The sequence below is a fragment of the Limibacter armeniacum genome, assembly GCF_036880985.1.
In the GTDB taxonomy this organism is placed as follows: Bacteria; Bacteroidota; Bacteroidia; order Cytophagales; family Flammeovirgaceae; genus Limibacter; species Limibacter armeniacum.
This window is the reverse complement of sequence record NZ_JBAJNO010000009.1, coordinates 1,441,786-1,499,456: the sequence shown is the minus strand read 5'-3', so window position 1 is coordinate 1,499,456 and position 57,671 is coordinate 1,441,786. Positions and strand designations below refer to the sequence as shown.

Genomic DNA, 57,671 nt, shown 5'->3' with positions numbered 1-57,671 from the left:
CTTACACTTGCCAAGGTATTCGTTTGGATAGCCAATACGTGCATCAAGACCAGTTTTGTATTCAACCAGTTGTTTCAGGTTCTTGAGCAAAGCTCCTCCACCTGTAAGCACGACACCTCCAGCCAATCTGTTTCTATAACCAGAACGTTCGATCTCAGCCATAATCAGCTCCACGATTTCTTCCATGCGGGCTTCAATGATATATGACAGGTTCTTGATCGAAATTTCTTTGGCAGGCCTGTTACGGATGCCCGGAATCGAAACGACTTCTGACTCTGAAGCTTCATCAGGAAGTGATTTACCAAACTTCACTTTCAGCAGTTCAGCCTGATGCTGCATTACAGCACAGCCCTGCTTGATATCTGAAGTAATGATATCACCACCAAATGGAATCACTGCGGAGTGACGCAGAATACCGTCATAGAAGATGGCAATGTCTGTCGTACCGCCTCCAATGTCTACAATGGCTACACCTGCTTCCTTTTCCTCTTCACTCAGTACGGCAAGGCTTGAAGCAATAGGCTCCAAAATAAGCTCATCAATTTCAAGGCTTGTACGTTCCACACAACGCTTGATGTTCTTGATGGCATTTGAGCTAGCTGTGATCAGATTGAACTCAGCTTCCAGCTTGATACCTGCCATACCAACAGGATCTTTAATATCTTCTTCGTTGTCAACCGTGTAATGTTGAGGCACTACGTGGATGATCTCCGTACCTGGATCCGTGACAATTCTGTACATGTCATTGGACAGGCGGTTTACATCTTCAATACTGATCTCATCATCTTTACTTAGTCGGGTAATACTTCCGTGCTGAACAGAAGAGCGGATATGTTTTCCCGCAATACCAACATTGACAACGTTTATTTCAATTTGAGAATTCTTTTCAGCGTCTTTAATAGCTTCTTCGATCGCGATAGTTGTACGGCTGATATTGCTTACGACTCCGTCTTTTACCCCTTCTGATGCAGCACTGCCCAATCCAAGGATTTCCAGTTTTCCGTATGCGTTCAGTCTACCTACCACCGCACATACTTTGGTAGTTCCGATGTCCAGACCTACTATAATTTTATCATCAACCATCTTGTGATCTGTTAATTGGGGTTTCGTTCAATCTCTTACAGTGTAAAAGACCTAAGAGCAAGTAGGTTATTATTCTCGCTTTAGCCCTCTGAGGGTGCTTGCTTACTCTTATGTCTGGCAGCGTACAGTTTTTAGCTTTAAAATGGACTTTCGTCCGTTCATCAGCCTATTGATCGTTAGTATGTAAAAACTTTTCGGGAAAAGGCACTAAAAAGTGTACCGCTTCTGCAAAAGTACAATTTAATTCAATCTATTTCTTATTTACAAACTATTTGGTCTTTATACTGTAATTTAATGGTGTTGTAGTAATTCCAACCCATCTTAGGAATGATTTCATTGTAAAATACACGAAGCTTACCAAGTTTTCTTCGAAACCCTTCAGCAGTCCCCATTTCTATTACTTCTTTACCTACTTGTGTGTAGGCTGTGATTTCCATTTGGCTGTTAAGGTCAAGTTGCGTGAGCTGCGCCTGCCAGAATTTATCTTGTCCCAAAAAGGAGATCATATCAAAAAGATGCTGCCCCTCTTCTGTATCAAAATAACCTTTCTTGAATAATTTGCTGGCTCCTGAACCTGTAACTAGCAATACCCGTGCCGTGTATTTATTAGAAAGATCCAATAACTTCCGTTCCTGATTAATGTAGGCAGATTGTCCGTTACCTGCAATAATTCGGGCTATAGGCCTGTCTTGATATACATCTATAATCATGTTTCCTTGTATATCCTTAGAGACCTCAGCTTTCTTGATGAAATCAACCGCTTCTAGCTTTTGCTCAATTTCTTTTAGGGAAGGGCTTTCCTCGCTTTCCCCGTTTCTTTCTACGCCAATCTTGTTGATAAGGTCACGGATCTCTGTATCATTGATAAAGTTGGATTCGTACTTGTTGTTGATATTGATCACAAATTCACTGATATCAGTTTGTTTGTGGCTGATCAGTGAGTACGCACCCAACAATACGATGAGGCAAAGGACAAGCAGCAAGGCAATGCCAGTATTGATTTTGAATTTGAAGCCTGTTTTCATCGTTTGTTTATTCTGTTCACGCCATTTGTTTTAGGCATTCTGTTCAAATAATGCTTTCAGTTGTGGAACAAATCGGTCGATATTGCCTGCACCGACTGTTGCAATAATACCTGAAGCATCTGCTTTTACTTTATCCAGTAGGTTATCTTCCGTAACCATTTCCTTTTCAGTACTTACCTGCTCAAAGATCATGGAGGCGGATACTCCTTCAATTGGGAGTTCCCTTGCAGGGTAAATTTCCATCAGTAATACCTTGTCAGCCAAGGAGAGGCTTTTGGCAAAACCATCTGCAAAATCCCTGGTTCGTGAATACAGGTGTGGCTGGAAAATTACTGTAAGCTTTTCCTCAGGGTATAGTGCCTTGGCAGATTGGATAAATGCTTCCAACTCTGTAGGGTGGTGTGCATAGTCATCAATATAAACTTTGCCTTCTTGCTGAACGATATATTCAAATCGCCTTTTCACGCCTTTATAAGAAGCTATACCATCTCTGATCTGTTCATCAGTAAGTCCAAGTTGCCAACAGACTGAAGCCGCAGCTACGGCATTTTCTACATTATGGAAACCTGGAACCATGATTGGAATATCTTTGATCTGACGGTCTGGTAGCTGTAAGTTAAAGACAAAACAATGGTCACTGATGCGGATATTTTTAGCTTGTATTGCTCCATTGTCAATACCATACGGGTATGCTTGCTTTATTTCCTCTATTGCAGCCAGCATTACCTTATGTTGGAAAAACAACTGCCCTTCTTCAGGATCTAGTTTTCTGATATAAGCATTGAAGGAATCTTTTACAGCATCTTCATTCCCATATATATCTAGATGGTCTGCTTCTGCATTTGTGACAATCGAGATGTTTGGATGTAAGCGAAGGAACGAACGGTCAAACTCATCAGCTTCCACAACAACCAGTTGTGGTTCCTCAGGATTTGGTGCCAGAACCAGGTTTGAGTTATAGTTGGTGGCAATACCTCCCAAGAACCCTGTGCAATTTTTCCCTGCATGTGTCAACATGTGTGCAAGCAGCGATGAAGTCGTTGTCTTGCCATGTGTTCCAGCAACCCCAATACAGAAGTGAGCCTTGGTGATAATGCCCAATACTTCTGACCTTTTCAGTAAGTTGTACCCTTTGTCTTGTAGGAAGTTAAGCTCCTGATGGTGTTTCGGGATTGCAGGTGTGTAAACGCAAAGCACTTCCTCTTGTGGAGTCTGAAGAAATGCCTCAGGAATCTTGTTCACATCGTCTTCGAAATGAATAGCAATACCTTCCTTTTCCAACGCCTTGGTTAAAGGAGTAGGTGTACGGTCATAACCTGCAACTGTCTTTCCGTTTGTGTTGAACCATCGGGCTATGGCACTCATGCCAATACCACCTATTCCAACAAAGTATACATACCTGATATGCTCAATGCTTATGCTTATCATCTTATTCTTGGCGCCTTTTTTTCCTGATAATCTTTTAAAACTTCAATACTTCTTTGGCAATGTCAATGGCTGCTGTAGGTTTTCCAAGTTTTAGGATAGCTCCATTCAGCTCCGATTGCTTTGTGGTGTCTCCAAGCAAATTGATAAGTATCTCTTTCAATTGTTCTCTGGCGTCCACATCTTTCACCATGATTGCGGCATTTTCTTTAGCCAAAGCCAATGCATTTTTGGTTTGGTGGTCTTCTGCCACATTTGGAGAAGGAACCAGAATAGACGGTTTACCTGCTAGACAAAGCTCTGAAATAGAAAGTGCGCCAGCTCTTGAAACCACTACATCTGCACAGGCATAAGCGTAATCCATTCGGCGAATAAACGGCATGATCTTCAGACCAGCGTTATCTACATCCTTGAATGCAGTCTCAAAGCGCTCAAAATAGAACTTACCCGTTTGCCAGATAAGCTGATAACCCTTGTCAAGTAATTCCTCTACACTGTTGGCAATACTTTCATTGATGGTCAAGGCTCCTAAGCTGCCACCTATTACCAGTACTGTTTTCTTTTCTGTAGATAATCCAAAGTGTTGCATGGCTTCCTCACGAAGGTGCTCCAATTTGATGATATCCTTGCGTACTGGGTTGCCCGTAAAGATGATTTTATCCTTAGGGAAGTATTTTTCCATATCAGGGTAAGCGACACAAACTTTCTTTGCTTTGTCAGCCAACAGCTTGTTGGTCAGGCCTGCATAGCCATTCTGTTCCTGTATAACAGTCGGGATACCTTTGCCATTAGCGGCTTTCATGATAGGACCGCTTGCATATCCGCCAACTCCTACGACCACATCCGGTTTGAACTCCTTTACGATCTTGTTGGCTTTCATCATACTTGAAAGCAACTTGAATGGGAACATCAGGTTTTGAAGCGTGAGTTTCCTTTGGATACCGCTGATCCAAAGTCCTTCAATTGGATAACCGGCTTCGGGCACTTTTTCCATTTCCATCTTGCCTTCAGCACCTACAAATAGGATGTCTGTGTCAGGAGCAATTTCCTTGATAGCATCTGCGATGGCAATGGCTGGGTAAACGTGTCCGCCGGTACCTCCGCCACTGATAATTACTTTTTTGCTCATTTATCTTTCTGAATTAGAAACAAGGGCTTTGAATAGCTCTGTTTCTGATTACTATATTCTTAAATTTTATCCCAAAGGGACATTCATGGGCCTGTTCTGATTGTCCTTTGACCTTACCGCTACAGGTTTGCGGTAAGCATTTTCATTTTGAGGGCCTCGACTCACACTGAGGATAATTCCAATGCCCATCCCTGTAAATAGTAAAGAGGTACCACCCATACTTAGTAGCGGTAACGGAAGACCTGTCAGTGGCATTAACCCTACCACAACGGCCATATGGACAAATGCCTGCAATATCAAGCTAAAAACAAGACCAGCAGCCAGTAGACCTCCAAAAGCTTCCCTGCTTCGGGCTGCTACCATCATGCCTCTGTATAGCATGATAAGATACAGGATAATGATGCCAAAACCACCAATAAATCCATACTCTTCTACAATAATGGCAAAGATAAAGTCTGAATAGGAGTGAGGTAGGAAGTTCCTTTGTGTACTCTGGCCAATGCCTTTACCCGTAACGCCTCCAGTGGCAATCGCAATAAATGATTGTTGTGCCTGATAAGGGACTTCTGAGTTGCCAATAAATGAACTGAGTCGGCTGGTGGCGGTGTCTCCACGTTGACCAAAATGATAGGCAAAAAGACCTGCCAAGATTCCGATTCCAACAAGCATACCTAAGTACTTAACAGGAACACGTCCAATGAAAAGCAACAGCATGATGGTCAGGAAAAGTAAGGAGGCTGTAGAAACGTCACTCAACCCGATAAGTCCACAGATGACCCCTGTCCAGATCAGCAAGGGAATAATAGAGTTCTTGAACTCCTGAATATTTCGCTGACGTTTCCAAAGCATACTGGCCATATTGGTGATCAGGGCTAGCTTGGCTAAGTCAGAAGGCTGAAAAGTGTAATGTAAAAATGGTATTTCAATCCATCGGGAAGCAGAGTTTACCTCAGATCCGAAGAACCATGTAAAAGCCAGCATTGGAATGGAAATGAGCAATGCATACCTTGAAAGCCTTGAGTAGTAAATATAGTCTACCTTATGGCAAATATACATGGCAATCAAGGCTATGCCTACCAATGTGGCATGCCTGATCAGGTAATGCTCTGTATTTCCTCCTACGTTTTTGTATGCCAATGAACCGGCAGCACTGTACACCACCAGAATACTAAGCATTGATAGTATGGTTACAACCAACCAGATTAGTCGGTCTCCCTCCAGTTTTTTGAGTAGTTCGTTCATCAGCAAAAAATGTCTTTATCTTTAGCGTCCCGACTTTGCAGCAGCTAGTGGGGTTAAATCAATTCAGTAGTTTTGGTCAGTCCCAATCCCGTTTAGGGTATATTTTTATGGGTCAAAAAACAAAAATCAAGGTCTCAAAGCAAGTACTGCCGCTCTAAACTGATCTCCTCGATCCATATAATTCTTGAATAAGTCAAAGCTTGCGCAAGCTGGAGAAAGGAGTACAACGTCGCCTTTACTAGCTTTGCTTAAAGCAATACTGGCAGCTTCCTGTACGTCTTCCGTTTCTTGAATGTCCTTGACTATTTTATTAAAAGCCGATTTTATCTTTTCATTGTCTTTGCCAAGACAAACAATGGCTTTCACGTTTTTCTGCACTAGGGATTCAATCTGGTCGTATTCATTTCCCTTGTCTACACCACCTGCAATCCAAACAATCGGTTGATCAAAACTATCAAGCGCATAACGGACTGCATCTACGTTTGTAGCTTTGGAGTCATTGACAAATAGCACTTCATCAATGGTGGTGATTTCCTCCATTCGGTGTTCTGTATTCTTGAAGGTAGTAAGCGCTTGTTGTATGCCTTCTGCTGAAATGCCAGCTTTCAGTGCTGCCATAATAGCTGCACTCATATTCATTCCATTATGTGGACCTTTCAGTGGCAGGTTGTCAAAGGTATATGTAATGCTCTCAAAGGTGACGTTCAGTTTATCTCCATCGTAGTTACTTGCAGAGAAGAAGGCAACTGATGGTCTGATTTCATGTTCTGAAAGCTCTTCTATACTTACTTCATCTTCCCTGTTAAGAATAAACAACCCATTCTCTTCCATATTTTCCGCAATCCTGAATTTGGATTTAGCGTAAAGTTCCATGCTGTTGTCATATCGGTCCAAATGGTCTGGCGTGATATTGAGGACCATGGCAATGCTTGGAGAGAAATGTTCATGAATATCATCCAGCTGAAAGCTGCTGACCTCAAGTACGTACCAGTCAAAAGCTTTTTCCAATACTGATAGCGCAAAACTGTCCCCAATATTGCCGGCAAGTCCAATGTTGAAACCATTTTCTTTCAGCAAGTGGTAAGTCAGGAGAGATGTGGTTGTTTTACCATTCGTTCCTGTAATCGCAATTAGGTTGGCGTTGGTGTAGCGTGATGCAAACTCAATTTCAGAACTGACAGGGATGCCTTTTTCCCTGATAGCTTTTATCATCGGAACCCAATCAGGGATACCCGGACTTTTAACCACTTCATCAGCAGAAAGAATTTCTGCTTCTGTGTGTTGGCCTTCTTCAAATGGGATGTCATGAGCGTTAAGTACCTCCTTGTATTTGGGCGCTATCATTCCCTTGTCAGAAAGGAATACCTGATAACCTTTAGCCTTAGCCAGCAATGCAGCTCCTGTGCCGCTTTCACCTGCTCCCAGAATTGCGATTTTTTTCATTCTTGTATCTATGAATAGACAGAGACGCCAATTTGACGTCTCTATATTGATGATTATCTGATTTTCAAGGTTGCAATAGTCAGGATGGCCAAAATCAGCCCCACGATCCAGAATCGGGCAACGATTTTAGGCTCAGGAATATTGCTTTTCTGATAATGGTGATGCAGTGGTGCCATACGGAAAATACGACGGCCTTCTCCATATTTCTTTTTAGTGTACTTGAAGTAACTCACCTGCATAATAACAGAAACGTTTTCTATCAGGAAAATACCGCAAAGAATTGGTAGCATCAGTTCTTTTCTCAGAATAATGGCCAATACTGCAATTACACCTCCCAATGATAAGCTACCGGTATCACCCATAAATACTTGGGCAGGGTAGGAGTTGTACCAAAGGAAACCTATACAGGCTCCGACCAGTGCTGTACAGAAAATGGCTGCTTCACCCGAATTGGGGATATACATAATGTTGAGGTAGTCCGCAAAGACCAAGTTACCTGATACATAAGCAAAGATTGCCAAGGCAAAGCTGATAATGCCTGATGTACCCGCAGCCAAGCCATCCAAGCCATCTGTGATGTTGGCGCCATTAGAGATAGCTGTAATGATAAAAATAACCAACCCAACATATAGCATATTGGTGAGTAAGTTCCAGCCTTGTGGTGCAATGCTGTTATAGTCTAGCTCGTAGTTCTTGAAGAATGGGAAAGTAGTGGTCAGTGATTTGACATCCTGAAAGTCAATCCCTTCTTTCAGAGCTGTAAGTGGAAGGCTTTTGTCAACGTGGGCAAAAAATTCCCTTACCACAATATCTTCATGGTATAGCATCGTCAGACCGACAATCAGTCCTAAGCCAACTTGTCCTACAATCTTAAGCCTTCCTGGAAGACCATCTTTGTTTTTCTTGATTCTTTTAAGGTAATCATCCACAAAACCGATAGCTCCTGTCCAAAGAATGGAGATCACCAGCAACAGGATGTAGATATTGTCAAGCTTGGCAAAGAGAAGAACAGGCAATACAATTGACCCGATAATAATCAGGCCACCCATTGTCGGGGTTCCTTGCTTTTGCATTTGTCCCTCCAGCCCTAGGTCACGCACGATTTCTCCCATTTGCATTTTCTGTAACATTTGGATAATCTTTTTACCAAAGATGGTCGCAAACAATACAGAGAATACCGCTGTGAGCATTGCTCTGAAGGTAATGTATTGGAAAAGCCCTGTTCCGGGCAGATCAAAGTGGGTATGTAAATAGTCAAACAGATGGTACAACATGATAATACAAGTTCTTCGTTTAGTTTGTCAGTTTAAAGATAATGGCATTCTGTTACACACGCTTATGCCAGGTCAGTTATGCTAGAAATTCTTTAAGTAATGCTCTGTCGTCAAATGGATGTCTTACGCCCTCAACTTCCTGATAGGTTTCATGTCCTTTTCCTGCAATCAGGATTATGTCGTTGGGTTGTGCCATAGTACATGCCATCTTGATGGCTTCTTTGCGGTCCGTAATCTTCATGACTCTTCGGGTATCAGCAGGGCTGATACCTTCCATCATGTCATCAATGATGTCGTCAGGCTTTTCAAACCTTGGGTTGTCTGAAGTGATAAATACAAGGTCACTCATGTTGGCAGCCGTTTTGGCCATCACAGGTCTTTTGGTTTTGTCCCTGTTTCCGCCACAGCCTACAATCGTGATAATACGCTCACCAGGAACTCGCAGTCCTTGGATTGTGGAAAGTACATTTTCCAAGGCATCAGGCGTATGTGCATAGTCAACAATGCCTCTTACCTGATTGGGAGAAACGATTTGGTCAAACCTTCCCGGAGCAGGTTTTATTTCAGAAAGTACTGTCAATACGTCATCTGAAGGCTCGCCCAAAAGGATGGCAGCAGCGTATACGCCCAATAGGTTGTAAGCATTGAAGTCGCCGATCAGTCGGAACCAAACCTCTTTGCTGTCAATTTCCATCAGCAATCCTTCAAAAGTATTGGCAATCAGTTTGCCTTTGAAGTCAGCCATTGATTTCAGCGCAAAAGTATGGTGCTTTGCCTTGCAGTTTTGAAGCATCACTGAGCTTCTACGGTCATCTGCATTGACTAGTGCATGTGCAGAAGGTGACAGCTGATCAAAAAGCTGCTTTTTGGCATTGATATAATCCTTGAATGTGCCATGGTAATCCAAGTGGTCATGGCTGATATTGGAGAACAAAGCTACATCAAATGCTAAACCGGCTATACGCTCCTGTACAATAGCATGTGAGCTGGCTTCCATAAAACAGTGAGTGCATTTACGTTCGACCATTTCAGCCATTAGCCTGTTGATTGTAATGGCATCAGGTGTTGTCAGTTTGGTTGGGATAACCTCTTCGTTGATTTTGTTTTCAATCGTAGACAGTACACCTGCATTGTAACCCATTTTTCTAAACAACTGGTGCATCAGCATGACCGTAGTTGTTTTACCATTGGTACCTGTAATGGCTACCAGTTTGAGTTTTGAAGATGGGTTGTCATAGAAGTTGGAGGCCAAATGCCCTGCTGCTTTTGCTGTATTGGCAGCTTGAATATAGACAATTCCTTCATGCAGGGTTGCCGGAAGCGTTTCACAGACTACAGCTACAGCACCATTCTGCAATGCTGCCTCAATATAATTGTGTCCGTCAGCCTCACTGCCTTTGACTGCAATAAATAAGTCTCCGTCTTTTACCTGACGGGAATCAATATGCAGATTGTTAACTTGGAGGTTGCTGTCTCCTTTGATGATTTCATGTGGGTACTCACCCAGTATATGTGCAAGTGTCTTGATGGCTGTAATTGTTTTGTATGCTTAATTTGGATTTCGAAAGGTCGAAAAAAGCTTTCCAAGCAAAGAGACGACCATTTTTTTGTCTTATTAGTAGTCCTTAATAGGAAACTTGCAAGATTATAAAAAAATAATTGAGAATGTAAGGTATCAAAAGGGTTTTTTCTTCACAGTGTTGACAAGATAGGTGATTTAATATCTCTTTCATCTTACGGTCATATGGAAGGTGTTGGAAATGCCTGAATATGAATTTATGAAAACTTAACACTGTTGGGGATTACCTATTTCAAGTTTGGTGTGTCCTTTAATTGAACTCAGCCAAGATGAGATGGAAAAATTGTCTCTAATGTTAAAACACAAATTGAATTTTTTAAACCAAAAATTAGCATACGATATGAAGAAGTTATTGACGATATTGGTTCTGTTGACAGGTATGATTACAACAACAATGGCACAGACGAACGATAATGACAAAAGCATGATAACTGTAGAAGGAAAAGCAACTTTCAGTATGTTGCCTGAAAAGATGATTATTCAGATTCCAATCTCAGTAGAAGATACCGACTATACACAGTGCTCCAAGAAAATGAAAGAAGCATTGGCTGCGCTTAGAGGGGCTTTGGAGAAAAACGGTATAGACAAGGAGGCGCTCAAAACTCAGCATTTCCAGATTAATGAAAACTATGAGTACACACAAGGTAGACGTATTAAAGTAGGTTATAAGGGCAGCGTGAATATGCTGGTGGAGCAGAAGTTTACACAAGACCTGCTAGATAAGGTAGTGGAAGTGATGCAGAATGATACTTTCCCTTATGGTTACAACGTAATGTTTGACTTGACTGAAGAGCAGAAAAAAGCAGCAGGAGAGAAGGCAATTGAGATGGCGGTAGCAGATGCTAAACACAAAGCTAAGATTCTGACTCAGGCTGCTGAAGTGAAATTGGGTAAGATTCACGCTATCCATTATGATGTAGCGAATATCCGTCCGATTCCATTAAGCCCAATGTACAAGCAAGACATGGCAATGAGCAGAGCGGGCGGCGGTGACCAACTGGAGTTGACACCAAAAGAAATTGAGGTGGAGAAGAGTGTGACGATCGCATGGATCATTGAGTAATGTAGACAGTAAATGTCAGACAAGTGATATTAGAATTAGGAGAGACGCTTTGCAAGCGTCTCTTTTTTTGTGACTGTCTCTTTGTATATTGGTAGAGTTAAATTGATAGTTTCAGGTCTAAATCTTATATCTCAGATCTAAATACTTTCCCATGAATATAGAACGAATTAAAGAACAAGCTGATGAGATGTTGCCTTGGCTTGTGGATATAAGAAGGGATTTCCATATGCACCCCGAATTAGGTAGGGAGGAGTTCCGTACACAGCAGAAAATTATTGAATATCTGGAAGAACTTGATATTCCATATACCAAGATTGCTGGTACAGGTGTGGTGGGTATTATCGAAGGGGCAGAGCAGGGAAAAGTGGTTGCCTTAAGAGGGGATATTGACGCCTTGCCGATTCAGGAACTGAGTGATATTCCCTACAAATCCACTTATGATGGAAAAATGCATGCCTGCGGACACGATGCCCATACCACTATCGTATTGGGTGCTGCGAAAATCCTGAAAAGCATGCAATCAGAACTGAAAGGAACTGTAAAACTGTTCTTCCAGCCAGATGAAGAATCAGATGGGGGAGCAGAGCCTATGATCAAGGAAGGTTGCCTTGAAAACCCGAAAGTAGATTATGTAATGGGCTTGCATATGCAACCAGCCATGAAAACAGGAACTGCCCGTGTAAAATATGGACACCTGAATGCTGCATCGGATACGCTGGAAGTAGTGGTGAAAGGTGCATCTGCTCATGCAGCCTACCCTGAGGCAGGGGTAGATGCCATTATGATTGCCGGACATGTGATTACTGCCTTACAGTCGTTAGTGAGCCGAAACATCTCACCATTGAATTCTGCCGTGGTAACGCTTGGTACTATCCGAGGAGGTACCAAACATAATGTGATAGCCAATGAAGTAAGGATGGATGGGACCCTGCGTACACTTGACCCAGAAACCCGTCAGTTCTGTTACCGCAGGTTACAGGAAATAGTGTCTAACACAGCAAAGGCACATGGAGGGGAAGGTGAAGTGATTTTCAAACCAGGTGACACCGCCCTGATCAACCACGATGAAGCAGTAGATGTAGCTAAAGCCAATGCAGAACTGCTGTTGGGAAAAGAGAATGTGACTCTGAAGGAACAGCCAAGCTTAGGCGTAGAAGATTTTGCCTACTACCTCGAAAAGACAAGCGGTGCTTTCTTCCACTTGGGGTGTGGCAACGAGGAAAAGAAAACCACAGCAGGAGCTCATACAGGTTGGTTTAATGTAGATGAGGATTGTCTGCCGATTGGCGTAGCATTGCAGGTGATGAATACCTTGACTTTGTTGGGGTAATAATAAAAAGTTAGCTGAGCGAAGGCGAAGCTGAAGGGGGTTCAAGAATTAGCATAGCGGTTCTTGGACCTGTTTTTTTTTAGTTAACTATATCGTTCTGCAACCTTGTAGTGTTTAAGCTTTTGCTAAATGGGAGGAGTATAGCTTGTTGGACGAGATAATTTAGAGATTTTGAGAGTAGTGCTGAGAACCATATTTATACTAGGAGTAGTTATTGGCGGGGTTTGGTTTTTGATTTATTTTAAAAATTTGAAGTATCGTACTTTCAGTGGTATGATTAAAAGTCATTATGGAGAAACTGCAGAAAAGTCTACCTTAAAAAATGAGCCGATTTATTATGGGCGTTCATGTCAAATATGGTCAGATAGTGTGTTGATTAATACAACTAAAGATTCAGTAGTGTCCTATCCAATTGGACAAATAATGCGCTATAAAAGGTTGATTTCAGGACCAAAAGGGATGGTTCGTGGAGAGAGAACAACTTATGAAATATTGGATACAATTTCCCATAAGTATATTGAGGTGGAGAAAAAGGTACTGGGTAGTAATAAGCGTAGGGAAATATTCATTGCAGTTTATGACATTATAGAATGAGAGGCCTGACCAAACTAGTCCAAGAGTTATCGAAGTAATTCTTGGGCCTTTTTATTGCTACTGGTTTTGTTTTGTAGTTTTCCAGTATACGGTGCTGTTGCGTAATATTCTTTTGAAGTAAGGTGGATCTGGTGTATTGCCCTCCCATCATCGCCAAATGCACGAGCAGGATGGAAGCTTATTTTCTTTGAAGAAATATTGTAAGGTTTTGGGGGAGATTTCGGAAAGGAAAGAAAAAATATAGGAACAATTCATATCAAGCAGCAATTTTTGGCGGACAAGCCACAGCAGAAAGAAGACTTTCTGTAGGATAGGCAACCAACAGCTGTGCCATTACTTTCAGGTAAAAGGCAGCGACAAAAAACTTTTCTATTCTGTTTGGTTCTGAGATTGGTGGTGTGGGTAAACCGTACAGGTCATAAGGTTTTGCCCAATATTTTTTTCGTCGACCTGACAAGCGGAGAAAAGGGTTAGCAACCTTCACTAAAACATAAGGGTGGCGCTTCCAATAAGTCTGATGGATTCGGTACCAACGTTTGATCAGTGAACGTATGCGTGGCAAGCGGCAAAATGAAGATTGCCGGGTAAAGCAGAAACGGTACTGGATATTGTAATGGCGACCCGGAAATGAGAATGTGGCTTTACCTTGCCTATTCAGACGGTGGTCTGCCAAAAAATCACGTACACGGTAGCGATTATCCTTTTGATTACGCAATAGCCCTCGTTTTCCTCTGCACCAATTTTTTTGAGGTAAATGTCTACGAAGCCAAAAACTGTTATTGTTGCCAATTGTTCTATCGTGACGACATGCTATGCTGCGGCGCTGTTGTGCCAACTGTTGCGCCCTTCGAGGACAGTATCTGCCATTGATGCTATTACGTTCCACCTCTCTGCTGACAGTAGACCTGTGTACACCAAGGCGCTTACCGATTTCGGTAAAGCTACAGCCTGCCGACAGGGCATGGGCAATCTGTTGTCGATATGGAAAAGTAAGATGCTTCATAGGCATACTCATTATACAGGATTTAGTGCATTGGAGAAAACATCGGCATATAGGAAAGAAGTAAGGTTTGGAAGGAAGTAGTGACAGTTTGTTTTAACTGGCTTCAGAATTAGTACAGCGGTTCTTAGATTTTGTTTGGAAGTATATGCTTCTGAAAATGTATAGCACAAGTATCACATTTCTGTACTTGCTAGATGTATCAATGGAATACGTTTTCTACATTTTTAATTTCTTCGAAGTTGTTGAAGATACTATCAGGGATAGATGTTGGTGTAAGTCGAGTTTTTACGTTCAAGTCCAAAGCAAAATGAGGGATTTTTTGCTCCATATTTTTTCTGTACATCTTATATCCTCTATTTAACTCTCTTAATAAATAGCAATAATCTGCTTCTGAGGAGATTTGGATGTAGATCGATGAGTCTAGTTTATATTCATCTCTATTGTAATAGCTTAATTGTTCGTTGAAGTCATACCAAATGCTAGTATCACTTAAGGTACTGTAAATATTAGTTCCTAATAATACTTTCTCATTATCAGTATTGTAGAATACTCTAAGTTTTGATCTTGTCCCAATGCGTCCTATAATATTCATAGAGGGTCGATACAAAACGATATTCACTTGTTCATTTCCATCAAGAAAGATATTTAAAGTGTCTGAATAATCATTCCCTTTTGCATTGAGCGAGTCCATCATTGTGATCATATCTTGAATAGACAGGTCAGAACAATGCGTATTGTATTTTTTACAGCTAAAGACAATCAGCAATACAAATCCAATTTTAATTAACTGTTTACTTCTCATTTTCAGTATTTAGAAGATTTTAGATTTCCTGTAGAGACAGGACATGCCTTGTCTCTACAGGGATTTGTTATTTACAAGACCCACAACTCCCATCCCCATAATAGAAATCAGCTTGCTGGGCTGAGTCGTTCGCATTAATTCTACAACAGGCAGCGGCTTTGCCTGTCCAGTTTCCGTTGGAGATGCGGGCATATTTAAATGGAGCTTTAACGGCACCTGTTTGCTTGTCTATACAACCGTATTTGCCGTTCTGTTTTACGCTGATGAGTCCACACTCCAGGAAGGTAACCTCCTCATAACCTTGCTGGTTAAGCACTTTTCCGTCAGGTGCTGTGATCGTGTATAATCCATCAGTGTTTTGTACAACAGTATAACCATTGCGTTTGTAATCGATATGTTTGTAGGTAATTGGTACAATCAATCTACCTGCCATATCTACGACACCTTGCCTGCCATTTTTGGTCACGATCGTAAAGCCATTAAATGACTGTTGGGTCTGGTCATAGGGATACAGGTTTTTGACCGAATACTTGGAACGTTGGTTGGTCTGCATCGCCTTGGCAAGTCCTGCATACAGGAAATTCGGATCTATGCTAAGGGCTTTGGTGAAGTAGACTTTTGCTTTGCCTGTATCTTTTTTGCCAGCGTAGTACAGTCCGTATTTGTAGTCGAACCATGGCGTTTGTGGCAGGTGTTCTTTTCCTTTCAGGTACAGTTCCGTCAGTCCTTTTTCGCTATCGGTATCTAAGTATAGCTGCCATAGCAACTGGTAAGGAGCCAGTCGGGCAGGGTTTTTCTTGATGGCTTGCAAACAACTCTGAGCCGCTGAAGGGTAATTTTTGCTTGCCAGCGCCAGTTTGGTTAGGTAGATGTCAGGAGCAGGGTATTGCTTGAGTTTTTCCACAAACTCCATTGTAAAGGTCTTTGCCTTTCCAGCATCATTGGCTACTAGGTAGGCGTAGAGACCTCTGCCTTCCAGTGCCAATTGGTTATAGGGATCCAAGGCAAGTGCTTTGGCAAAATGCTCCTCTATTACTTTTTCCTGTCCTTGGAAATGTGTATGATGCTCAGTCATCAGGTATCCCAATGAGGCCTGTAAATCGGGTTCGTTCGGCAGATATTGGATTCCCAATTCGAGTAGTGCTTTGGCTGCGTCCAAAAGTTCAGTATTCTGGTCTTGTCTGTTGTAGTACAGTTCATAAAGTTTCGCCAACTGAAGATAAGGTAACAAGGCAGTCGGGTTTAGCTGAAGTGCATTTTTCAGTAGGTTTTCTGCTTGTACCAATTGTCCTTGTGCCATACGCAAGTTGGCAAGGTTCGCAAGCACTACAGGGTCATTTCCATCCAGCTTGATTGCCTTTTGTAATTCAGTTTCTGCCAATTTGTAATATCCCATTTCCATATAGATATTGCCGGCGCCTAGATAGCCTTTTGTCTTTTCAGGAGATAAGGCCTTGATCTTTTCAAACTCCTTGAGTGCCTCGGCAAATTTCCCCTCCTTGACGAATGTTTCACCGAGGTTTTTGCGTGGTTCCGTCCATTTCGGAATGATCTCCAATGCCTGTGCAATGCTTTCCTTGGCTTTTGCCAGTTCCATTTGTTTTTTCCTGATCAGTGCAATGCCGTTGTGTGGGAATGCGGACTTGTTATCCTTTTCCAGAATCTTCATAAACAAGGCGACTGCATCATTGTAATGCTTCACGTCATTGTTGACAATAATCAGGTAAGCTTCCAAAAACCACTTACGGATAAACATGTCTTCTGTCAAAAGTGGATCATTTGGATAGAGTCCAATGGCGTAATCCAGTTCGCGGATAGCTTCAGTTACTTCATCGGCTGAGGGTGTTACAGTTTTACCTAGAATAAATGGCGTAATGATCTGCTGAGCCTTGTTTTGTAGTGCTACTGCCAATGAGCCTTTGGCTTTGTCGCTGGTTTCTGTGTCAGCTGTAGCAAGGATTCCGGCATAGAGGTCAACAGCATATGGTTTTGGCAAAGTCAGCTTTGTCTTGTAGAGTTTATGTTGCTTGGTTCCGATAAATACCTGACCGGATGCGTTGACAGTAACGCCTGCTATATCCCCTTCCGGAATACTGAAAGTTCCTACAGGTTTACCTTTGATAAAGTCTACTACTTGCAGGGTTTGTCCTTCATAAGCGATTAAAGCAAAGTTGCTGTGTCCTAATGTGAAAATTCCTTTTACCCCTTTCTTATTCAGTTTGATAGTCTGAGATAATTTAAAGCCATCTGCTTTGTAGACTTGCAGTAAGTTTTGCTCTCCCCCAACCAATAACCACTGGGCATCTGCTGAGAAGGAAATAGGGTGTGTGGTTTTCAAGTTTGTTTCCAGATTGATAAACCTTTTTTGTTTGGTTGCATCCAAGATTTCCACTCTTCCATTTTCAGTAGCCATTGCCCACCATTTGCCATTGGGAGCGATTGCCAGTTGGGTAATGGCTGATGGGATATTGATTACCGTTTCAGCTTCAGGGCTGTTGCCATCCCAAAGCTTGAGGTAGCCCCTTTCATCACCGCTTAGTATATGTCCGTTAGCTGTAAATGCAATAGAACTGACAGCAGTTTTATGTGTCTTGATATGTTTGACTTGTGCCTCGCCTTCCCATAGGCTAAGGTACCCATTGCCTCCACCTAGTGCATAGCGTTCTCCATCTGCTGATGCTGCAATCACTTTTGGGTTATCAAAAGGAACCATTACGTCAACGGTTTGCCTAAGCGAATTATCCATTAGCTTAATATGCTTAGACATATAGTTGACTGCAATGCCATTTTCAGTAATGCTCATGTTTTTGATAAACTGAATACTTGCTTCCTCATTGAAGTCAGCATTTAGGTCAAGCTTATCAGTGCTTTTAAGGGGTTCTAATAGTCTGCCTTCAGCTATGGCTTCTGAAAAGTCATTCAAAAGTGCTTGTACACCTTTACTGTGAACTGGCGCTTTGTCATCTGAAGCGGAGCGTGAGGCGACAAGTCCTTTCAAGTTGTCATACTTATCTTGTCGGGCAAGATCAAGCAGACGTTCATCCACTGTAATCAGTACCTGATCGTCATTTCCCTTGTATTGAGGGGACTGTTGTCCTTTGGTGTCTTTCCTAACATTTGACCTTACAAAGTCATAAACTTCTCCGAGGTTTACCTGTTTGTCTTCATCAATGTCTGCTTCTCCCATTAGGGCTTTCAGCAGGTAATACGTGAATACCCCGTGACCATTTCCCCATTGTACTCCTTCTTCAGAAAGCTGGTTGGGCGCACAGGAAACCAGTTTTCCGGTATTTTCCCACTCAGCTAACAGAGAAGTGAGGGTTTTGTCCGAGACATTTTCACCCACCACATGTCCCGAACGGCAGGCATCCGTGATCAGCAGTACCTTAATGCCTTTGGCAACTGTAGCACGCTGTACAAACTGTTGAATGCGACTAACATCCAAGGCTCCCCCAAAGTAATAGGCTTTTTCAGCAGGGTCAGGTGCATCATGTGTCAGGAGAAATGCATTGTCCGTATTACCATCCACATCTCCATGACCTGCAAAGTAGATGATGACTTGTTCGCCTTTTTGAGCTTCTTGAAACAACGTCTTGTAGATCATTTGCTCCACAGCATGGTGCTGGGCGTTTTCGTCCAGAAATAGGGTAATGTTGGAAGGTTCTATACCACTGTGTTCTTTAAGGAAGTCAGCAAATGCCAAGGCATCCTTGTGGGCATATTGAAGTTGTCCTGAGGGAGGCATGTGCGCATAACGGGAAACACCCACTATAATAGCGCGTACATTAGGACCTAGTGTAACTGTAGAAGCCTTGTTTGAAAGACCTCTTGTCTGGTCTTGCGCTATGCTACAAAAGGGGAAAAGTAGCCATAGCAGTAGTGTTAATCTCATTTGGTTGGTTTTTAGCGTAAATTCTTAGTTTATTGAAAGATAAAAATAAAAAAAATCCAATTGTATTCTTATTTTGCAATTTTTCTACCCAGAAATAGTTGTTTGTCAGGATAACAACGACAACGACTAAAATCTAATTACTCAAAAACGACCCAAAAGAGATGAAAGAAGTTAGAATTGAAAAGCCATTCAATTTGGTGATGAAGGTGGTTGATATTGACGACGTTACTCCTTCATTTCAAATGGATATCGATATTAAGGCTTCAAACGCACATGGTTCCTTCACTTTTAAAGACAGTAGGTGGATTCAATGTTCAGAGTGGGATGCATTTACCTATAACCTGTCAAGGCTTATTTTAGGAGAGAAGCGCATTTTATGTGATGTCAATAGGGATTTTCAGCTAAGTATCCAAAAGCTAAACAAAGAGGAGTATTTTATAGAGTTTGTCAATGCTAGAACAGACGTTACCGGTAAAAAAGTCCAATTTAGTGTAAGCGATGTGATTGACAGAGATGCCTTGGTTAGTATTTCAAATGCCTTTGAAGATTTCCCAAGATGGTGGCACATGTTGATGGTCAGAATAGGTCATTAAACACTTAAGAGGGAATTTACTTTTTACCTAGATGCTTTGATAGTAACCTTTTTGATAACAGCGTTATCCCACTAAGTAGGAGGAATGTTTTTTTGAGCTACAACTTTGTACAAAACTGTACTATATTGCGTGCACATAACTCCAAAACATTTTTTTACGACTAATATCAAATGCAAATCAATCAACGAACTTGCTGTTTTTTTTCAGGGTTATTACTTGGGATTTTTTTCTCATTTAATGCATTCGGACAGGTTGCAAATTCAGCCCTACTAGATTTACGTCAATCAAATGTCAATGAAATCATTAACCTTGATGGTCAATGGGATTTCTATTGGGGTGAATTGCTACTGGAGGAAGATTTAGTGCAAGGGGCTGGTTACAAACGTCAGTTGGTAAAAGTACCGGAGACTTGGAATGGTTTGACGGATGCTTTAGGAAAGCCTTTGCCTTCTTTTGGAGTCGCTACCTATCACTTGAAAGTATTACTGCCTGCAAGTGCACCGGACAAGTTGGCATTGAAAATCAGAACTGCAGGAACGGCTTACCGTTTTTATGTTGATGGTCAGTTGGTGGCTTCAAATGGAAAGGTGAGCAAGAATAAAGAACAGGCAGCTCCTGAATATAAGACGAAAATAGTAAGCTTTCCTGTTAAAGGCGACACACTTTCATTGTTGGTACAAGTATCTAATTTCCATCATAGGAAAGGAGGGTTGTGGCAGTCTATACAGTTAGGGTCAGATGGTGCAATCTTACAGGAAAGAGAGACTTCTACATGGAGAGATATATTCCTTTTCAGTAGTGTGTTGATTGTTGGTCTTTACCACTTGATCCTTTACTATTATCGTAGAAATGTACCAGCTAACCTGATTTTTAGCATTACCTCTTTTGCATTGTGCTTGCGTGCGCTGACTGTAGGCGAATACCTGATGACGGTACTTCTGCCAAGTATGTCTTGGGGGTGGTTGTTAAGGTTGCAATATCTGGCTTTTGAGATTCCACTTATTACAGTACCGCTATTTATCAGGCTACTGTACAGAGATTATACATTCAAGTATTTTCAGGTAGGTGTTAACACGGTATTTGGGATACTGATTGCTTTTACCTTGTTTTCATCAACATATATGGTGTCATATGTGATGGTGGCTATTACTTACCTGTTACCTGTAGTTTGTGCCTATTGTATCGGAACATTGGCATATGCAGCCTTAAATAAGCAGAAAGGGGCATTGATTTTCCTTTTTGGAGCTTTGTCCTTGGTGATTACCTCTGTCAATGACCTATTGCTGAATGAAAACATCATTCAGTCCATGAATATGTTTACCGTAGGTTTCTACATATTTATTTTTTCTCAAGCATCTGTCTTGGCTCAAAACTTCTCTACAGCGTTCTTGAAAAATGAACAGCTGAACAAGGAACTGGATGATATCAACCATAACCTTGAAGAGACTGTCATGGAGCGAACCAACTCACTCCAAGAGGCTAATGAAGAGTTGAATACGCAAAACCTTCAGATTGCAGAGCAGAATGAGGAGTTGGAGCAGCAGAGCCAGCAACTGAAAAAGGTGAATGAGGAAATAACTTCCAGCATTCAATATGCTAAGCAAATCCAAAGAGCATTGTTGCCTTCTCAGGAAGTGTTGAAAAAATACTTTGGAGAGGACGGTTACTTTATATTCTACCAACCTAGGAATATAGTATCGGGTGATTTCTATTTTGTGGAGGAGGTTGACGATAAGTTGATAGTGGTAGCAGCGGACTGTACAGGACATGGAGTGCCAGGTGCTTTTATGAGCTTTATTGGTATTCAGTCTTTGACAGAGATTATTATCAAGAATAAGATAACATCTCCTGACTTGATCCTGAACAGGTTGCATGAACAGGTTTACAAAGCCTTAAGGCAATCGACATCAGGAAACAGAGATGGAATGGAACTCTCGATTATTTGTATTGACAGAAACAAAAACGAATTGCAATATGCAGGTGCGAAAAACCCACTTCTGATCTTCAAGGGTAAAGAAGAGGACTTGATCAAGGGGGATGCAGCACCGATCGGAGGGAATGTATACCAACAAGATAGGGTATATACATTGCATACGATACCTTTGGATGAGCCAGTTACTTTTTACATGTACAGTGACGGTTATAAGGATCAGTTTGGAGGTAAAAACAATATGAAGTTTATGGCTAAAAACTTCCGACGCTTTTTGACTTTGTTGCATAAGGATCCGATGGGAGAGCAAGAATCGATACTTCGGGATAACCTCTTCCAATGGATGAGTCATGGCAACGAAAAGCAAACGGATGATATCTTGGTGATGGGCTTCAAACTATAACTCAAATTTTTTACTATAACTTTTTTTAAACTTATGTTACCCAAAAAAGTCAAAGCTGAGATCGTCATGTGGGTGATGAGAAGAAGGGTGTACCATTATGCACTCAAACATGTTATCCCATATATCAGGTTCTCAACATACTATACTTCACTGAGAGGCTGGAAGTATCAGGTAGGCTACGCACTGTTGCAGCCTGGAGATTTTATATTGACGATTGATAAAAAGAAACTGACTACGTTTCTGATTCCTGGTGAATTTAGCCATGCCGCATTTTGTCGCTCAAAAGGGAGTGATGGTGATTGGGAAATTTCCGAGATGACGCATAGTGATTTTACCAAGTCTTACTTTTTTGATATCTGTAAGGAGTCTGATCGGGTGGTGATTTGCCGATGTCCTGATTGGGATGGCGAGTATTTGGACAAGATGATTGAGCGTGATATGTCCTTTTCAGACCAACCTTATGATAACATGTTTGACCTGAAGTCGGATGCGTTGAGCTGCTCAGAACATATTTATAAGCTGGACCCTGAAAATAGGTTGAAAGTGAGCACTGCCGATGTGATTGGAATCGGCAGCCAATATGTGTCCCCAACAGGGTTATGGAATGCTGAAAACAAGATTGTCGTTTGGGACTCGGATGACTGCGATCCTCCATTGTATTTTCCGAACTGATAGATAAAAGATTAATTGAAAGCCTTCTTCGCCATCGGTCGGAGAAGGCTTTTACTGTTTAGGGGGCATGTTCCGTGCTTTGATGTGATAGATTCTGAATGGTAAAAGCGGAGAACTTGACAGTTCATGGGACAACAATCCGCAGAAACCTTAAATTGCATTATCTGAAAATAAAGGTTAGGCGGCCCTTTCGCCACTTCGATTGAATATGGAAGAAATCAAACACTTGCGTTCCCTCTTGAAGATTGAGCGCGATGAAGACTTTAGACAATACGAGAAGAATGTCCTGCAAACTCCTTTGAATGAAAGAAAACGCAAAGGGATTTGCTGGTACCCTGTCATTATCAAAAAATCTGAGATTGGGACAGGAGAACAGTTTTATATTACCATAGAGCGGGGTTCGTTTAAAGGAACTCCTCATGCTTTTCAGGTAGGAGACTCGGTGACTTTTTTCTCCGAAGGTGGAAAGGATGATGAAAGGTTGAGAGGGGTGGTAGCTGCTGTGTGGGAAGACAATATGCGGATTGCTGTATCTGAGGATGAGTTACCTGACTGGCTGACAGAAGGAAATGTTGGGGTGGATATGCTGTTTGATGATGTAACCTATCGTGAGATGGATTATGCCCTCAAGCAGTTGTTGGAGTTGAAAGCTGGGCGTACACGTACTTTGAGAGATATACTCTTGGGGGAGCAGCCTGCCACATTTGAAAAGAAAGTGCCAAATGGTTTTCAACCTCTAGAAACACTTAACCAAGCACAAAATGAAGCTGTAGCCAAGGTCTTGACAGCGAAGGATATTGCGGTGGTACACGGTCCTCCAGGTACAGGTAAGACTACCACCTTGGTTCAAGTGGTGAAGCTGGTACTGCAACGAGAAAAGCAGGTGCTGGTGACAGCTCCTAGTAACACGGCGGTGGATTTGTTGACAAGGAAACTGGCAGAGAAAGGAATCAAGGTACTGCGGATAGGTAACCCAGCAAGGGTACAGGATGAAGTGATTCAGTATAGTTTGGATGCTCAAATTGAAGCGCATCATGATTTCAAGTTATTGAAAAAGTTGCGTCGGGACGCTGAAGAAGCTAAAAGGCAGGCAGCCAAGTTTAAACGGAACTTTGGTAAAGAGGAGAGGGAAAAAAGAAGAGACTTGTATCGGGATGCCCGTCAGATGCTAAAAGAAGCCGAGCAGCTGGAAGAATATATTGTGGAGAGCCTTACGGATAAGGCGCAGGTAATCACTGCTACTTTGGTAGGTGCTGTCAACAAGTTTATCAAAGACCGTAAGTTCAGTACAGTATTTATAGACGAAGCGGCTCAAGCACTTGAACCTGCTACTTGGATTCCAATACTGAAAGCAGATAAAGTGGTATTTGCAGGAGACCATTGCCAGTTGCCACCAACTGTAAAGTCACAACAGGCAGCAAAGGAAGGTTTGGAAGAGACACTCTTTGAGAAAGTAATGGTTCGGCAGAAGGAAACATCAGTCATGCTGGAAGTTCAATACAGAATGAATGAGCAGATCATGCAGTTTTCCAATGAACAGTTTTACGATGGAGAGTTAAAGGCTGACGATTCAGTTAAAAACCATGTACTCTCCGAGAGTAGTGAACTTCCACAGCTATCAACGGCTGTTGAGTTTGTAGATACGGCAGGGTGTGGGTATGTCGAAGCAATGTACCCAGAAACACAGAGCCGCTACAATGAGGAGGAGGCTGCACTTTTGCTTAGACACCTGACCGGAATACTGCAAGCTTATAAAGCTGAAGGCTCTGTCGAACAACCTTCTATTGGTATTATTTCACCATATAAAGGTCAAGTAATGACTTTGAGTGAACATCTTTTGTCGGATACAGTTTTAAGGGAATGGTCAGACCAGATACAGGTACAGACGGTGGATGGTTTTCAGGGACAGGAGAAAGATATTATCTACATCAGTTTGGTAAGAAGCAATGATGAAGGAAGTATAGGCTTCTTGGCTGATACCCGACGAATGAACGTTGCGTTGACCCGTGCCCGAAAGAAGTTGGTGGTGATAGGGGATAGTGCTACACTTTCATCCCATAGTTTTTACCAATCCTTTCTGGATTATATTGACCGAATAGGCGCTTATCATAGTGCTTGGGAATATATGGAGTAATGAGCTATTGGCAGCTAGATTTTTTGCCAAAAAAGAATACAACTATGCTAATGACAACAAAGGTGCAGCCACATTGTATGTTGGTGGTTTTTTCTGAAAAGGACTTTATCATTCAGGCAGTGAGTGAGAACGTTCCACTATTTTTTTACAGGGCTTCCAAAGAGTTACTGGGGCACCCTTTGTCAGTACTGATGGACAAAACCCGGATGGAGTATATTCACCGTTTGCTGAAGCATGATAATCCAGGGCAAATTCCTCCATTAAGGTTCAGTATTGATAGGGAGGGGAAATTGTACCTTTTTTATTTACAGCTGAGCCGAAGCAACGGAAATGTACTGATTGAGTTTGAAAGGCAACCGGAAGAAGACCTTATTGAACAACTGAACCCTTACGCTATTCTGAATGTGGCTTTTGCCAAGTTGCAGTCCGTAAAGTCTCCACAGGAGCTGTTCAAGCAGATGGTGAAGGAAATGCATATCCTGACAGGGTTTGATCAGATATACTTACTTCGGTTTGACGATGAGTTTAATGCAGAAATAAAGGCGGCATGGGGAAGTAACAGGCAGGACCCGATAGAGTCCATGTGGTTAAGGCATACTGAAGAAGATGATGCCCATGTGCTTTTTCAGAGACCTGTACGATATGTGGTAGATTTTAAGCAGCCTTCAGTAGGAGTTAAGACACTTCGTTCAAAAGCACTTGAAGAAGAAGTGTTAAATGATATGGCTATACAGGCGGTACTGCCATTTGGAAAGCGATATTTTTCTAAAATGGGCGTCAGTTCTGTGCTTTTGGTGAGTGTACAGAAGAATAATCAGCCTTGGGGGGTGGTGGTTTGCTTGAACAAGGAGCGTAATTACCTTTCCTATGAACAGCGGAAAGCATGTGAGTTGCTTTGTCAGGTATTTTCTTCACAGGTTGTTTTACAGGAAGAGATGCAAGAAAAAGAGGAGGCTGCTTACAAGGGCAACTTGTTGAATACATTGATAGAAGCAATTTCCAGTAAGTCATCGTTTTTGGAGGGGTTGGAACAGAAAGAGTCAGCATTGTTGGAGTTGGCTGAAGCTGAAGGAGCTGTTCTTTATATGGGAAACCATTTTGAAAGTTTCGGTAAAGTACCTGAGGAGGAGGATATTCATCTATTGATTGATTGGCTACAGGAAAATCAAAGTGAGGAAATTTATCATACTGACAGGATTCATGAGATCTACCCAGATGTAGGACATTATGGAGGAATACTATCAGCATCTTTGTCTTCCAAGAAACGTCAATACTTGGTATGGTTCAGACCTGAGTACAGATATAATGTCAATTGGCTGGTTGAAATGGCAGGGGATGAGGGAAGAATAGTGACAGGTCAAAGTGAAGAAATAAAGGAGCACTCACAGCCATGGTGTACCCTGACACTGTATTATTTGGGCGAGTTACGTAAGATCATCGTAGAGTCTATACTGAGAACCTTACAGGAGGAGGAAGAGCAGAACGCCCGCTTCAAATATATGTTCCAGAACTCGTCAGACATTATAGCCATTTTTGAGGATGGAGGAAAAATCCGTTACATCAGTGATTCTGCTGAACATATTTTGGGGTATTCGATTGATCACCTGAAATGTTGCTGGAAAGACTTTATTCATCCTGAAGATTTGGATCGTGTAGCAGTAGTTATGCGGGAAGTAAGGGAAGTGCCGGGTATGAAGAAGCGAACAGATTACCGGATGCTTCACTCTACAGGTGTTTATCTTTTTGTAGAAAGTGTCGTGCAAAACCTGTTGCATGAGCCTAATATTCAAGGAGTACTTGTCAATACCAGAGATATTACGCACCATGTGAAAGCCCGAAAAAGGTTACATAAGTTCCAGACAGCCATTGAAAGCAGTAGCAATGGGGTGATCATTATCGAGAATAGCCCAGAAGAAGGGTTTCCTGTGGTATATCAGAATCCAAGGTTTCAGGAAATTACAGGAAGCAGTACTACCCAAACCCTTGGACATCCGTGTGCCTATTTTATTAAGGATGGCGTCAACGATACGGAGATCGATAAGCTGAGAAGTGCATTGAAAAATAGGGAACGGACAGAAGCTATACTGAAAAAATTCAGATGGTATTCTGGTGAACCTTATTGGTGTAATATCCAGCTTTACCCTGTGATGGATGATGAGGAAGAGGTGAGCAATTACATTGCGTTGATAACGGATATAACATACTCCAAAGAGGCTGAACAGAAACTAAAAGAATACGCTGAAAGGCTGTACAACAGTAATGAGGAGTTACAGACATTTGCTTATGTAGCATCCCATGATTTGCAGGAGCCGCTCAGGACGATCAGTGGTTTCAGTGAGCTGCTGGCTGAAATATACAGGGACCAGCTTGATGAGGAAGGGCAGGAGTATATTGACTTTATCCTACAGGGAACAAACAGGATGAAAAGCCTGATAGATGATTTGCTACAGTTCTCAAGAGTCAGTACAGGAGAAGAGGATATTAGGGAAGTGGACCTGAATAAGACGGTCAGGGTCGCATTGGACAACCTTCATTCTTCCATAGAAGAGACAGGAACAATGGTTTACTGTGACCTGCTTCCGGTGTTGCAGATGAACGAGACAATGGTACTGCAAGTGTTTCAGAATATTATCAGTAACGCCATCAAGTACCGCCATAAGGATCGTACTCCTGATATCAGGGTGACATGCAAAGAATTGTCGAGGGTATGGCAATTCTGTATTCAGGATAATGGTATTGGTATTGAAGCAAAACATCTTGACCGTATATTTGTTATCTTTCAGCGTTTGCATACGCATGAAGAGTTTACCGGAACAGGGATTGGGTTAGCAATATGCAAGAAGATTATTGACAAATACGGTGGACGTATTTGGGTGGAATCGGAATATGGAAAAGGAAGCAAGTTCTGTTTTACCATTCCGAAACATCTGGAAGGGCATAATGCGGCTATTTCAGCACCATACTCATGGGCATAATAGTCGATTGTAACATATACTCAGGATATAGGTTGTAATTAGGTAAGGACAATTCATAAAAGTAAAATAAAAAAATAGTGGAGCATTGTTATGAAAAATGAGGTTGTACATATTCTGCTGGTTGAAGACCACTATCCAGATATCGTACTTACCCGAAAAGCATTTGAGCGGTACGGACTGAAAATCAAGCTGCATACTGTCAGAAATGGCGAAGAAGCTTTGGACTATCTGAATAAGCGAGGTGCTTATACAGATGCTGTTTGTCCGGACTTGGTGTTGTTGGATATTAACTTGCCTCGAAAGTCAGGCTTTGAAGTGCTTCAGGAAATCAGGTCAAGAAATTGTTTTGAGACCTTACCTGTTATTATGTTGACGTCATCAGCGTCAGAACAGGACATGAAGAAGTCTTATAGCCTGAATGCGAATACCTACCTGATAAAGCCTTGTTGTCTGGGGGAATATGAAAAATTAATAAAATGTGTGGAGAGTTTTAAATCCCGTAACTGTAAGTGATGCGTAACTCAATAGTGAAGGCTATTGGGAAATGAACAAACGAACTGAATCAATGAAGCTATTATATATAGAGGATAGCTTACCTGACTTCAAACTTTTGCAGAGCAGGTTAAGAAAAGCCTCAGAAGACGGATTTGAAATAACACATGTAACTTCTTTAAAGCAGGCAAAGGAAGCGATACAAGAATACTCTTTTGATTTACTGCTACTGGATTTGTCTTTGCCGGATGCGCATGGCCTTGAAGGATTGGCAGATCTGAAATCCTCATTTCCACTGTTACCGGTAGTTGTGCTTACGGGCAATACCGACAAGACGGTTGGTTTGGAAGCGATCCGGAATGGAGCGCAAGACTATTTGGTCAAAGGAGACTTTTCAGTAGAACTTTTCTCACGGGTCTGTAATTATGCAGTCCAACGCTTCAATATCAATCAGGAGCTGAAGAATGCGCTGACTGCCTTGAAGGAAGAGAAAGAGCTGGTAGAACAAAAAAACCAGCAGATCAATGCTTTTGTCAGTCTGTTGGCACATGACCTTAAAAACCCAGTAAGTACCATCTCAATGCTTACCAATGTACTGCTGAATACAAAAGGGATGGATGATAAGCAGGTACAATACCTGAACCAGATACAGCGTTCATCAGACTCTATGCTGGACCATATTCTTTCCATTATGGAAACAACACAGGTACATAGAGGGGAACTGGTGACCAATTTGGTGGCTGATACCCCATATTATACCCTGAACGCCGCTATTGACCCATTTGTACTGGAAGCTATTCAACAGAATATCATCTTGGATATCCAGTACAGTAAAGTATTGCCAACTGTAACTTTTGACAAGAAATTTCTTCACAATGTCCTGACTCGTTTGCTTGAGTTTATCTTGAGACAATTGGCTGCCAATAGTCGGATTGTGATTGGTGCTGTAGAGGAGAATAAAGTATTGAAGATCACTTTGGATGCTAAAGGTTTAGCCTACAATATGGACGAGATATTGGACTTTATGGGTAATTATAACCCTGTTTCTACGCAGGCAACTGATCAGGAACTGATGGAGGAGTTTCAGCTGAGTGTCGTTAAGCAACAGGTAGTAGCGATGAGGGGGAAAATAGGCGCAGAGCCAAATGCAACTGGCAGGGGAACTGTTTTTTGGTTTACGTTGCCGCTCGCAGGAGAGGCACAAAGAGGTTAGACTTTTACTTTTAAGAGAATAAGCATACAATAGCATGGATAAGATTGCATTGGAAGGGATGGAGTTTTTTGCCTACCACGGCTTCTATGAAGAAGAAAGGAAGATAGGGAACAAATACGGAGTGGACGTGGAAGTTAGTACAGATTTTTCACTGGCAGCCGAACAGGATGACCTGTCGGGAACAGTCAACTACGAATCTCTGTACAAGATTGTGAAAAACCAGATGGAAACCCCGTCGAAGTTATTGGAACATATTGGAAACCGTATCGTGGAAAATATTTTTGAAATACACCCTTTGGTAAAGGAAGCCAAAGTGGTAATCAGAAAATTCAACCCACCTATCGGTGGAGTCTGCAAGGCATCAGTCATCACGATTCACCGACAGAAATAAGGCATAAAAAAGGTCAGGCAATTTTGAAATTGTCTGACCTTTTTTGTGGATGAAAGTGTGGTTTATCTCAGTCTGTCTACTGATTTGACCAATTGCTCGTCTTTCTTGATAAACCTGTTAGCTAGGTTGTTGAAAAGTAAAGCTGCAAATGGAAGGAAGAAACCAACACCCCACTTCGTTTTTAATGCTTCCTGAGTTTCAGGGTAATAGTAGTAGAAGTAAATGTTGATCATCATCACGCCACCAATAAGTAACGTATTAAGCAGGTTGAATTTTACCTGTGTCATACGGTTTTTGAAGCTGAAAAGTGATGCGAATGCTATAATTGCAGCAAGACCAGAGATGATCGCAATATAGTAAGTGCTAGTGCTGCCAACCTTCTCTCCATTGTTGAAGATCGTCAGATTAGTTGCGTCCATCAGTGCTACTACCATAAATTCGTCTCCCTCAACAGTACCTTTCAGCCATGTAGGCATAAAGATCGCAGCGATCATACAAATGGCTACTAGCGCCAAAAAGATAGATTGGACTCTTTGAATCATTTTATAAGGCTTTAATGTAATTTGAATTTCCGATGGGCAAAAATAAGAAGGTTCCTTGAAAGTTGTATGCCACAAAGGCAAACTTCGTAGTCTTTGTGGCATACAAGCCCTCAATTAAGGGAAATTAATGGTAATTGATGTCGTTGGGCTTTTGCGGATTGTAGTTAAATCCGTCACAATAATAGGTATGGTCATCATCATGTTTGGATGTGTCATACTTCACATAACCTTTCAGGTACCCGTCAAACGCTTTTTTCTTGTGTTGCTCATAGCTGTCCATAAACTTATTGACATCATGAGGAGTGGGAGTGATGTATTCCTGAAATACTTCTTCCCTTTTTTGCTTGTCTTTCATAGTAGTCAATGGTTTGTTGCTCGTGTCAATGCTTGTTATTTAGGTAACTGCCTGATGATTCTTTAGGTTTTCTAAAAAATGAGTGAATAAAAAAGCCACCAGCATTGGAAATATGCTGATGGCTTTACGGTCTTTTACCTGTATGTTTCTAGAAACTGCCAGATAGGATATTGTTATCAATCAGTTGAATCATGCCGGTGCCTGCTTCAGAGTAGTCTTTTTCTACCGAAATAAGTCCTACACCTTTTGCAAAGAACAGGTTTTCAACTCCAGCTTCAAGGTCGCCATTACTAGAAGTATGGATAATTGATTTTACTTTTACCTGAATCACTTTGTCGTAATAGCTATCCTTTACACTCTTCAGAAGCCCTTTGTCTTCAATTGAGAATTCGTAAGAATAATATTGAGCAGAAGTACTGTCAGGAGTAACGCTCCATGAATCCCCTATGTCCAGTTTTTCATCCAACATTAGGACAGGTTGCTGGTTGCTTCCTGTTGTACCGGGAAGCAGCAAGAAGTTGATGCCATAATGTTTGCCATCTTCACTTCTATGGTAAGCAGCGCCTAATACAGAAGACTCCAGTTCATCATACTCATAGTCACCGATCAGGACTTTCTGTCCAGTAGACTGCATTTTCAAAGATGTAGAAGTAAGGAAGTTCCCTTCGACCGAATACATCCAGAAACCATTTGTGGTGATAGGTAGATAGCTGGCGCTTTCGCTGACGTTTTTGTTGACAATCGTTTTACCTCCTAATTTGTTTTCCAGCTCTTCCTGAGATAAAAGCGGAGTATCTGTAGCACAAGCTGATAGCAGCGTGACTAAGATATTCACTGCAAAAACAATTTTTTTCATTGGTTTAACTTGTTTTTGGTTTATTAAATCCGGACTACGAGGTTGATACTGTTTTGTAGTGCGAATTTTCCTTGGGTAGGATCGAAGTATGAACGGCCTGCTTCATTGTCAAGCCCTGTCATAGGGAAGTACATGTGAAGTTGTGTCTGTAATCGAATCCCAATCGCATAAGTGAAAAAATGAGATAGTCCAATTTTAGGTGATACAAGTACTCCTCCATCAAAAGGAGGAATGATATTACTGTCATCAGCGGTATAACGGTTGTAGCAGTAACCCAAATCTGCACCACCATATATCATGGAACCGAAGCTGATACGGTAATTGTATCGTGTACCAACACTTAGTTGGATTAACTCATAATCGCTGAAAGACATGCTGTAATAGCCGTCACCTGAGTCAAAATAAAGTGTGTCTGAAATAGTCGGCAGCTGGGCATAAGTGATGCTGGCATCTAATGACCAACCGCTTTCCAAAAAGTCCTGAGTCAAGCCTTTAAGATAATAGTTTCTGTATTTGGCTTTGATGTTTGCATAGTAATCATCTCTCTTCTTTTTCTTTTTTGCTTTGTGGTACTTGATCTTATCAGGAAAGTGTTTGGCATATGATACTGAATAGCTTGTGCCCGCTGTGTGGGTCCAAGACAAGTCAGATATAGGCTTTAACTTTCCAATACCAGCTGTAAGCTCATGATGCTGTCCGAAAGAAGTATTTAATAAAAAAGTGGACAAAACGATTGCCCAAGAAACAGCGAGTAATCTCATCGAATAAAAATTGACATGAAAAATATCCTTCCTGAGGATTAAGTTAGCTAGCTAAAAAAGCGAAGTTTAGTTATTAGGTTAGGAGTAGCCCAGATTACAGCTGGGCTACCCTGACCTTCTCAATGAACAAACGATGACTTTGTGAAATTCGTATGAATTAATATTCACAAAAGATCTACGCTAGATTATATATTTAAAGCACTTTTACCTTGCTCAAACACTACGTCAACTGGGATGCCAGCTTCGCCTAATTTGTTCAAGTCAGCTTGCAGATCAGCTGAGATATTTCCCATTTCACTTACAAGCTTGTTGACACCTTCATAGTCACCATCACCTTGCAGGATCAGGATTTTTTCAGAAAGTGCATTCATTGCTTCTTCCATTTTGTCATAATTGACTTTGTATTTGCCTTCAGGTGTTTTCTCAAAAGCACCGTATGATTGGAAGAAGTTGAAACGGATCATGTTGGCAGCCCCGTGTGCTGAAGCAGCACCAAACCTTACCGAACGGAAGATGCCAGCCATGAAAGTGGTGTAGTAATCTTTCATATCACCATCAATTTCACCCTTTTCATGGAGTTTCTTTACCATGTAAAGGCCCAGTATGTCTGCCTTGCCTTCTTCCAAAGCAGAATAAGTATCTTTCAGTGCGTCTCTTACTGTACCTTTTCCGCTAATTGTATTTTTTATACCCAAACCGTGTGCCACTTCGTGAAACATCGTATTGGCAAAAAAGGCGTCAAACGTAATGTGCTGCTTTTGTGAAGGATCTATTAGTACATCTGAGATAGGTACCAGGATCTTGTCAAACTTGGCACGCATTGCATTTTTCAGTTGCAGGCGGCGAGATCCTTTTTTCAGTTGAACCCTTTCATCATTTGGCAGGTTGATCGCAATTGTTTTAGAACCCGCATTACAGTCCCCTGCATAGAAGACTACATCATAGGCATTCAGTTGCGAGTCAGTACCAGGCTTTTCCTGTTTGTAGTTGTCAGGCACTGGTAATCCCTCTTGGAGTTCAGGTAAAAACTGAGCATATTTTGCCAACTTTTCAGACCACTCCATGTCTTTAATCAAGACATATGCTTCAAAGGACGCTTTGTAACCATAAAGCTTGTCTTCATAGTTTTCAATAGGACCATATACAAGGTCAATCATATTGTCCTTCATATCCATCCACGCAATGTCTGAATTGTAATAGTCATTACTCATCAGGGCCTCAGCTCTTAATGTCAGGTATTGCTTGAAACCTTCGTCTTTGGCAAGCTTGGCAGCTTCTTCCAGTAATGAGGCAGCTTTGCTCAGCTCATCTTTATAAGCTTCAGAGTAAGGGATAACCTTCAGTTTACCCTGTTCATCTCTTCTGAGAACTGTATAAAGGCTAGTCTTTTCATTATTGTCTAGTGCCTCAAATTCTTCCTTGGTAATATTGGTAGGATAGAAGTTGGCAGTTTTTGGTTTTTCGCCTACACCGTTGATGAAAGGCTCATTATTGTTGATTCTGTCCCAAGGACCATAATTGATCTGTGCATAGGATTTCAGGTTTGCGTCCTGAATGCCGTTTAGCAGCTTGGTTTTGTCTCCTGGATAAGCTTGTTTCCAGAACAAGTCATCCATAATCTGAGATGCTTCAATCAGAAGCCCTACCATGCTTTTTTGATCTTCTGACAAGTGACTGAGGTCAGTAGTAAGCTTGAACGATGTGTAGTTGCTCATCAGCTCAGTACCTTTGTCTGTTTTACTGTCAGTCTGTTCTTGACTTTCCTTTTTTTCAGTTGTTTTTCCACATCCGGTCATTAACATACCACAAGCTGTGGCAGCTATGAGAAAGTGCGAAGTCTTCATGAATATATTGTTTTAATTTAAATATGGGATGAAAGTATTGTAAAATACCAAGATCTCCAAGTGTGTATTGTTATTTAGAACATATGTAGATGCACTTGTATGTAAGGAATTTTATATAAATGCATTTTTTGTTGTTAATGATTGAAAATTAACGTTTTAGCGTATGTTCTGTGTTTACTTCTTCAAGCAGCGAAATCAGTGCAGAAACGTGCTTTTTTTGAAGATACGTTTGTCCAAATACAGCTCTGATAGTGTATTTTCCATCAAGTTTGGTATGTGTGAGATATGCCTTTCCTGACTTGTTAATATTATCCAATATACCTTGGTTGTACTTCTCAAGGGCATCTTCCGACAGACCTGTTGGCTTGAACCTGAAGCAAACAAGGTTGAGGTGAGTAGGGGTCATTATCTCGACCTCAAAACGCTGCTTGATCTCCTGTTCAAAATACGTTGCATATGAAAGATGGTCACGAAGTCGGTTTCGAATACCCTCAACGCCAAAGCTTCTGATCACAAACCATAGTTTGAGTGCTCTAAACCTTCGTCCTAATTGCACACCCCAATCACGGTAGTTATTAACGGTATGGTCATTTTTAGTCTTTAAGTATTCAGGAAGAATTTCAAAAGTTCGAATAAGCGCTCCTTTGTCCTTAACATAATAAGCTGTGCAATCGAAGTTGGTAAACATCCATTTATGTGGGTTGAATACATAAGAGTCTGCCAATTCCAACCCATCCAGTATCCAACGTTTTTCGGGTAAGATGGCTGCTGTACCCGCATAGGCTGCGTCTACGTGAAGCCACACATTGTGTTGTTGACAGACCTCCCCAATCATTTTTATCGGATCCATTGCTGTAGAGCTTGTGGTGCCGGTTGCCGCTACTACACAAAGTGGCGTAAAGCCATTGGCAATATCTTCAATGATGGCAGCTTGAAGCTTGTCAGCTTTCATGGCAAAGTGCTCATCGACCTCAATTTTTCTGAGGTGGTCAGAACCCAATCCTGCAATCCTGACAGCCTTGTCAATGGAAGAGTGCGTTTGGGAGGAACAGTAAACACGAAACTGCTCCTTTCCTGTAAAACCAGTGTGATTGATAGTGAAGCCTGAAGCTTTTTCACGGGCAGACAGTATGGCACAGAGTGTTGCTGTAGAGGCTGTGTCCTGTATTACGCCTACAAACTCGTTAGGTAAGCCCATCATTTCTTTGAGCCATTCCATCATTCTCTCTTCCAATTCGGCTGCAGCTGGAGAAGTTTCCCATATCATACACTGAGCGCCCATTGTTGCAGTCAACATTTCGGCGAGTACAGAAGGGTAGCTGCTGTTGGCTGGGAAGTAGGCAAAAAAGTTCGGACTCTGCCAGTGGGTGATACCTTGTAAAATTGTCTTCTGAAAGTCAGAAAAGATTGCTTGAAAATCTTCAGCCTGTTCTGGAGCAGTTTCCGGAAGCAGTTGATAGATGTCGTTGGGCTTTACCTGAGACTTGACAGGATACTGCTCAATCTGTTCAAAGTAGTCCGCCATCCAGTCGACCATCTGGTGCGCATTTTTTCTGAAAGCTTGAATGTCCATCATAAATGTATTTGAGTTTAGTAGTTTGCTAATACAAAACAGTGACTAAATGTAGAGGGAAGTCTGATTTAATAAAAATGGAAACAAAAAAAGCCGAACAGTTTCCCGTCCGGCTCTTTATATGGTTCTTTCTATTTATTTGGATACGATTTCGATATTGTCTTCGCCATCTTCCCCGTAGTCGAGTTCTTCTCGAGTAGCTTCACGAACGCCAATCACCTCACCTTTGAAGTAAAGGTTCATGCCAGCGTATTCGTGGTTCAAGTCCATAATCAAGGTGTTCTTCTTGACCTTGATGATTTTGCCATCCCATTGGAAACCGTCCTGATCCAGCATTGGCAATACGTGCCCCACTTGGAACATGGCCTCCATTTCTTCCTCATCAGACAGACCAAAGATGGATTTTTCAATCTCAACTTTACTCATATTAGGGTCAACAGGACCGTAAGCATCTTCAGATTGGATTACGAACTCGAATTTATCTCCAGCCTTTTTACCTTTCAAGTTGTTTTCAAACTCTTGTAAAACACCACCTGTTCCGAATATAAAGCTGAATGGATCTTCTTCAGGAGTTTTCTCCAAAAAGCGACCATCCACATTATTTTCATATAAGGTATAAAGTACTGATACTACTTTGTTGTTATCTGCTTTCATAGTTAAAGATATCTGAATCCTTATTGCTTAGAAAATCCCCTCGTTGCTAATTTCTTCAGAAGTAGCTTCTCTGATATCAATGATTTCACCTTCAAAGTGCAGATCAATGCCAGCCAAAGGATGGTTGAAGTCCATTACAACAGTTGTATCTTTTACTTCCAGAATTACACCGTCCATAGGCATTCCTTCAGGACCTACCATAGGAAGTACATTACCAGCTTGTAATAGGTCTTCCTGCATAGCTTCACCTTCAATATTGAAAACGGCTTTTTCCAACTCAACTACAGCTCCTGCTTCTCTTTCACCGTAAGCATCATCAGCCTTGATGCCAAAACTGAACTTATAACCAACCTCTTTGCCGCCAAGTTCTTCTTCAAACTGTGGCAATACATTGTGGTGACCGAAAAGGAATTCAAATGGTTCGTTGCTGTCAACAAGCTGAATCATTTCTCCATCAGCATTTCCTTCTGTCAGGTCGTAAGTGATTACGACTACTTTATCTTTTTCTGCTTTCATTTATGTAGTTGTCTGTCATTATCAGGCTGATGATTATTGATGGTAATCATAAAGCCATTGGGATGTGTTTCTTTAACACATTATTTAATCTGCAAAGTTACTGAATATGCATGGTAACCCCAATGGGATGTTGTGTATATTGGTTAATAATTTGGATTGAAGTAATTTGTAAAGCTAATTGGCATATCAAAGCGAAAAGCGTAAAAACCTGATCGCAGAATAAACCATTCTAATACAACCAACTTACAACACAAACGAACATGAACAACAACACATTGAATAATACTTTAGACGAAGAAGCTGTAGCGGCTAAAACGGAAACCCAGATGGAAAAGAAATTACAAAAACTTGAAGAACTTAACCGAATAGCAGAACAAGGAGGAGGTGAGAAGCGAGTTGCAGCTCAGCATAAGAAAGGAAAACTGACAGCACGTGAGCGAATTGAACTCTTGGTGGATGAAGGGACTTTCCATGAGATAGGCAAGTTTGTTCGTCACCGTGAAACAGCCTTTGGGTTGGATCAGGAACATTACCTTGGTGATGGTGTGGTGACAGGATACGGGAAGGTAAATGGTAGGTTAACTTATGTGTTTTCGCAGGATTTTACAGTTTTCGGAGGTTCGCTTTCAGAATCACATGCAGAGAAGATTTGTAAGATCATGGACTTGGCCATGAAAAATGGAGCTCCTGTTATTGGACTGAATGATTCGGGAGGAGCTCGTATTCAGGAAGGGGTGAAATCTTTGGGTGGTTATGCGGATATCTTCTATCGTAATACAAAGGCTTCAGGAGTAGTTCCTCAAATTTCGGCGATTATGGGACCTTGTGCAGGTGGAGCGGTTTATTCTCCTGCCATTACGGACTTTATCATGATGGTAGAAAATACGTCATATATGTTTGTTACTGGTCCTAACGTGGTCAAGACAGTGACACATGAAGAGGTAACTGCAGAAGAACTAGGAGGTGCAAGTACACATAGCACAAAGAGTGGTGTGACACATTTCTCTTGTGCCAATGAAGTGGTATGTATCAATAACATCCGTCAGCTGCTGAGTTATATTCCTCAGAATTGTGAAGATACTGCTCCAGTATATCCTTATGAGGGGCAAGGCAGTGAAGTGAGAGAAGGTCTCATGAATATTGTGCCTGACAACCCAAACCAGCCATATGACATGAGAGATATCATCAAGGAAACAGTTGACGAAGACAGTTTCTTTGAAGTGCATAAGGATTATGCTGAAAATATAGTAGTAGGCTTTGCCCGTATTGGTGGAAGAAGCATTGGTATTGTCGGTAACCAGCCAGCTGTATTGGCAGGAGTGTTGGATATCAAGGCAAGCAAGAAAGCAGCCCGATTTGTAAGGTTCTGTGATGCCTTTAATGTGCCGCTATTGGTATTTGAAGATGTACCGGGCTTCTTGCCAGGAACAGATCAGGAATGGAATGGCATTATATCGGAAGGAGCAAAACTGCTTTATGCATTCTGTGAGGCTACCGTACCGAGAGTAACTGTAATTACTAGAAAAGCTTACGGAGGAGCATACGATGTGATGAACTCTAAACACATTGGTGCAGACATGAATTTTGCTTGGCCTTCTGCCGAGATTGCTGTAATGGGTGCTAAGGGAGCTTCGGAAATTATTTTTAGAAAAGAAATTCAGGCTGCAGAGGATTCTGATGCTAAATTGCAAGAGAAAGTGGATGAATACACTGAAACCTTTGCCAATCCTTACAGGGCAGCATACAGAGGTTTCATTGATGAAGTGATTCGTCCTGAGCAAACAAGGGAAAGGCTGATTTCAGCATTTGAAATGCTGGAAAATAAAGTAGATCAGATGCCGAAGAAGAAGCACAGTAACCTACCATTGTAACGTTTGGTTTTGGAAGACTGATGAACATCTAGTGTCTTTGATTTTGTTTTTTACTTAACTATAAACCTGCCGCTTAAGGGCGGAAAACCGGATACCATGAAAAAGAATCTGATTGTATTTTTTATGCTGTTGTTTCCATTACTGGCAACAGCACAGTACCGTAACGAACCGACAGACTACCTTTCTTCTGAATTCCATAAAGAACGCAGAGAGGAGTTGAGAAAGAAATTGCCGGACAATTCTGTTGCAGTATTTTTTGCTAATGCGGTAAGGAACCGTGCCAATGACGTTGATTACGTTTACCACCCAGACCCAGACCTGTTTTACCTGACGGGTTACCGTGAGCCAAATAGTGTTTTGTTGGTATTTTCAGAGCCAATTGAAATGCCTGATGGCGCTAAATACAATGAGCTGTTTTTTGTACAGCCACGAGACGAAAGAAGTGAGCTGTGGAACGGTGAACGTCTTGGTGTAGAACGTGTCAAGGAGCGTCTTGGAATGGACAATGTATTCCCTAACCTTGCTTTTGAAGGTTTTGGAGTAGATTTCGGGCAGTTCAATCAGGTGTTACTATATGGATTTAAGGATGATGTTCGTGATAATCCTCATGATCAGGGAGATTTGTTCAGTTTGATCGAGCAGTTTAAAGACAAGGCTCATTATCCAAAATTCCTGAATGAGTATTCGGAGAAGCTTTACACTTTGATAGAAACAGCAGATGTAGAAAGCAGTGCCAATGTATCAAAGGTGATCGGTAGGGAGATGAGCAGCAAACCATTACTGAAGCTAAACCCTGTATTGGTGGATTTTGTAAAAGCAGATACACCGGAGGGTAAACTGTCAGTAGCTTCCAAGATTCCTTCTACAAATATCAACCTGACTAAGCTTCATGAAATCATGGGCTCTCTGAGAGAAGTGAAAACAGCGGAAGAGATGGTCTTGCTTACAAAAGCAGTGAAGGTTTCAGCAGTAGGTCAGCGCGAAGTTATGAAGGCTATCAAACCAGGTATGTCTGAACGTGAGATTCAAGGTATCCATGAGTTTGTTTTCAAAAAGTACAACGCTGAAGATATAGGGTACGCTTCAATTGTAGGAGCTGGACATAACGGTTGTGTTTTGCACTACATTGCAAACAATAAAAGCAATACAGAAGATGGAGAACTGATCCTGATGGACTTGGGTGCGCAGTACAGAGGCTATACAGCAGATGTGACACGTACGGTTCCTGTAAATGGTGAGTTTTCTCCTGAGCAGAAAGCTATTTATGACCTTGTTTACAAAGCTCAGGAAGCAGGGATTGAAGCTTGTAGAAAAGGAAATGATTTCTCGGCTACCTATGTGGCATGTGCCAAGGTAATTGAAGAAGGTCTCCTAAAGCTAGGTATTATTGAAGAGGGCGAGGGTATTAAGGCATATTTGCCTCATGGTGTTTCTCACCATATAGGACTTGATGTTCACGATAAAGGAAACTACGGTTCAATGATGCCGAATATGGTGATCACGGTTGAGCCGGGTATTTATATTCCTGAAAACAGTAAGTGTGATCCTAAATGGTGGGGTATTGCTGTTCGTATTGAAGATGATATCCTGATCACAGAAAAAGATCCTGTAAACCTTTCTGGAGATGCACCAAGACAATGGCAGGAGATCGAAAAGCTGATGAAAGAAGAAAGCCCACTTGATGATTTTGTGTTGCCTACAGTAGACTAATCAACAGGTTTTAAGTTTTACTATAGAGGCCGACTTCCATATGGGAGTCGGCTTTTTGCTTTTAAAACGCAATGAAACATACAGGCTCGCCAGTCCTGTATACTATTTTGTCTAAATGTATAGTTAGATAACCAAACCAATGAAATAGGAGATAAAACCACTTTGATGTATCTGGTTGAGGTATAGGGCTTTGTTATGTTGAGGAGGCTTCGAAAAGTGCAAATGTAAATAAACAATAAGTTGAGGTGAAAATAATTTGCTTTATAACAGAAAATATTGAAAATTATAAATAAACCGCATAATAAATATTTGGGAATGAAGTTAATCTATTAACAATAAAAGAGTAAAAATTAAGCATTTATTGTCGCGGTTATTTTGATTGAAAGTTCCTCTTGAAGGAATAATACAGTATTCACAGCATGCTAAATAAAATTCACTTTTAAAGTGAAATTGGTAATGCAAATAGCTATCAAAACTAAAAGCAGCTAAAAAAGTGATGAAAAACCTTCTGGTCATTTTATTACAAATTACGTCCTTAGGAATTTCGCCGCTTTGGTCTGAACCTAATAACAGAGAGCTGTTGAGAACGGAAATAATTGTGGAAAGGCAGTTTTTCAATAAACACAATGCTTCTCTACATTACCAGATGGATATTAGCTATCCACTGGTGCGATACCCAAGACCTGAGGTGTCTCACCATGTAAATCTGGGGCTTCAAAGCATAATGGCACTAGCCATCAATGACTTTAGAGCGAATCTCAAACGGCTTTCGAAAGAGCATGATGCGGGGTTGAGTTATTTGGAACTGGATTATAAAGTGGTTTATCAGAAAAACGATATACTAAGTATTCAGTTTTTCAAGAACACCTTCTATAATGGTTACAAGGGGGTGCGAAAACTTGTGTTGACGTATAATTATGATATGAAAACCCAACGCTTGATTAATCTGGAAGATGTATTCAATGAACACTTGGATGCAAACAAACAGGTAATCGAGTTACTGACTGAAAAAACGGATGTACGTAAGTTTAACAAAGAACACGTCCTAAGCTCATTTTGCTTGAGTGATAAAGGGGTAACCTTTGTATTGGATGGTTTTTCTCAAAAAGGAAAAGAAACAGAAACTAAGGAAGTTATGCTGACTTGGCAGGAACTGAACGGTTTTTTGTTGGATACGCCCCTTCTTTCCCGATTCTCATATGGCATTCTAATCAACAGTAATTGAGCTTTTTGAAAAATTTTAAAAAGATTCAGTCATTTAATTGGATTATTTTTGCCAAAATCTAAGAAACTTGTTTTTTTTGTATAGATCAGAGCTGCCCCTCAAACATTAGTGTTTGAGGGGTATTGCTTTTGTGGGTTGCCGAATGCACATTGATTTTCTTATTATTCAAAATGAGTAAGAGGGCATCATCGGCGACGAGTATATAAATTTAAATGCTACAAAGGTGAGAAGAATTAAGATCAAGGAGCTGCTCGCAAGTGGCGAACCAGGACAGAAGGTAATTGTAAAAGGTTGGGTAAGAACATTCAGAAGTAATAGGTTTATTGCTATAAATGATGGTTCGACCATCAATAATCTGCAGGCAGTAGTTGATTTTGAAAATATGCCTGAAGAGTTGCTGAGAAGAGTAACGACAAGTGCTGCAATTTCAGTTGTTGGTGTGGTAGCCGAGTCTATGGGCAAAGGTCAGCGTATTGAATTGCAGGTTGAACAACTTGAAATTCTAGGTGATTCGCATCCAGAGGAGTACCCACTTCAACCAAAGAAACACTCAATGGAGTTTCTGAGGGAGAATGCGCACTTAAGACCACGTACCAATACAATTAGTGCAGTATATCGCTTAAGACATGCATTGGCTTTTGCTGTACACAAGTTCTTTAATGATAAGGGCTTTTATTATATGCATACGCCAATCGTGACAGGCTCTGATGCTGAAGGTGCTGGCGAAACATTCCGTGTAACAACATTGGATCCTGTAAACCCTCCAAAAACAGAGGAAGGCAAGGTGAACTATGCTGAGGACTTCTTTGGTAAGGAGACTAACCTGACAGTGTCAGGTCAGTTGGAGGCTGAAGTTGGTGCGATGTCAATGGGTGAGGTTTATACTTTTGGCCCTACATTCCGTGCAGAAAACTCGAACACTACACGTCACTTGGCGGAGTTCTGGATGATTGAGCCTGAAATGGCTTTTTATGATCTGGAAGACAATATGGATCTTGCTGAGGAAATGGTGAAGTTCCTGATCAACTACGTTTTGGAGAATTATCCTGAGGATATGGAATTCTTGGATAAACGTGCTGCTGATGAGGAAAAGAGTAAGCCTCAGAAAGAACGTTGGGAGATGGGATTGGTTGAGCGTCTGAAGTTTGTGGTAGATAACAGCTTTGAGCGTATCACTTATACAAAGGCAATTGAAATCCTTGAGAACTCGAAGCCTCACAAGAAGAAACAATTTAAAGTGCCTGTAGAGTGGGGAATTGACCTGGGTTCTGAGCACGAACGTTTCCTTGTTGAGAAACACTTCAAGAAGCCAGTCATCATTACAGACTACCCTAAAGACATCAAGGCTTTCTATATGAAGCAAAACGATGACGGAAAGACAGTAAGAGCAATGGATATCCTTTTCCCAGGTATTGGTGAGATTATTGGTGGTGCGCAGCGTGAAGAGAGCTTCAGTAAGCTTCAGCAGCGTATGGCTGAGATGGATATTCCTGAATCTGAGCTGTGGTGGTACCTTGACTTAAGAAAGTTCGGTACAGCGCCACATAGTGGCTACGGTTTGGGCTTTGAGCGTATTGTTCAGTTTGTGTCAGGTATGGGTAACATCCGTGATGTAATTCCATTCCCTAGAACACCAAAAAATGCAGAGTTTTAATAAGAATTATCTTATAAAAGTAAACACCCCAACGTTCTGAATACGTTGGGGTGTTTTTTTATATTTATATGGTTGTATGACTTTTTTCCTATCAAGTTAAGAAGTCAAAACTTGATAATAATAAGTTTTATTCCACTACAATAAGATTGTTTTTTCTTACAAAAACTTCTTTATCATTAGATGGACTTACCTTGTACCAGATGTCATTAACTGCTTTGATATCAACTCTTTCTCCTTTTTCAAGCTTGTATAATCTCTTGGCTCCTGCAGATGGTGCATCAGCGACAAAAGCATGCTCGGTACGGACAATGGCCTTCTGATCATTGAACCCAAAGTTGAATAACCACAAGAAGACTACCATAAGTAAAGCCAATGAAATTGCCGCAGGAAGGTAAGGTTCCCCCTTATGTTTTTTGTAGAAAACAAGGGCTAACAAAGCGACCCCAATTATACTACCTATCACCATAAAGAGCATGTAGTTTCTATGAAACACACTACCGAAATACTCATAGTCTGTGAACTTATACCCGCTTAATTGATGCTTATTGGCAATATCAGACATTTTTTGCATGACTCTTCTGTCAGCTGTATGCCCATAATACATGTTCAAGAAGTACAGTGCTTCTGTATAGTCTCCATCAGCTTCATGGATATACGCCATCCTAAGCAACATCTGAGGAGTATAAATCTTTTTCTTGTCTAATAAGAGGTTATATTCTTTTAGGGCACTTGTGTATTTTCCTGATTCAAAAAGTGAGTCTGCAGAACCTAGTAATGTTTCGTTGTTTTGTGCATGAGAAACTTTCCCATTGAGTATCAGTAAAAAACAGAGCAATGCTCCGGAAATCTTTAAAATGTTTTGCATAGCGTATATCTTTCTATTAGTTTTGCACTCGCAAAATGAGCGAAACACGTGAGTGTTTCAAAATTAAATAGAAAAAAGAAATCGTTCTTTTATTTATAAAATTTTATGATTCCGTAGCTCAGTTGGTAGAGCATCTCCCTTTTAAGGAGAGGGTCCTGGGTTCGAGCCCCAGCGGGATCACAAAAATAAAAAAATGCGACGTTGATTTGGAATTTAAAAATTTAAATCAGTAATTCGCACTCCGAAATCACAAAAAGACAGGCTCACGTGGTGAAATTGGTAGACACGCCATCTTGAGGGGGTGGTGACCTTACGGTCGTGTTGGTTCGAATCCAATCGTGAGCACTATACCCAAATTAGTAATTAAGAAAGACCCACAACACTTAACCTGACCATTGCTAAAGGTAGATAAGGGTTGACTTAATTCACTAATTTTTTTTGTCGAAACTGATTCCGTAGCTCAGTTGGTAGAGCATCTCCCTTTTAAGGAGAGGGTCCTGGGTTCGAGCCCCAGCGGGATCACCAAAGCAACAAAAGGTTGCTACAAAGATTGAAAAGTTGCCCAGATGGTGAAATTGGTAGACACGCTGTCTTCAGGTGGCAGTGGCTTCGGTCGTGGAGGTTCGAGTCCTCTTCTGGGCACCAAAAGCTTCAACTAGATGTTTGAGTTTTTGAGCCACTAAAAAAATAACACGATTCCGTAGCTCAGTTGGTAGAGCATCTCCCTTTTAAGGAGAGGGTCCTGGGTTCGAGCCCCAGCGGGATCACTAAAGTAACAAAAGGTTGCTTAGCGATTGAATAGCTGCCCAGGTGGTGAAATTGGTAGACACGCTGTCTTCAGGTGGCAGTGACTTCGGTCGTGGAGGTTCGAGTCCTCTCCTGGGCACCAAAAGCTCCAACATGACGTTTGAGTTTTTGAGCCACTAAAAAATAACATGATTCCGTAGCTCAGTTGGTAGAGCATCTCCCTTTTAAGGAGAGGGTCCTGGGTTCGAGCCCCAGCGGGATCACCAAAGCAACAAAAGGTTGCAGTAAAGATTGAAAAGTTGCCCAGATGGTGAAATTGGTAGACACGCTGTCTTCAGGTGGCAGTGACTTCGGTCGTGGAGGTTCGAGTCCTCTTCTGGGCACCAAAAACTTCAACTAAATGTTTGAGTTTTTGAGCCACTAAAAAAATAACATGATTCCGTAGCTCAGTTGGTAGAGCATCTCCCTTTTAAGGAGAGGGTCCTGGGTTCGAGCCCCAGCGGGATCACCAAGCAGTGAAAACTGCAAGTCTTTATAACCGATCAGTAAAATGGTTGGTTAAGATTCCGTAGCTCAGTTGGTAGAGCATCTCCCTTTTAAGGAGAGGGTCCTGGGTTCGAGCCCCAGCGGGATCACGAGTTCCTTAGTGGGTACGTGAAAAATTCTCACTCCTGAAAGGTTGACCAATGGTCAACCTTTTTTCATTTATAGCAATTCCACAAATCACATCATTGCTGTCTTCACTTCCTTTTGACTGATCATTGTAATAAGTTTGCCTTACTATAAGGATTTACAACAGGAAACATAAGTATATACATTCATGTCAAGAAATCTATTAATTGTCAGTACATCCACAGTTTATGGGCAGGAGTATCTGTCTTATTGTGAAGAGGCCATTAAAGCGTTTTTCGCAGGTAAGAAGGAGATCATTTTTATACCTTATGCAAGACCGGGAGGAATCACTCATGAGGAATATACAGCAAGGGCTAAGGATAAATTTAACCAGTTAGGTTTTGAGGTAAAAGGGCTTCATGAGTTTACCAACCCAAAGGAAGCGCTGAAAACTGCGGAAGGTGTATTTACAGGAGGTGGAAATACTTTTGTACTGTTGAACCAGCTTTATGAGAATGATTTGGTAGAAGTGATTCGAGAGAGAGTAGCTGATGGTATGCCTTACATGGGAACAAGTGCAGGTTCAAATATCACAGGACTTACAATCAGTACAACCAATGATATGCCGATTGTATATCCACCAAGTTTTGATGCACTGCAGCTTGTGCCATTTAACTTGAATCCTCACTATTTGGACCCACAGCCTGACTCCAAGCATATGGGAGAGACTAGGGAAACACGAATAGGAGAGTTTCATCACTTCAATACACAGCCTGTGGTAGGTTTACGTGAAGGGAGTTGGTTGCATGTACAGGGAGATCAGGTTAGTTTAGAAGGACCTCTGAGTGCGAGAATATTTGAAAAAGGAAAAGTTCCTTATGAGTTGAGTCCTGAGGATGATTTTTCATTCCTCCTTCAATTATAGGAAAGGGTTTATGTAATACCAAAAGCCGTACAGTCTAAAGCTGTACGGCTTTTTTTTATTCCATTATATGACTTTCCTTTAGAAGGAAATAGCACAGTGCAGGTAGTCTTATGGGATGTGGGAACTGAAGTAGAAGAAAAACTTTGGAATGAGACCTGATCAGGCAAGGAACTGAGGCTAGTGTGGAAAGAATAGAGAATGTAGAGGATGGCTTTCCTTATCTTTAGGCTGCCAAGTGATCAAGGTGACAATATGTTTACAACCAGTAGAGGAAGCAGTAATTGAATTCTGTATTTTTTTGATAGTTTAATGAACAATTGGCTTCTTCGAGTTGTTTATTTCTGAGCAGCTAGTTTTTGATAGCTTTGAATAATTATAAACCTGCAGGAAACTTTTTTCAATAATTAAGATATTAAGATTGTATTTTATTGGTAATAGTTTTTACTTGTGCTTCCAAACTCTAGTAAGCCGATAGGTTTATTGTGTTGAATTATCCGTCTATGTGGTATTGCGCAATAAACTTTGGATAAAGTAAAGAATGCTCCAAAGTAATTTTATAAGTGGGCGCAATTGAAAAATAACAGACATGACTTACGAATTTGATAAATATATAGCGGAGATTAAAACTCAAATCGAAGAGTATAAGGCAAGAGGCTTGAAGCTTTTTTCAACTTCTTCTTTTCAGCCCCAGAGCATTGTTTTACTCCACATAATCAGTCAGGTAGATAATGCAATTCCAATTTACTTCTTGGATACGCGCTACCATTTTCCTGAAACTGTAGCTTACAGAAAGCAAATTGAGAAGCAGTTCGGGTTAAATATTGTGGACCTGCAATCAGAAATACCGAAAGCAGAGCAGGTTGGGAAAGATGGAGAACCACTGTATAAAACTGAACCTGAAAAATGTTGCCATATCAACAAGGTACAACCTTTAGAATATGTGCTGCAAAACAATGACGTTTGGATCAACGGAGTAAGGCGTTCACAGACTGCAAACCGTGCAGGTATGGGAAAAGAAGGTACTGCCAAGCACGGAGTGTTGCGTTACCACCCAATCTTGGAATGGGATTCTAAAATGGTATTCTCATACATCAATAAATATAAACTGCCAATGCACCCACTGGTAAGAGAAGGCTATTTCAGTATTGGCTGTTTACCATGTACAGCTAAGGCTGATCCATCCAATCCGGTATGGTCAGATGACCGCTCAGGACGATGGGCAAATTCAGGAAAAACAGAGTGTGGATTACATACTACATTGGTAGAAAAGTAATCTAGACTTGAAAGATAATATAGATAAAAGCGAAACCTTGACAGGTTTCGCTTTTTTGTTATAGGTTGATTACTGCCCAATAAACGCCATCTACGGTGTGCTTCATTCTTTCATAGTCTAAAGTGTCTGGAGTATCGTCAGCTGTATGGTAGTTAGGGTTTCGGTAGTAGGAGGTGTTCGTAACCATGATGGCATTGTACCCAACATCCCAATAGTTTCGGTGATCTGAGGAATCGAGCCCTTTGATACCTGTTGGAGCATTGATGGAATACACTGGGAGAGAACTGGCTTCTTTCATTCTGGACTTAAATTGCCCTATGGTCATATGGTTACCAAAACTCCCTACCAGACTGATATAATTCCCTCTGTTAGGATATAGTAAGTCCATAAAAGGAAGTGGGTACCCTTGGGAGTTAATTTCGTCCGAGAAATAGCCGATCATTTCAAGGCAGACCATTACTTTGATAGAAGTGTCTTCCTGAAGAAGGCTTTGAGCATGTATAGCACTTCCCATTTTATCGGTTTTGAAGAAAGGCCGTTCCTCATTGGCGTAAGCGACAAGCTCAATTGCGTATGGAAGCTTGGGCTGATACTTTTGCAGTAATCTGGCAATTTCAAGTAACCCAGCTATGCCGCTCGCATTGTCATCTGCTCCCGGATAATCCCCGAATACATCATAGTGAGCGCCAATAACAACCCTCTCCTCACTTCCTTCATTTCCATAAAATGCGATGACATTTGAGTAATACATCCCATCAGCTTCATATTGCTGTTTGATGATTTGGTAGCCATATTCTGAAAACTTATCTTGAATATATTGTACCACCAATTGCATTGAGGTAGGGTGCTGGTAATTGCGTGGAGCAGGGGTATTACATAAGAAATGGACATGCTCCTTTAACTTCTCTTCCTCTGAGGAAATACTCACAGAGTCTTTGTCTATAAAGAAGACGGGGCGTGTAAGCCAAACAATTGTAAGGCTTAAAAACAGTAGGAAAATGATGAAAGCAAATAGCAGTGAGAGGATCGCGGTCATTTCAGTATTTAGCGTTATACAATAATTACAACTGAATTATTCAGACATTTTATAATTATTATAAGGTTGTATTGTATTATATTGATTTATAACGTATTGATTTTTAACTGATTAGTGGTGTGTAATTGCAAAATACTTATATATTTGTATTGGTTAACTAACTAAATCCGAATAATTCAATTACCATTTTCAAAATCCAATAACTCTATGTTATCTGTTATGAACCCACTTAAAATCGAGAAAGCTTGTGATGCAGCGCGTGACAAGCTGAGTAAATTGAACAAAGAAGGCGAGTATGCCAAAATTGTAGCAGACCTGGAATGGGTACTAGGTAGCTACAAGCACGATGGAAACCCGGAAGGTTTGTATGAGAAAGGTGCAGAAGCATCACAAATCCTTAAGGAAATCAGAAAGGATAAACCACGTGCAGTAGCGAAAACATTGGTTGAATCATTGGATAAGGCTGTTGCTGAACAAAACTGATCAATCATCCATACGGACATTAGTGTAAAGGCTACTGTCCGTTTTGTATTTAAAAAAAGGCATAAAGAGCTCAATTCTTTATGCCTTCTATATTTTATATAATTAGGTTGTTTACTAGCCACCAACCAAAAATACTGGCCAAGTATCCACCAATGATTCCTATGACAGCGCCTCCATATACTTCTTGTTGGTTATGTGCCTTTAGGATAAGTCGTGAGGTCATACAAGCTCCTAAAAGGAGTGTTGTCAGAATAATCCACCAACTAAGGGATTCAGTTCCTGATTCCTGTACTTTTCTGATAGCCAACAGAATTCCCAATAGCCCTCCTAAGCCTAAAGCATGCAAACTTATTTTGTGGTAAGCATTCATGATATTGGCTAACAGCAAAAGGACTGTAATGCTCAAAAAGCTGGTTGAAATCATAAAGCTTATTTTCAGCTTAACGAAAAGCATGAATGTCAGTAATGCTGAACTTAATAACATGACCAAGAGAGGTAGTGTTCGTTCTTCCCGTTGTTCCATATAGAGGGAGTGGACGAATCCAAACCTGTGTAGCATAAAAATCCAACCACTAGGGAATACCACCGAGAAAATAGCAATCAATGCCATCAGCATTAGTTTTCCTTTGATTGGAAGCCACATGCCACCCTGTGAGGCAAAGACCAGAATAAAGCCCATGGCCAGTGGCACAAATAGTGGATGGGTAAGGATGGAGAACCAATGTGCAATTCTTTTAGTCATATTGAGCTTGTCCATTAAGCACACAGACCGTTTCCGGTAAAAGAAACGGTCTGTGCTATACAGGTATATTAAAGTTCTTTTCGTAGTCTGGCTACTGGTATGTTCAGTTGCTCTCGATATTTAGCAACAGTCCTTCGGGCAATATTATACCCTTTGATCTTCAGTAGTTTTTCCAGTTTGTCATCTGAAAGTGGCTTGGCTTTGTCCTCACCGTCAATGATTGTCTTCAGTACATGTTTGACTTCTTTACTGCTGACATCCTCACCACTTTCTGTTGTGATACTTTCAGAGAAGAAATACTTCAAAGGATAGATGCCAAAATCAGTCTGTACAGCCTTACTGTTTGCAACTCTGGAAACCGTTGAGATATCCATACCAATTCTTTGTGCGATATCTTTCAGGATCATAGGCTTCAGTTTGCCTTCATCACCTGTAATAAAGAAATCATATTGATGCTCAACGATAGCATTCATCGTTTTGAGAAGTGTTTCCTGTCTCTGTTTGATCGCATCAATAAACCATTTGGCTGCATCAAGTTTCTGTTTAACGAACCTAACGGTTTGTTTAATGCTTTTATCTTTCTTCTTGCTTTTCTCGTAAGTATCGATCATTTCCGCATATGAGCGGCTGACTCTCAGTTCAGGAGCATTTTTGGCGTTCAGTGTGACCTGAAGAGCTCCATTGATCTCTCGTATGATAAAGTCAGGTGTCAAGTACTGAACTCTGGCGTAAGTACTTGTAAATCCACCAGGCTTTGGGTTAAGCTTGATAATATGATTGATCGCCTCTCGCAGATCATCATCATTTAAACCAAGTTTTTTCTGGATCTTTTTGTAATGCTTCTTTTTGAATTCTTCAAAGCAGAGAACAACTACTTTGCGTGCGTTGACGATTTCAGGATCGTTATTGTCCTTCCTTAATAGTTGCAGTTCCAGACACTCCTGTAAGTCACGAGCAGCAATACCAGGAGGGTCAAAAGAGTGCTGAATGCGCTTAAGGAGCTCATCCAACTCATCGACATCCGTTTCAATGTTAAGTGAAAAGGCTAAATCATTGACAATGGCTTCAAGGTCCCTTCGGATGTAGCCGTCATTATCAATGCTGCCAATCAGTTGCATGCCTATAATGTGCTGACGATCGTCTAACTGAAGAAAGCCCAACTGATCCACTAGCTGGTCAGTCAGTGACTGCACCATTGGGATCGGCATTTCTCGTTCTTCTTCGACAGACGGACCGTCACCTTGCATTTTATATCCAAAAACCTCGTCATCATTTACATAATCGTCCAAGCTGATATCCTCTTCATGACTTTCAGGCATATCATCATACTCGGAATCCATGCTTTCCTCTTCATTGGTGGGTCTTTCCAATTCATCATCACGACCTTCTTCCAATGCAGGGTTTATTTCAAGCTCTTCCTCAATTCTAGAAGCCAGTTCTACTGTAGGTATTTGCAACAGTTTGATAAACTGGATCTGTTGAGGCGAGAGCTTCTGTTGTAGCCCTTGTGTAAGGTTCAGTTTTTGCATAGTCCTTTAATCTGTTTAGGTTAATGCGGGGGTTTTGAAGCAGTATTGTAACTATTCAATAATGAGCTTCTGACTAGACCCTTGCTATTTTATTTTTCCCCGCATCTTCTTACTGTTTTTTTAGGGTAAGAAGATTTTTAGAGGATATTTATTATCAGAGATATCCGATAAAAAATAAAACCGTGCCATTTTTATCAAATGTAGGTTTATTCAACGATTTTTTCTATCAAAAGTTTATATATTTCTGATATTTCCTTGAAAATCTGCTTTTACAGTAGTGAAATCAATTATCATGAACAGATGTAGTTTTTTTCATTTTAATATGATTTCGCTTATTTGCCCTTCACTATTATGTAAGAAATAGGAATAGTTGGCGAGGGGAGGAAGAACGCTTGGACCTATTAACTTTTACTGGATAGAAACTTAATCTTTTACTTTTTAAAAAAGGAATAAACATGTTGAAAAAATCGATTGCTCAGTTACTGGTTTGCTTATTTGTCTGTCTTCTTGCTTTTGGATGTCAAGAGAAAAAAGAAGCAACCACTGTCGAAGCATTTAAGGAGCTTCTGATTTCTCTGGATGAAGTACAGTTGGTAGATGTAAGGACTCCTGAAGAGTTTGAAGAAGGTACAATTGAAGGTGCCAAGTTGGTGAACTTTAAGCAGGATGATTTTATGGAACAAATGAACAAGCTCGATAAGTCGAAACCAGTTATGGTATTTTGCCGATCAGGTAATAGAAGTGGTAAAGCTGCTAAAATGCTAAAGGAAGCAGGCTTTGAGCAGGTTTATGACCTTGAAGGTGGTTACAAAGCATGGAAAGCGTCTGATGTGGATGAGGAAGCAGCAAAAGCACCAGTAAACTGATATGAAAAAGGTCATGACTTTTGGGGTACCTCTTCTGGTATTACTGATGGCTGTTGTATGGCAGTCGTGTAGTATGAAAAGGTGGGCTTATTACAAGCTGCTGAATGAAGTTGTTCCTGAAAAAGTGCCTTATATAAACGTCTCTGAGGTAAATGCTCAATACCATTTGCTGGATGCACGTAGCGAGGAAGAGTATGAGGTGAGTCATTTGGAGGGAGCTAGGCGAATTGATTTTGATAGTATTGATACCAGTGTACTTGATGGAATTCCTAAGTCGGATACAGTGGTGGTTTACTGCTCTGTGGGCTATCGTAGTAGCGTTGCAGGGGAGGCATTGAAAGAATTAGGATACATTAATGTGTATAACCTTTATGGAGGGATATTCGAATGGGCAGCCCATGACAGCACTTTGGTAGGGAATGGAGCCAAAGTTCACCCATATAATTGGTTCTGGGGATTGTGGAGAAGGAGCTGCCCCTGATGTAGGTTAATTTCTAGTGCTTATCTTTGTGGCAACAAATTGTCTTACAGGACAGTTTTACTAACTGATTAGAACAGGAAGAGAATCAACGATAACTATGCTAACAGTAATTTCACCTGCCAAGACATTGGATCTTGAGCAAAATACTAATGGACATTTTCATTCCGCACCAGCCTATATGGAAGAAGCTTCAGAACTGATAAATGTACTGAAGGAATACTCTACATCCGAGATACAGGAGCTAATGGGTATTAGCGATAAATTGGCAGACCTTAACAAAGAGCGTTTTGCAGCTTGGAAGAAGGATTATAAGGTCGCTTCTGCCAAACAAGCTGTACTGACGTTCAAAGGAGATGTATATCAAGGGTTGGAAGCTGAAAAGTTTAATCAGGATGAGCTCCACTTTATGCAAGGCCATTTGCGTATCCTATCAGGTTTATATGGTTTGCTGAAACCGATGGATTTGATCCAGCCTTATAGGTTAGAGATGGGAACCCAGCTTCCTGTAAATGGAAAGAAAAACCTCTATGAATTTTGGGATAACAAGTTGGCTGAAGATCTGAATACAGTGTTTGCTAAGACTGAGAAACCAGTGCTAGTGAATTTAGCTTCCAATGAGTATTTCAAGGCTGCTAAGGCAAAAAACATCAAGGCAGAGGTTATCACGCCTGTATTCAAGGATTATAAAAATGGGAAATACAAAGTCATCAGTTTCTTTGCCAAGAAAGCCAGAGGAATGATGGTGGCATTTATGGTTAAAAACCGTATTACAAACCCTGAAGATTTAAAGGCATTTGATGTGGAAGGTTATTCTTTCAATGCTGAAATGTCAAAAGGCAATGAGTGGGTTTTTACTCGAAACAATGAGGCTTAGGCAAAATTCCAACCTTGTCTGAATAATAAAAAGCACTTTGAGAAATTATGTTATCTCAAAGTGCTTTTTGTTTTATTTGAATTGATGGTCATTAAGTCAACAGTACTGACTTAAATGTATCAATGTTTTTCAATGCTTCTCCTGTACCTCTTACAACAGCTCTAAGCGGATCTTCTGCTACATGAACTGGCAGTTTGGTTTTCATTGAAAGACGCTTGTCCAAGCCTCTCAGCAGTGCTCCACCACCTGTTAGGTGAATACCTCTGTCGTAGATGTCGGCAGAAAGTTCTGGTGGCGCTGTTTCAAGAGCTCTAAGTACAGCTTCTTCAATCTTGGAGATTGATTTGTCAATTGCGAATGCGATCTCAGTATAAGATACTTTGATGATTTTAGGAATACCTGTCATCAAGTCACGACCTCTTACCTCAAAGTCATCAGGAGCTATCTCATCGTCAAGTTCTGACATGGCAGCACCTACTTCAATCTTAATCTTTTCAGCAGAACGTTCACCAATCAGCAAGTTGTGTTGTCTACGCATATAGTCAAGGATGTCTCTAGTGAATACATCACCTGCTGTACGGATAGATTGGTCACATACAATACCTGAAAGCGCGATAACGGCAATCTCAGTAGTACCACCTCCGATGTCAACGATCATGGCACCAACTGGTTCCTCTATATCGATACCAATACCAATGGCAGCTGCCAAAGGCTCAGGAATCATGTATACTTCTTTGGCTCCTGCGTGCTCAGAAGAGTCCCTTACGGCCCTTTTTTCTACTTCAGTAATACCTGAAGGGATACAGATTACCATTCGGTGAGAAGGAGAAAGTAAACGGTTCTTTTTGTCGATCATTTTGATCATGCCTCTGATCATTTGTTCAGCAGCATGGAAATCCGCAATTACACCATCACGCAACGGACGAATAGTTTTGATGTTTTCGTGGGTCTTCTCGTGCATTTGCATAGCCTGAGAGCCGACAGCGATAACTTTGCCGGTCACACGGTCCAAGGCGATAATAGAAGGTTCGTCCACTACTACCTTGTCCTTGCTGATGATAAGGGTATTGGCTGTACCGAGGTCAATCGCGAGATCGCTTGTAAAGAAGTCAAATAAGCCCATTAGTCAAGTCTATATTTTAAAAGTTCCTTATTTCTTTGAATTGAGTTTCGTTGGATCTTATCAGTGGAATACCACTCAGAGAGATACCTAAGCATATCTTTGTTTTATCCATTCCCCAAACATTTAACAATGCGGTTTCTGATAAAATCGTTCCATTTTGCAAAAACTTTTTTATGAAAGTTTTGAATTGGGTTTGCTCGAATAGCAACAAACCGATAAAGGCTTGGAATCTACAAAGAGAAGCGTTTTTGAACTGAGCACAAAAATGGTAAAAACTAAGGACTTTTGGAATAATCGATATGACATTTTTAGGAATTGTTAAGACGGATACAGTGTAAGTAGTCATTTCTTTAAGGATTTGGGAATCAAATACTTATTGATTTGTAAGAGTTCCATTCTTTGGTTTTTGTTAACTGATAATACGGAAATATCCTTAAAATACTATGGGTTTTTACAAGAAGGTGTGTAATATTACTCGGTAAAATAAACCTACGCTATGAATTTAGAAGAACTGTACAGGCTTGAAAAACTGGATAGGGACTATCTACTTACCGGTGGAAACTCGGAAGAGGCAGACCTGATTTTTGATCAGGATGAGTTTGAATTGTTGGAAGCAATGTACGGTCAGAAAATACTGCAACCTGTAACGATTAACAGTGTGGCGTTTTCTGAGAAAGACTTGTCCGTACTCAAAGAGTTTGTGGCTCCTTTTAATTTTGAAGAAGGAGTTGATCTTGAGAAGGTTAAGGTCCCATCTTCGCTTTCTGGAGAACAAGCAGAGTTTGTTGGCAGCATGCTAGAAAAGCTTCAGGAAGTAGAGGAAGTTTGGGAGTATGAAGATAAGGAGCGTTGGGAATTTGATGAGGCAGTCAGTAGCGTAGGAGTGCTCTTTATGATGAATGAGATCGATCGGGATTTCGGTGACGAAGAGGAGGAAGACGGGACCATTCTTAATGATGATGAGTATACCTTTCTAGAAGCAATTTATAATGAAACTCCTTTGAGTTTTGGTGGTACGTTTGGTACTGTATCATTCTCGGAAGAGGAACTGGACTATGTAAGGGTGGTGCTTTCAGAGTCAGAGCTGATGCATGAAGTTGAGTTGTCCAAAAAGCAAGAAGACTTTATAGAAGGCATTCTGAAGAAGTGCCACAAGATGAATGAAGAGGAAGAAAACGGTACAGTGCTTAACGTATTTACGTTGCGAGAGCTGTATGAAATGGACCTTGAAGATCACCGCATCGGAGCTGCTTCATTGCGTTTTTCAAAAGATCAGCTGAAGCTGATGGATGCCGTATTCTCTGAGACTAAACCCGCAAAAATACAACTTGGAGGACTGAGGTTTTTCAATGATCAGTTGGAATACCTAAATAAGGTTTTTGAGGGTGAGGAAACATGGTCACCTCAAACTTCAAGCGTATCTTTCAACAAAAGTCAGCGACAATTTGTTGAACAGGTATTAAAGGTGCACGAAGCGCAATTTGCAGAAAATGCCGCAATAGCTGAAGAGGAAGAAGATGATGACTTTATGCCTCTTGACATTGAAGTGCTTTTCATGATGGATGAATTGGAGCGTGAAGAAATGAAAGCTATTGGTGAAAAGGATGGTGATTACCTTTTCAACGATGAGCAATTCAAGCTTTTGAAAGCCGTGTTTTCTGTAAACCGACCGAACAAGGATATAGAAGTAGGACTGACAGGTCCTCTGTTTACAGCAGAACAGATTGATTATCTGAATGCGCTGTTTAAATTTGATGAATACAGACAGCAACAGTACAGTGGAGAGCCATTGTCGGAAGAGCAAACCCGTTTTGTAGTGGGGATTTTTGAACGAGTGAAAGACTTGGATGAAAATGCACCATTCTCTTCCGATGGAAAGATATAAGCAAAATAGCTTAAGGCTCTCTGTATAAGGAGAGCCTTTTATTTTCCATACACACATAAATAACTACTTTCTCATGTCGTGCATAATTTGGCTGACTGATGATTATCTACCTGATCAGGGAGGAATGGCTCTTTCCTGTGAACGGATAGTAACCCAACTAAGGCAATGTGATATCTGTATTCATGTTGTCCACTTCACGAATGATCATCCCCCTTTTGAGATTGAACAGCAACATAACGGTACTTACATGGCTTGTCCTGTAGATAAGGATGAAGCACATTCTTTGAATGTTGCTTGGAAAGTCCTTGAGAACAGAATGAGACATGAAAAATTCAGTCACTTGGTAGCTTTTGGAGGATTGAGACCAATGTTGGCAGGTCCTGTATTTGCTGATTGGATGGACATTCCGTTGATTACCATGATCAGGGGACTTGAATTTGAGATGTATGTGTTCTCTTCTGATAAGCGGAAGGTGCTGGACCATGCTTTTCATCGTTCTCGAACTGTATGTGCTGTAAGTAAGGAGAAAGCCTATAAGATTGCTAAACTCTACAAGGATGTGACAGTGGCATATACGCCTAGTGGAATAGACCTAAAGGGTTGGGATTTGACGGATGAAAACCGGATTCGGGCAAAAGCTATTAGAGCGCAAAGTGACAAAAGAACCATCGGTATTTTTGGTAAATTCAAGGCTCGAAAAGGTGTCTCTTTTTTTATAAAAGCAATTTGTGAAAGTCATGTACATGATCAGGTACGTCTGTTGATAGCAGGAGACTTAACGGAAAAAAGTGAGAAAAAGCTGGAGAAATATGGGGTCGAGTATGAGCTTTTTCCATATATGGAGCGTGAGAAACTCTTGGACATTTATCCAGCATGTGATGCTGTGGCGATACCATCCTTTTACGATGGAATGCCAAATGTACTTTTGGAGGCTGGTGCATTAGGTGTTCCGATCATAGGTTCAAGAGTAGATGGGATGAAA

48 protein-coding genes and 10 tRNA genes (2 of these 58 only partly in view) are annotated in these 57,671 nt (G+C 41.1%); 33 read left to right on the top strand and 25 right to left on the bottom strand.

Annotated elements, in window-relative coordinates:
• The 8 genes from ftsA to V6R21_RS23955 all read right to left on the bottom strand — a co-directional run.
• Positions 1-1,083 carry the 5' portion of a cell division protein FtsA gene (gene ftsA, locus V6R21_RS23990; protein ID WP_334246063.1) on the bottom strand. The gene continues 234 nt to the left of window position 1, outside the view, so the window shows 1,083 of its 1,317 coding nt (coding positions 1-1,083); the start codon lies at positions 1,081-1,083; the stop codon falls past the left edge of the window.
• A 257-nt stretch (positions 1,084-1,340) separates the two neighbouring features.
• A complete protein-coding gene (locus V6R21_RS23985; protein ID WP_334246062.1) occupies positions 1,341-2,108 on the bottom strand; it encodes a cell division protein FtsQ/DivIB in 768 nt (255 codons plus the stop codon).
• 30 nt (positions 2,109-2,138) lie between these two features.
• On the bottom strand, positions 2,139-3,536 hold the full coding sequence (murC, locus tag V6R21_RS23980) for a UDP-N-acetylmuramate--L-alanine ligase (RefSeq protein ID WP_334246061.1): 1,398 nt from the start codon (positions 3,534-3,536) through the stop codon (positions 2,139-2,141).
• A gap of 34 nt (positions 3,537-3,570) precedes the next feature.
• Positions 3,571-4,662, bottom strand: a complete 1,092-nt coding sequence (murG, locus tag V6R21_RS23975) for an undecaprenyldiphospho-muramoylpentapeptide beta-N-acetylglucosaminyltransferase (RefSeq protein ID WP_334246060.1) — start codon at positions 4,660-4,662, stop codon at positions 3,571-3,573.
• 66 nt (positions 4,663-4,728) lie between these two features.
• Positions 4,729-5,904, bottom strand: coding sequence for an FtsW/RodA/SpoVE family cell cycle protein (locus V6R21_RS23970; RefSeq protein WP_334246059.1), 1,176 nt, complete (start codon positions 5,902-5,904; stop codon positions 4,729-4,731).
• Between the two features lie 126 nt (positions 5,905-6,030).
• Positions 6,031-7,347, bottom strand: a complete 1,317-nt coding sequence (murD, locus tag V6R21_RS23965) for a UDP-N-acetylmuramoyl-L-alanine--D-glutamate ligase (RefSeq protein WP_334246058.1) — start codon at positions 7,345-7,347, stop codon at positions 6,031-6,033.
• Between the two features lie 53 nt (positions 7,348-7,400).
• Positions 7,401-8,621 carry a phospho-N-acetylmuramoyl-pentapeptide-transferase gene (gene mraY / locus V6R21_RS23960; protein ID WP_334246057.1) on the bottom strand — a complete coding sequence of 407 codons (1,221 nt, stop codon included), beginning with the start codon at positions 8,619-8,621 and terminating at the stop codon, positions 7,401-7,403.
• Between the two features lie 76 nt (positions 8,622-8,697).
• The gene (locus V6R21_RS23955; protein ID WP_408613144.1) at positions 8,698-10,149 is read right to left on the bottom strand and encodes a UDP-N-acetylmuramoyl-L-alanyl-D-glutamate--2,6-diaminopimelate ligase; all 1,452 of its coding nucleotides are present in this window, start codon (positions 10,147-10,149) and stop codon (positions 8,698-8,700) included.
• 391 nt (positions 10,150-10,540) lie between these two features.
• Here V6R21_RS23955 and V6R21_RS23950 point away from each other — a divergent pair, with 391 nt between their 5' ends.
• The 3 genes from V6R21_RS23950 to V6R21_RS23940 all read left to right on the top strand — a co-directional run bounded on the left by V6R21_RS23950 (position 10,541) and on the right by V6R21_RS23940 (position 13,187).
• Positions 10,541-11,263: an SIMPL domain-containing protein gene (locus tag V6R21_RS23950; protein ID WP_334246056.1), complete on the top strand. Its 723-nt coding sequence runs from the start codon at positions 10,541-10,543 to the stop codon at positions 11,261-11,263.
• A gap of 151 nt (positions 11,264-11,414) precedes the next feature.
• Positions 11,415-12,593, top strand: a complete 1,179-nt coding sequence (locus V6R21_RS23945) for a M20 metallopeptidase family protein (RefSeq protein WP_334246055.1) — start codon at positions 11,415-11,417, stop codon at positions 12,591-12,593.
• A gap of 273 nt (positions 12,594-12,866) precedes the next feature.
• On the top strand, positions 12,867-13,187 hold the full coding sequence (locus V6R21_RS23940) for a hypothetical protein (protein WP_334246054.1): 321 nt from the start codon (positions 12,867-12,869) through the stop codon (positions 13,185-13,187).
• Positions 13,188-13,443: 256 nt separating this feature from the next.
• Here V6R21_RS23940 and V6R21_RS23935 read toward each other — a convergent pair whose 3' ends face one another.
• From V6R21_RS23935 to V6R21_RS23925, 3 genes are all read right to left on the bottom strand, one after another.
• Positions 13,444-14,190, bottom strand: a complete 747-nt coding sequence (locus V6R21_RS23935; protein WP_334246053.1) for a helix-turn-helix domain-containing protein — start codon at positions 14,188-14,190, stop codon at positions 13,444-13,446.
• Positions 14,191-14,389: 199 nt separating this feature from the next.
• Entirely contained in the window at positions 14,390-14,992 is a 603-nt protein-coding gene (locus V6R21_RS23930; protein ID WP_334246052.1) for a hypothetical protein, read from the bottom strand.
• A gap of 67 nt (positions 14,993-15,059) precedes the next feature.
• The gene (locus tag V6R21_RS23925) at positions 15,060-18,884 is read right to left on the bottom strand and encodes a caspase family protein (RefSeq protein ID WP_334246051.1); all 3,825 of its coding nucleotides are present in this window, start codon (positions 18,882-18,884) and stop codon (positions 15,060-15,062) included.
• A 161-nt stretch (positions 18,885-19,045) separates the two neighbouring features.
• Between V6R21_RS23925 and V6R21_RS23920 the strand changes: the two genes are divergently transcribed.
• The 8 genes from V6R21_RS23920 (at position 19,046) to folB (ending at position 29,687) form a co-directional block, all read left to right on the top strand.
• Entirely contained in the window at positions 19,046-19,477 is a 432-nt protein-coding gene (locus tag V6R21_RS23920; protein ID WP_334246050.1) for a hypothetical protein, read from the top strand.
• A gap of 170 nt (positions 19,478-19,647) precedes the next feature.
• Positions 19,648-21,810 carry a 7TM diverse intracellular signaling domain-containing protein gene (locus V6R21_RS23915; protein ID WP_334246049.1) on the top strand — a complete coding sequence of 721 codons (2,163 nt, stop codon included), beginning with the start codon at positions 19,648-19,650 and terminating at the stop codon, positions 21,808-21,810.
• Positions 21,811-21,843: 33 nt separating this feature from the next.
• Positions 21,844-22,482, top strand: coding sequence for a YiiX/YebB-like N1pC/P60 family cysteine hydrolase (locus tag V6R21_RS23910; protein WP_334246048.1), 639 nt, complete (start codon positions 21,844-21,846; stop codon positions 22,480-22,482).
• Positions 22,483-22,690: 208 nt separating this feature from the next.
• Positions 22,691-24,616: an AAA domain-containing protein gene (locus V6R21_RS23905; protein WP_334246047.1), complete on the top strand. Its 1,926-nt coding sequence runs from the start codon at positions 22,691-22,693 to the stop codon at positions 24,614-24,616.
• A gap of 44 nt (positions 24,617-24,660) precedes the next feature.
• Entirely contained in the window at positions 24,661-27,591 is a 2,931-nt protein-coding gene (locus V6R21_RS23900) for a PAS domain S-box protein (RefSeq protein ID WP_334246046.1), read from the top strand.
• A 90-nt stretch (positions 27,592-27,681) separates the two neighbouring features.
• Positions 27,682-28,104 (top strand): response regulator, encoded by a 423-nt coding sequence (locus V6R21_RS23895; RefSeq protein ID WP_334246045.1) that lies wholly within the window; start codon positions 27,682-27,684, stop codon positions 28,102-28,104.
• A gap of 52 nt (positions 28,105-28,156) precedes the next feature.
• A complete protein-coding gene (locus V6R21_RS23890; RefSeq protein WP_334246044.1) occupies positions 28,157-29,296 on the top strand; it encodes a hybrid sensor histidine kinase/response regulator in 1,140 nt (379 codons plus the stop codon).
• Positions 29,297-29,330: 34 nt separating this feature from the next.
• Positions 29,331-29,687, top strand: coding sequence for a dihydroneopterin aldolase (gene folB / locus V6R21_RS23885; RefSeq protein ID WP_334246043.1), 357 nt, complete (start codon positions 29,331-29,333; stop codon positions 29,685-29,687).
• 62 nt (positions 29,688-29,749) lie between these two features.
• On the opposite strand, the gene V6R21_RS23880 is transcribed toward folB, so the two are convergent.
• From V6R21_RS23880 to V6R21_RS23845, 8 genes are all read right to left on the bottom strand, one after another.
• On the bottom strand, positions 29,750-30,229 hold the full coding sequence (locus tag V6R21_RS23880; RefSeq protein ID WP_334246042.1) for a DUF4293 domain-containing protein: 480 nt from the start codon (positions 30,227-30,229) through the stop codon (positions 29,750-29,752).
• A gap of 124 nt (positions 30,230-30,353) precedes the next feature.
• A complete protein-coding gene (locus tag V6R21_RS23875) occupies positions 30,354-30,584 on the bottom strand; it encodes a hypothetical protein (RefSeq protein WP_334246041.1) in 231 nt (76 codons plus the stop codon).
• Between the two features lie 148 nt (positions 30,585-30,732).
• Positions 30,733-31,440, bottom strand: a complete 708-nt coding sequence (locus V6R21_RS23870; RefSeq protein WP_334246040.1) for a hypothetical protein — start codon at positions 31,438-31,440, stop codon at positions 30,733-30,735.
• 23 nt (positions 31,441-31,463) lie between these two features.
• Positions 31,464-32,201: a hypothetical protein gene (locus tag V6R21_RS23865; protein WP_334246039.1), complete on the bottom strand. Its 738-nt coding sequence runs from the start codon at positions 32,199-32,201 to the stop codon at positions 31,464-31,466.
• A gap of 185 nt (positions 32,202-32,386) precedes the next feature.
• A complete protein-coding gene (locus V6R21_RS23860; RefSeq protein ID WP_334246038.1) occupies positions 32,387-34,045 on the bottom strand; it encodes a dipeptidyl-peptidase 3 family protein in 1,659 nt (552 codons plus the stop codon).
• Positions 34,046-34,193: 148 nt separating this feature from the next.
• Positions 34,194-35,621 (bottom strand): pyridoxal phosphate-dependent decarboxylase family protein, encoded by a 1,428-nt coding sequence (locus V6R21_RS23855; RefSeq protein ID WP_334246037.1) that lies wholly within the window; start codon positions 35,619-35,621, stop codon positions 34,194-34,196.
• Positions 35,622-35,753: 132 nt separating this feature from the next.
• Positions 35,754-36,272: an FKBP-type peptidyl-prolyl cis-trans isomerase gene (locus V6R21_RS23850; RefSeq protein WP_334246036.1), complete on the bottom strand. Its 519-nt coding sequence runs from the start codon at positions 36,270-36,272 to the stop codon at positions 35,754-35,756.
• A gap of 27 nt (positions 36,273-36,299) precedes the next feature.
• On the bottom strand, positions 36,300-36,788 hold the full coding sequence (locus tag V6R21_RS23845) for an FKBP-type peptidyl-prolyl cis-trans isomerase (RefSeq protein ID WP_334246035.1): 489 nt from the start codon (positions 36,786-36,788) through the stop codon (positions 36,300-36,302).
• A 326-nt stretch (positions 36,789-37,114) separates the two neighbouring features.
• On the opposite strand from V6R21_RS23845, the gene V6R21_RS23840 reads away from it, so the two are divergent.
• From V6R21_RS23840 to asnS, 4 genes are all read left to right on the top strand, one after another.
• Positions 37,115-38,659 carry an acyl-CoA carboxylase subunit beta gene (locus V6R21_RS23840; RefSeq protein WP_334247601.1) on the top strand — a complete coding sequence of 515 codons (1,545 nt, stop codon included), beginning with the start codon at positions 37,115-37,117 and terminating at the stop codon, positions 38,657-38,659.
• A 96-nt stretch (positions 38,660-38,755) separates the two neighbouring features.
• Positions 38,756-40,369, top strand: a complete 1,614-nt coding sequence (locus V6R21_RS23835; RefSeq protein WP_334246034.1) for an aminopeptidase P family protein — start codon at positions 38,756-38,758, stop codon at positions 40,367-40,369.
• A 496-nt stretch (positions 40,370-40,865) separates the two neighbouring features.
• Complete coding sequence (locus V6R21_RS23830; RefSeq protein WP_334246033.1) at positions 40,866-41,594, top strand: hypothetical protein; 729 nt, start codon at positions 40,866-40,868, stop codon at positions 41,592-41,594.
• A 223-nt stretch (positions 41,595-41,817) separates the two neighbouring features.
• Complete coding sequence (gene asnS / locus V6R21_RS23825; RefSeq protein WP_334246032.1) at positions 41,818-43,248, top strand: asparagine--tRNA ligase; 1,431 nt, start codon at positions 41,818-41,820, stop codon at positions 43,246-43,248.
• A gap of 127 nt (positions 43,249-43,375) precedes the next feature.
• On the opposite strand, the gene V6R21_RS23820 is transcribed toward asnS, so the two are convergent.
• The gene (locus V6R21_RS23820; protein ID WP_334246031.1) at positions 43,376-44,113 is read right to left on the bottom strand and encodes a hypothetical protein; all 738 of its coding nucleotides are present in this window, start codon (positions 44,111-44,113) and stop codon (positions 43,376-43,378) included.
• A gap of 107 nt (positions 44,114-44,220) precedes the next feature.
• Here V6R21_RS23820 and V6R21_RS23815 point away from each other — a divergent pair.
• From V6R21_RS23815 to V6R21_RS23760, 12 genes are all read left to right on the top strand, one after another.
• Positions 44,221-44,293, top strand: a tRNA-Lys gene (locus V6R21_RS23815).
• An 81-nt stretch (positions 44,294-44,374) separates the two neighbouring features.
• Positions 44,375-44,458 (top strand) — tRNA-Leu (locus V6R21_RS23810).
• A 104-nt stretch (positions 44,459-44,562) separates the two neighbouring features.
• Positions 44,563-44,638, top strand: a tRNA-Lys gene (locus V6R21_RS23805).
• 35 nt (positions 44,639-44,673) lie between these two features.
• A tRNA-Leu gene (locus V6R21_RS23800) sits at positions 44,674-44,758 on the top strand.
• Positions 44,759-44,807: 49 nt separating this feature from the next.
• A tRNA-Lys gene (locus V6R21_RS23795) sits at positions 44,808-44,880 on the top strand.
• A gap of 37 nt (positions 44,881-44,917) precedes the next feature.
• Positions 44,918-45,002: transfer RNA gene (locus tag V6R21_RS23790), tRNA-Leu, on the top strand.
• Between the two features lie 48 nt (positions 45,003-45,050).
• Positions 45,051-45,126: transfer RNA gene (locus V6R21_RS23785), tRNA-Lys, on the top strand.
• A gap of 35 nt (positions 45,127-45,161) precedes the next feature.
• Positions 45,162-45,246, top strand: a tRNA-Leu gene (locus V6R21_RS23780).
• 49 nt (positions 45,247-45,295) lie between these two features.
• Positions 45,296-45,371: transfer RNA gene (locus V6R21_RS23775), tRNA-Lys, on the top strand.
• Positions 45,372-45,422: 51 nt separating this feature from the next.
• Positions 45,423-45,495: transfer RNA gene (locus V6R21_RS23770), tRNA-Lys, on the top strand.
• Between the two features lie 185 nt (positions 45,496-45,680).
• Positions 45,681-46,397, top strand: a complete 717-nt coding sequence (gene pepE / locus V6R21_RS23765; RefSeq protein ID WP_334246030.1) for a dipeptidase PepE — start codon at positions 45,681-45,683, stop codon at positions 46,395-46,397.
• 586 nt (positions 46,398-46,983) lie between these two features.
• Entirely contained in the window at positions 46,984-47,670 is a 687-nt protein-coding gene (locus V6R21_RS23760) for a phosphoadenylyl-sulfate reductase (RefSeq protein ID WP_334246029.1), read from the top strand.
• Between the two features lie 58 nt (positions 47,671-47,728).
• Here V6R21_RS23760 and V6R21_RS23755 read toward each other — a convergent pair whose 3' ends face one another.
• Complete coding sequence (locus V6R21_RS23755) at positions 47,729-48,706, bottom strand: M28 family peptidase (protein WP_334246028.1); 978 nt, start codon at positions 48,704-48,706, stop codon at positions 47,729-47,731.
• A 219-nt stretch (positions 48,707-48,925) separates the two neighbouring features.
• Between V6R21_RS23755 and V6R21_RS23750 the strand changes: the two genes are divergently transcribed.
• Positions 48,926-49,189, top strand: coding sequence for a hypothetical protein (locus tag V6R21_RS23750; protein ID WP_334246027.1), 264 nt, complete (start codon positions 48,926-48,928; stop codon positions 49,187-49,189).
• 94 nt (positions 49,190-49,283) lie between these two features.
• Here the strand turns inward: V6R21_RS23750 and V6R21_RS23745 are convergent, their stop codons facing one another.
• Positions 49,284-49,931, bottom strand: coding sequence for a hypothetical protein (locus V6R21_RS23745; RefSeq protein ID WP_334246026.1), 648 nt, complete (start codon positions 49,929-49,931; stop codon positions 49,284-49,286).
• A 68-nt stretch (positions 49,932-49,999) separates the two neighbouring features.
• Positions 50,000-51,460, bottom strand: coding sequence for an RNA polymerase factor sigma-54 (rpoN, locus tag V6R21_RS23740; protein WP_334246025.1), 1,461 nt, complete (start codon positions 51,458-51,460; stop codon positions 50,000-50,002).
• Between the two features lie 455 nt (positions 51,461-51,915).
• Here rpoN and V6R21_RS23735 point away from each other — a divergent pair, with 455 nt between their 5' ends.
• The 3 genes from V6R21_RS23735 (at position 51,916) to yaaA (ending at position 53,681) form a co-directional block, all read left to right on the top strand.
• A complete protein-coding gene (locus V6R21_RS23735) occupies positions 51,916-52,326 on the top strand; it encodes a rhodanese-like domain-containing protein (RefSeq protein ID WP_334246024.1) in 411 nt (136 codons plus the stop codon).
• Between the two features lies 1 nt (position 52,327).
• Entirely contained in the window at positions 52,328-52,807 is a 480-nt protein-coding gene (locus V6R21_RS23730) for a rhodanese-like domain-containing protein (RefSeq protein ID WP_334246023.1), read from the top strand.
• A gap of 97 nt (positions 52,808-52,904) precedes the next feature.
• Complete coding sequence (yaaA, locus tag V6R21_RS23725) at positions 52,905-53,681, top strand: peroxide stress protein YaaA (RefSeq protein WP_334246022.1); 777 nt, start codon at positions 52,905-52,907, stop codon at positions 53,679-53,681.
• Between the two features lie 91 nt (positions 53,682-53,772).
• On the opposite strand, the gene V6R21_RS23720 is transcribed toward yaaA, so the two are convergent.
• A complete protein-coding gene (locus tag V6R21_RS23720; RefSeq protein WP_334246021.1) occupies positions 53,773-54,804 on the bottom strand; it encodes a rod shape-determining protein in 1,032 nt (343 codons plus the stop codon).
• 16 nt (positions 54,805-54,820) lie between these two features.
• A complete protein-coding gene (locus tag V6R21_RS23715; protein WP_334246020.1) occupies positions 54,821-55,150 on the bottom strand; it encodes a hypothetical protein in 330 nt (109 codons plus the stop codon).
• Positions 55,151-55,300: 150 nt separating this feature from the next.
• Between V6R21_RS23715 and V6R21_RS23710 the strand changes: the two genes are divergently transcribed.
• Positions 55,301-56,689: a hypothetical protein gene (locus V6R21_RS23710; RefSeq protein WP_334246019.1), complete on the top strand. Its 1,389-nt coding sequence runs from the start codon at positions 55,301-55,303 to the stop codon at positions 56,687-56,689.
• Between the two features lie 73 nt (positions 56,690-56,762).
• Positions 56,763-57,671, top strand: partial view of a glycosyltransferase family 4 protein gene (locus tag V6R21_RS23705; protein WP_334246018.1) — the 5' portion only. 195 nt of this gene lie beyond the right edge of the window; the window shows 909 of its 1,104 coding nt (coding positions 1-909); its start codon is at positions 56,763-56,765; its stop codon lies off the right edge, out of view.

Bases quoted from the DNA above. Each gene is read 5' to 3' on its own strand.
- murD (WP_334246058.1), bottom strand. From the start codon at position 7,347: ATGAAAAAAATCGCAATTCTGGGAGCAGGTGAAAGCGGCACAGGAGCT.
- V6R21_RS23715 (WP_334246020.1), bottom strand. From the start codon at position 55,150: ATGACTACTTACACTGTATCCGTCTTAACAATTCCTAAAAATGTCATA.
- V6R21_RS23875 (WP_334246041.1), bottom strand. From the start codon at position 30,584: ATGAAAGACAAGCAAAAAAGGGAAGAAGTATTTCAGGAATACATCACT.
- V6R21_RS23970 (WP_334246059.1), bottom strand. From the start codon at position 5,904: ATGAACGAACTACTCAAAAAACTGGAGGGAGACCGACTAATCTGGTTG.
- V6R21_RS23755 (WP_334246028.1), bottom strand. From the start codon at position 48,706: ATGACCGCGATCCTCTCACTGCTATTTGCTTTCATCATTTTCCTACTG.
- V6R21_RS23835 (WP_334246034.1), top strand. From the start codon at position 38,756: ATGAAAAAGAATCTGATTGTATTTTTTATGCTGTTGTTTCCATTACTG.
- V6R21_RS23855 (WP_334246037.1), bottom strand. From the start codon at position 35,621: ATGATGGACATTCAAGCTTTCAGAAAAAATGCGCACCAGATGGTCGAC.
- folB (WP_334246043.1), top strand. From the start codon at position 29,331: ATGGATAAGATTGCATTGGAAGGGATGGAGTTTTTTGCCTACCACGGC.
- V6R21_RS23860 (WP_334246038.1), bottom strand. From the start codon at position 34,045: ATGAAGACTTCGCACTTTCTCATAGCTGCCACAGCTTGTGGTATGTTA.
- mraY (WP_334246057.1), bottom strand. From the start codon at position 8,621: ATGTTGTACCATCTGTTTGACTATTTACATACCCACTTTGATCTGCCC.
- V6R21_RS23730 (WP_334246023.1), top strand. From the start codon at position 52,328: ATGAAAAAGGTCATGACTTTTGGGGTACCTCTTCTGGTATTACTGATG.
- V6R21_RS23750 (WP_334246027.1), top strand. From the start codon at position 48,926: ATGAACCCACTTAAAATCGAGAAAGCTTGTGATGCAGCGCGTGACAAG.
- V6R21_RS23930 (WP_334246052.1), bottom strand. From the start codon at position 14,992: ATGAGAAGTAAACAGTTAATTAAAATTGGATTTGTATTGCTGATTGTC.
- V6R21_RS23985 (WP_334246062.1), bottom strand. From the start codon at position 2,108: ATGAAAACAGGCTTCAAATTCAAAATCAATACTGGCATTGCCTTGCTG.
- V6R21_RS23735 (WP_334246024.1), top strand. From the start codon at position 51,916: ATGTTGAAAAAATCGATTGCTCAGTTACTGGTTTGCTTATTTGTCTGT.
- V6R21_RS23950 (WP_334246056.1), top strand. From the start codon at position 10,541: ATGAAGAAGTTATTGACGATATTGGTTCTGTTGACAGGTATGATTACA.
- V6R21_RS23830 (WP_334246033.1), top strand. From the start codon at position 40,866: ATGAAAAACCTTCTGGTCATTTTATTACAAATTACGTCCTTAGGAATT.
- V6R21_RS23900 (WP_334246046.1), top strand. From the start codon at position 24,661: ATGCTAATGACAACAAAGGTGCAGCCACATTGTATGTTGGTGGTTTTT.
- V6R21_RS23915 (WP_334246049.1), top strand. From the start codon at position 19,648: ATGCAAATCAATCAACGAACTTGCTGTTTTTTTTCAGGGTTATTACTT.
- V6R21_RS23945 (WP_334246055.1), top strand. From the start codon at position 11,415: ATGAATATAGAACGAATTAAAGAACAAGCTGATGAGATGTTGCCTTGG.
- V6R21_RS23865 (WP_334246039.1), bottom strand. From the start codon at position 32,201: ATGAGATTACTCGCTGTTTCTTGGGCAATCGTTTTGTCCACTTTTTTA.
- pepE (WP_334246030.1), top strand. From the start codon at position 45,681: ATGTCAAGAAATCTATTAATTGTCAGTACATCCACAGTTTATGGGCAG.
- murC (WP_334246061.1), bottom strand. From the start codon at position 3,536: ATGATAAGCATAAGCATTGAGCATATCAGGTATGTATACTTTGTTGGA.
- yaaA (WP_334246022.1), top strand. From the start codon at position 52,905: ATGCTAACAGTAATTTCACCTGCCAAGACATTGGATCTTGAGCAAAAT.
- V6R21_RS23890 (WP_334246044.1), top strand. From the start codon at position 28,157: ATGAAGCTATTATATATAGAGGATAGCTTACCTGACTTCAAACTTTTG.
- V6R21_RS23925 (WP_334246051.1), bottom strand. From the start codon at position 18,884: ATGAGATTAACACTACTGCTATGGCTACTTTTCCCCTTTTGTAGCATA.
- V6R21_RS23910 (WP_334246048.1), top strand. From the start codon at position 21,844: ATGTTACCCAAAAAAGTCAAAGCTGAGATCGTCATGTGGGTGATGAGA.
- rpoN (WP_334246025.1), bottom strand. From the start codon at position 51,460: ATGCAAAAACTGAACCTTACACAAGGGCTACAACAGAAGCTCTCGCCT.
- V6R21_RS23920 (WP_334246050.1), top strand. From the start codon at position 19,046: ATGAAAGAAGTTAGAATTGAAAAGCCATTCAATTTGGTGATGAAGGTG.
- V6R21_RS23895 (WP_334246045.1), top strand. From the start codon at position 27,682: ATGAAAAATGAGGTTGTACATATTCTGCTGGTTGAAGACCACTATCCA.
- V6R21_RS23845 (WP_334246035.1), bottom strand. From the start codon at position 36,788: ATGAAAGCAGAAAAAGATAAAGTAGTCGTAATCACTTACGACCTGACA.
- V6R21_RS23870 (WP_334246040.1), bottom strand. From the start codon at position 31,440: ATGAAAAAAATTGTTTTTGCAGTGAATATCTTAGTCACGCTGCTATCA.
- V6R21_RS23940 (WP_334246054.1), top strand. From the start codon at position 12,867: ATGATTAAAAGTCATTATGGAGAAACTGCAGAAAAGTCTACCTTAAAA.
- V6R21_RS23820 (WP_334246031.1), bottom strand. From the start codon at position 44,113: ATGCAAAACATTTTAAAGATTTCCGGAGCATTGCTCTGTTTTTTACTG.
- V6R21_RS23840 (WP_334247601.1), top strand. From the start codon at position 37,115: ATGGAAAAGAAATTACAAAAACTTGAAGAACTTAACCGAATAGCAGAA.
- V6R21_RS23880 (WP_334246042.1), bottom strand. From the start codon at position 30,229: ATGATTCAAAGAGTCCAATCTATCTTTTTGGCGCTAGTAGCCATTTGT.
- V6R21_RS23905 (WP_334246047.1), top strand. From the start codon at position 22,691: ATGGAAGAAATCAAACACTTGCGTTCCCTCTTGAAGATTGAGCGCGAT.
- V6R21_RS23745 (WP_334246026.1), bottom strand. From the start codon at position 49,931: ATGACTAAAAGAATTGCACATTGGTTCTCCATCCTTACCCATCCACTA.
- V6R21_RS23850 (WP_334246036.1), bottom strand. From the start codon at position 36,272: ATGAAAGCAGATAACAACAAAGTAGTATCAGTACTTTATACCTTATAT.
- V6R21_RS23720 (WP_334246021.1), bottom strand. From the start codon at position 54,804: ATGGGCTTATTTGACTTCTTTACAAGCGATCTCGCGATTGACCTCGGT.
- V6R21_RS23760 (WP_334246029.1), top strand. From the start codon at position 46,984: ATGACTTACGAATTTGATAAATATATAGCGGAGATTAAAACTCAAATC.
- V6R21_RS23710 (WP_334246019.1), top strand. From the start codon at position 55,301: ATGAATTTAGAAGAACTGTACAGGCTTGAAAAACTGGATAGGGACTAT.
- V6R21_RS23935 (WP_334246053.1), bottom strand. From the start codon at position 14,190: ATGAAGCATCTTACTTTTCCATATCGACAACAGATTGCCCATGCCCTG.
- murG (WP_334246060.1), bottom strand. From the start codon at position 4,662: ATGAGCAAAAAAGTAATTATCAGTGGCGGAGGTACCGGCGGACACGTT.